This is a genomic window from Vibrio sp. 10N.286.48.F5 (assembly GCF_041469785.1).
Taxonomy (GTDB): Bacteria; Pseudomonadota; Gammaproteobacteria; order Enterobacterales; family Vibrionaceae; genus Vibrio; species Vibrio crassostreae_C.
Window position 1 is genome coordinate 56,175 of sequence record NZ_JBFRLG010000001.1, and the last position, 57,671, is coordinate 113,845.

48 protein-coding genes and 10 tRNA genes (2 of these 58 cut by a window edge) are annotated in these 57,671 nt (G+C 45.6%); 46 read left to right on the forward strand and 12 right to left on the reverse strand.

Annotated elements, in window-relative coordinates; all coding sequences use genetic code 11:
• Positions 1-2,225 carry the 5' portion of a two-component sensor histidine kinase BarA gene (gene barA, locus AB4185_RS00340; RefSeq protein WP_229648158.1) on the reverse strand. It extends 589 nt beyond the left edge of the window, so 2,225 of the gene's 2,814 nt are visible here — the first part of the coding sequence; the start codon lies at positions 2,223-2,225; its stop codon lies beyond the left edge, outside the window.
• Positions 2,226-2,390: 165 nt separating this feature from the next.
• On the opposite strand from barA, the gene rlmD reads away from it, so the two are divergent.
• The 13 genes from rlmD to rpoS all read left to right on the forward strand — a co-directional run bounded on the left by rlmD (position 2,391) and on the right by rpoS (position 16,661).
• Complete coding sequence (gene rlmD / locus AB4185_RS00345) at positions 2,391-3,710, forward strand: 23S rRNA (uracil(1939)-C(5))-methyltransferase RlmD (protein ID WP_102333133.1); 1,320 nt, start codon at positions 2,391-2,393, stop codon at positions 3,708-3,710.
• 134 nt (positions 3,711-3,844) lie between these two features.
• Positions 3,845-6,067, forward strand: coding sequence for a GTP diphosphokinase (gene relA / locus AB4185_RS00350; RefSeq protein ID WP_017059036.1), 2,223 nt, complete (start codon positions 3,845-3,847; stop codon positions 6,065-6,067).
• Positions 6,068-6,277: 210 nt separating this feature from the next.
• Complete coding sequence (gene mazG / locus AB4185_RS00355; RefSeq protein WP_372134650.1) at positions 6,278-7,075, forward strand: nucleoside triphosphate pyrophosphohydrolase; 798 nt, start codon at positions 6,278-6,280, stop codon at positions 7,073-7,075.
• A 150-nt stretch (positions 7,076-7,225) separates the two neighbouring features.
• Positions 7,226-8,866 carry a CTP synthase gene (locus AB4185_RS00360; RefSeq protein WP_017063214.1) on the forward strand — a complete coding sequence of 547 codons (1,641 nt, stop codon included), beginning with the start codon at positions 7,226-7,228 and terminating at the stop codon, positions 8,864-8,866.
• Positions 8,867-8,947: 81 nt separating this feature from the next.
• Positions 8,948-10,246, forward strand: a complete 1,299-nt coding sequence (gene eno / locus AB4185_RS00365) for a phosphopyruvate hydratase (protein ID WP_017063215.1) — start codon at positions 8,948-8,950, stop codon at positions 10,244-10,246.
• 401 nt (positions 10,247-10,647) lie between these two features.
• Complete coding sequence (gene ftsB, locus AB4185_RS00370) at positions 10,648-10,929, forward strand: cell division protein FtsB (RefSeq protein WP_010435786.1); 282 nt, start codon at positions 10,648-10,650, stop codon at positions 10,927-10,929.
• Positions 10,929-11,630, forward strand: coding sequence for a 2-C-methyl-D-erythritol 4-phosphate cytidylyltransferase (gene ispD, locus AB4185_RS00375; protein WP_017067355.1), 702 nt, complete (start codon positions 10,929-10,931; stop codon positions 11,628-11,630). Before ftsB ends, ispD begins: the two co-directional genes overlap by 1 nt.
• A 2-nt stretch (positions 11,631-11,632) precedes the next feature.
• Complete coding sequence (ispF, locus tag AB4185_RS00380; protein WP_004739053.1) at positions 11,633-12,112, forward strand: 2-C-methyl-D-erythritol 2,4-cyclodiphosphate synthase; 480 nt, start codon at positions 11,633-11,635, stop codon at positions 12,110-12,112.
• A 22-nt stretch (positions 12,113-12,134) separates the two neighbouring features.
• On the forward strand, positions 12,135-13,181 hold the full coding sequence (gene truD, locus AB4185_RS00385; protein ID WP_102394113.1) for a tRNA pseudouridine(13) synthase TruD: 1,047 nt from the start codon (positions 12,135-12,137) through the stop codon (positions 13,179-13,181).
• A gap of 81 nt (positions 13,182-13,262) precedes the next feature.
• Positions 13,263-14,006, forward strand: a complete 744-nt coding sequence (gene surE, locus AB4185_RS00390) for a 5'/3'-nucleotidase SurE (protein ID WP_017067358.1) — start codon at positions 13,263-13,265, stop codon at positions 14,004-14,006.
• A complete protein-coding gene (locus tag AB4185_RS00395; protein ID WP_065584104.1) occupies positions 14,007-14,633 on the forward strand; it encodes a protein-L-isoaspartate(D-aspartate) O-methyltransferase in 627 nt (208 codons plus the stop codon).
• Positions 14,634-14,667: 34 nt separating this feature from the next.
• On the forward strand, positions 14,668-15,582 hold the full coding sequence (nlpD, locus tag AB4185_RS00400) for a murein hydrolase activator NlpD (protein WP_372134653.1): 915 nt from the start codon (positions 14,668-14,670) through the stop codon (positions 15,580-15,582).
• Between the two features lie 98 nt (positions 15,583-15,680).
• Positions 15,681-16,661: an RNA polymerase sigma factor RpoS gene (rpoS, locus tag AB4185_RS00405; protein ID WP_017059027.1), complete on the forward strand. Its 981-nt coding sequence runs from the start codon at positions 15,681-15,683 to the stop codon at positions 16,659-16,661.
• 140 nt (positions 16,662-16,801) lie between these two features.
• On the opposite strand, the gene mutS is transcribed toward rpoS, so the two are convergent.
• Positions 16,802-19,363, reverse strand: coding sequence for a DNA mismatch repair protein MutS (mutS, locus tag AB4185_RS00410; RefSeq protein ID WP_017059026.1), 2,562 nt, complete (start codon positions 19,361-19,363; stop codon positions 16,802-16,804).
• Positions 19,364-19,487: 124 nt separating this feature from the next.
• Here mutS and pncC point away from each other — a divergent pair, with 124 nt between their 5' ends.
• From pncC to luxS, 24 genes are all read left to right on the forward strand, one after another.
• A complete protein-coding gene (gene pncC / locus AB4185_RS00415) occupies positions 19,488-19,982 on the forward strand; it encodes a nicotinamide-nucleotide amidase (protein WP_029235458.1) in 495 nt (164 codons plus the stop codon).
• Between the two features lie 139 nt (positions 19,983-20,121).
• Positions 20,122-21,162 carry a recombinase RecA gene (gene recA / locus AB4185_RS00420; protein ID WP_017056586.1) on the forward strand — a complete coding sequence of 347 codons (1,041 nt, stop codon included), beginning with the start codon at positions 20,122-20,124 and terminating at the stop codon, positions 21,160-21,162.
• A 332-nt stretch (positions 21,163-21,494) separates the two neighbouring features.
• Complete coding sequence (alaS, locus tag AB4185_RS00425) at positions 21,495-24,077, forward strand: alanine--tRNA ligase (RefSeq protein ID WP_017063223.1); 2,583 nt, start codon at positions 21,495-21,497, stop codon at positions 24,075-24,077.
• Between the two features lie 220 nt (positions 24,078-24,297).
• Positions 24,298-25,479: an aspartate kinase gene (locus tag AB4185_RS00430; RefSeq protein WP_017063224.1), complete on the forward strand. Its 1,182-nt coding sequence runs from the start codon at positions 24,298-24,300 to the stop codon at positions 25,477-25,479.
• A gap of 92 nt (positions 25,480-25,571) precedes the next feature.
• Entirely contained in the window at positions 25,572-25,769 is a 198-nt protein-coding gene (gene csrA / locus AB4185_RS00435) for a carbon storage regulator CsrA (protein ID WP_004415691.1), read from the forward strand.
• A gap of 474 nt (positions 25,770-26,243) precedes the next feature.
• Positions 26,244-26,336: transfer RNA gene (locus AB4185_RS00440), tRNA-Ser, on the forward strand.
• A gap of 43 nt (positions 26,337-26,379) precedes the next feature.
• Positions 26,380-26,456, forward strand: a tRNA-Arg gene (locus AB4185_RS00445).
• Positions 26,457-26,500: 44 nt separating this feature from the next.
• Positions 26,501-26,593: transfer RNA gene (locus tag AB4185_RS00450), tRNA-Ser, on the forward strand.
• An 89-nt stretch (positions 26,594-26,682) separates the two neighbouring features.
• Positions 26,683-26,759 (forward strand) — tRNA-Arg (locus AB4185_RS00455).
• Positions 26,760-26,826: 67 nt separating this feature from the next.
• Positions 26,827-26,903 (forward strand) — tRNA-Arg (locus AB4185_RS00460).
• Positions 26,904-26,983: 80 nt separating this feature from the next.
• A tRNA-Arg gene (locus AB4185_RS00465) sits at positions 26,984-27,060 on the forward strand.
• A 79-nt stretch (positions 27,061-27,139) separates the two neighbouring features.
• Positions 27,140-27,216: transfer RNA gene (locus AB4185_RS00470), tRNA-Arg, on the forward strand.
• A 58-nt stretch (positions 27,217-27,274) separates the two neighbouring features.
• Positions 27,275-27,351, forward strand: a tRNA-Arg gene (locus AB4185_RS00475).
• 57 nt (positions 27,352-27,408) lie between these two features.
• A tRNA-Arg gene (locus tag AB4185_RS00480) sits at positions 27,409-27,485 on the forward strand.
• A gap of 81 nt (positions 27,486-27,566) precedes the next feature.
• A tRNA-Arg gene (locus AB4185_RS00485) sits at positions 27,567-27,643 on the forward strand.
• 375 nt (positions 27,644-28,018) lie between these two features.
• A complete protein-coding gene (locus AB4185_RS00490) occupies positions 28,019-28,276 on the forward strand; it encodes an oxaloacetate decarboxylase subunit gamma (protein WP_004741884.1) in 258 nt (85 codons plus the stop codon).
• 31 nt (positions 28,277-28,307) lie between these two features.
• Complete coding sequence (gene oadA / locus AB4185_RS00495) at positions 28,308-30,083, forward strand: sodium-extruding oxaloacetate decarboxylase subunit alpha (RefSeq protein ID WP_017059560.1); 1,776 nt, start codon at positions 28,308-28,310, stop codon at positions 30,081-30,083.
• Between the two features lie 9 nt (positions 30,084-30,092).
• Positions 30,093-31,223 carry a sodium ion-translocating decarboxylase subunit beta gene (locus AB4185_RS00500; protein WP_019825842.1) on the forward strand — a complete coding sequence of 377 codons (1,131 nt, stop codon included), beginning with the start codon at positions 30,093-30,095 and terminating at the stop codon, positions 31,221-31,223.
• Positions 31,224-31,394: 171 nt separating this feature from the next.
• Positions 31,395-32,348 (forward strand): NADP-dependent oxidoreductase, encoded by a 954-nt coding sequence (locus tag AB4185_RS00505; RefSeq protein ID WP_017065778.1) that lies wholly within the window; start codon positions 31,395-31,397, stop codon positions 32,346-32,348.
• Positions 32,349-32,354: 6 nt separating this feature from the next.
• Positions 32,355-32,816, forward strand: coding sequence for a YqaA family protein (locus tag AB4185_RS00510; protein ID WP_017059555.1), 462 nt, complete (start codon positions 32,355-32,357; stop codon positions 32,814-32,816).
• 9 nt (positions 32,817-32,825) lie between these two features.
• The gene (locus AB4185_RS00515) at positions 32,826-35,684 is read left to right on the forward strand and encodes a pitrilysin family protein (protein ID WP_017063228.1); all 2,859 of its coding nucleotides are present in this window, start codon (positions 32,826-32,828) and stop codon (positions 35,682-35,684) included.
• A 99-nt stretch (positions 35,685-35,783) separates the two neighbouring features.
• Positions 35,784-37,352, forward strand: a complete 1,569-nt coding sequence (gene gshA / locus AB4185_RS00520) for a glutamate--cysteine ligase (protein ID WP_372134655.1) — start codon at positions 35,784-35,786, stop codon at positions 37,350-37,352.
• Positions 37,353-37,362: 10 nt separating this feature from the next.
• Positions 37,363-38,013, forward strand: a complete 651-nt coding sequence (locus AB4185_RS00525; protein WP_017629422.1) for a hypothetical protein — start codon at positions 37,363-37,365, stop codon at positions 38,011-38,013.
• Between the two features lie 24 nt (positions 38,014-38,037).
• Complete coding sequence (gene luxS, locus AB4185_RS00530; RefSeq protein WP_017056597.1) at positions 38,038-38,556, forward strand: S-ribosylhomocysteine lyase; 519 nt, start codon at positions 38,038-38,040, stop codon at positions 38,554-38,556.
• Between the two features lie 115 nt (positions 38,557-38,671).
• Here the strand turns inward: luxS and AB4185_RS00535 are convergent, their stop codons facing one another.
• Positions 38,672-39,943 (reverse strand): HlyC/CorC family transporter, encoded by a 1,272-nt coding sequence (locus tag AB4185_RS00535; RefSeq protein WP_017063233.1) that lies wholly within the window; start codon positions 39,941-39,943, stop codon positions 38,672-38,674.
• 127 nt (positions 39,944-40,070) lie between these two features.
• On the reverse strand, positions 40,071-40,865 hold the full coding sequence (locus AB4185_RS00540) for an inner membrane protein YpjD (RefSeq protein ID WP_102331964.1): 795 nt from the start codon (positions 40,863-40,865) through the stop codon (positions 40,071-40,073).
• Between the two features lie 200 nt (positions 40,866-41,065).
• Here AB4185_RS00540 and ffh point away from each other — a divergent pair, with 200 nt between their 5' ends.
• The 5 genes from ffh (at position 41,066) to rplS (ending at position 44,680) form a co-directional block, all read left to right on the forward strand.
• Positions 41,066-42,460: a signal recognition particle protein gene (gene ffh / locus AB4185_RS00545; protein WP_102428512.1), complete on the forward strand. Its 1,395-nt coding sequence runs from the start codon at positions 41,066-41,068 to the stop codon at positions 42,458-42,460.
• 212 nt (positions 42,461-42,672) lie between these two features.
• Positions 42,673-42,921 (forward strand): 30S ribosomal protein S16, encoded by a 249-nt coding sequence (gene rpsP / locus AB4185_RS00550; RefSeq protein ID WP_004410028.1) that lies wholly within the window; start codon positions 42,673-42,675, stop codon positions 42,919-42,921.
• Positions 42,922-42,945: 24 nt separating this feature from the next.
• Complete coding sequence (gene rimM, locus AB4185_RS00555) at positions 42,946-43,500, forward strand: ribosome maturation factor RimM (protein ID WP_017063236.1); 555 nt, start codon at positions 42,946-42,948, stop codon at positions 43,498-43,500.
• Positions 43,501-43,526: 26 nt separating this feature from the next.
• The gene (trmD, locus tag AB4185_RS00560) at positions 43,527-44,267 is read left to right on the forward strand and encodes a tRNA (guanosine(37)-N1)-methyltransferase TrmD (RefSeq protein ID WP_004735512.1); all 741 of its coding nucleotides are present in this window, start codon (positions 43,527-43,529) and stop codon (positions 44,265-44,267) included.
• Positions 44,268-44,326: 59 nt separating this feature from the next.
• Positions 44,327-44,680 carry a 50S ribosomal protein L19 gene (gene rplS / locus AB4185_RS00565; protein WP_004735514.1) on the forward strand — a complete coding sequence of 118 codons (354 nt, stop codon included), beginning with the start codon at positions 44,327-44,329 and terminating at the stop codon, positions 44,678-44,680.
• Between the two features lie 263 nt (positions 44,681-44,943).
• Here the strand turns inward: rplS and yacG are convergent, their stop codons facing one another.
• The 8 genes from yacG to nadC all read right to left on the reverse strand — a co-directional run bounded on the left by yacG (position 44,944) and on the right by nadC (position 52,103).
• Positions 44,944-45,141: a DNA gyrase inhibitor YacG gene (gene yacG, locus AB4185_RS00570; RefSeq protein ID WP_004735515.1), complete on the reverse strand. Its 198-nt coding sequence runs from the start codon at positions 45,139-45,141 to the stop codon at positions 44,944-44,946.
• An 81-nt stretch (positions 45,142-45,222) separates the two neighbouring features.
• Positions 45,223-45,963 (reverse strand): cell division protein ZapD, encoded by a 741-nt coding sequence (gene zapD / locus AB4185_RS00575; protein ID WP_102331921.1) that lies wholly within the window; start codon positions 45,961-45,963, stop codon positions 45,223-45,225.
• A 26-nt stretch (positions 45,964-45,989) separates the two neighbouring features.
• On the reverse strand, positions 45,990-46,604 hold the full coding sequence (gene coaE, locus AB4185_RS00580; RefSeq protein WP_102331922.1) for a dephospho-CoA kinase: 615 nt from the start codon (positions 46,602-46,604) through the stop codon (positions 45,990-45,992).
• A gap of 2 nt (positions 46,605-46,606) precedes the next feature.
• Complete coding sequence (locus AB4185_RS00585; protein WP_017065897.1) at positions 46,607-47,476, reverse strand: A24 family peptidase; 870 nt, start codon at positions 47,474-47,476, stop codon at positions 46,607-46,609.
• A gap of 67 nt (positions 47,477-47,543) precedes the next feature.
• On the reverse strand, positions 47,544-48,770 hold the full coding sequence (locus tag AB4185_RS00590; RefSeq protein ID WP_102331923.1) for a type II secretion system F family protein: 1,227 nt from the start codon (positions 48,768-48,770) through the stop codon (positions 47,544-47,546).
• 15 nt (positions 48,771-48,785) lie between these two features.
• The gene (pilB, locus tag AB4185_RS00595; RefSeq protein WP_102331924.1) at positions 48,786-50,471 is read right to left on the reverse strand and encodes a type IV-A pilus assembly ATPase PilB; all 1,686 of its coding nucleotides are present in this window, start codon (positions 50,469-50,471) and stop codon (positions 48,786-48,788) included.
• Positions 50,471-50,959, reverse strand: a complete 489-nt coding sequence (locus tag AB4185_RS00600) for a prepilin-type N-terminal cleavage/methylation domain-containing protein (RefSeq protein WP_102331925.1) — start codon at positions 50,957-50,959, stop codon at positions 50,471-50,473. Before AB4185_RS00600 ends, pilB begins: the two co-directional genes overlap by 1 nt.
• Before the next feature lie 253 nt (positions 50,960-51,212).
• Positions 51,213-52,103, reverse strand: coding sequence for a carboxylating nicotinate-nucleotide diphosphorylase (nadC, locus tag AB4185_RS00605; RefSeq protein WP_102331926.1), 891 nt, complete (start codon positions 52,101-52,103; stop codon positions 51,213-51,215).
• 83 nt (positions 52,104-52,186) lie between these two features.
• On the opposite strand from nadC, the gene ampD reads away from it, so the two are divergent.
• The 4 genes from ampD to aceF form a co-directional block, all read left to right on the forward strand.
• Entirely contained in the window at positions 52,187-52,786 is a 600-nt protein-coding gene (ampD, locus tag AB4185_RS00610) for a 1,6-anhydro-N-acetylmuramyl-L-alanine amidase AmpD (RefSeq protein ID WP_102331927.1), read from the forward strand.
• A 483-nt stretch (positions 52,787-53,269) separates the two neighbouring features.
• The gene (gene pdhR / locus AB4185_RS00615) at positions 53,270-54,031 is read left to right on the forward strand and encodes a pyruvate dehydrogenase complex transcriptional repressor PdhR (protein WP_009847596.1); all 762 of its coding nucleotides are present in this window, start codon (positions 53,270-53,272) and stop codon (positions 54,029-54,031) included.
• A gap of 62 nt (positions 54,032-54,093) precedes the next feature.
• The gene (gene aceE, locus AB4185_RS00620; RefSeq protein ID WP_017063244.1) at positions 54,094-56,757 is read left to right on the forward strand and encodes a pyruvate dehydrogenase (acetyl-transferring), homodimeric type; all 2,664 of its coding nucleotides are present in this window, start codon (positions 54,094-54,096) and stop codon (positions 56,755-56,757) included.
• 26 nt (positions 56,758-56,783) lie between these two features.
• On the forward strand, positions 56,784-57,671 hold the beginning of the coding sequence (aceF, locus tag AB4185_RS00625) for a pyruvate dehydrogenase complex dihydrolipoyllysine-residue acetyltransferase (protein ID WP_372134658.1). Its footprint extends 1,035 nt past the window's final position; only the first 888 of its 1,923 coding nucleotides appear in the window; the start codon lies at positions 56,784-56,786; its stop codon lies off the right edge, out of view.

Sequence of the window (57,671 nt, forward strand, 5' to 3'; positions counted from 1 at the left end):
ACAGGTGTATTCGCATTGTTCGCCAGTTTTTTGATGTTCTGACAAGCGGTTACACCGTCCATCTGTGGCATTTGAATATCCATGAAGATGATATCAAATGGCGTCTCTGTCGCTTTGTCTATCGCCTGCTGACCACTGGTACAACTGATGACGGTTTCTACACGCTCTTTAAGCAGCGCGGTAATCAACTTAAGGTTGGCTGGGTTGTCGTCTACTGCCATCACAGTAAGCGGTAACTTCTCTTCAGAATGCGTTTCAATCGCTGGTGCAATCAAGGTAGGTGCCTGATTCGATACCAGAGTTTGCAGCAACTTCTTACGAGAAAGAGGCTTGGTGATGCACTGAACATCGACCTCTTTCATTAGTTGCTCACCCAACGCTAGCTCGGTACTTGGTGTACCAATAATCACGTTTTGAGCAATCTTCTTCGCACCGATCGCCCAACCACTCACAGTATCAAATTGATACTCTTGGTTGGCGGCTAGGTTAAGCAGAACGTAGTCATACGAGGTCGTCTCATCTGGCATCACCGAACGATACGTTACCACTAAGCCTTCTTGGGTTAGGATTTGCTGAGTAATCGATGCCGCTTGCATGTTTGGCTCGATAAGCAGCAGTTGTTTGTCTTGCAGACACTGCGTCTCAATCAGCTCTGTCATCGGCATATCAGTCGTTGATAGTCTCAAGGTGAACCAGAAGGTAGAGCCTTGGTGAAGACGACTGGTTAGGCTGATCTCTCCGCCCATTTGGCTGACCAGTTTTTGGGTGATAACCAGACCTAAGCCTGTACCACCATAGCGACGAGAGATACTTGCATCGGCTTGGCTGAAGGCTTGGAACAGCTGAGCTTGTTGACGCTCCGAGATACCAATACCCGTATCGCGAACCATGAACTGCAGCTCGATGTTGTCTTCGCTTTGTGAACGCAGCTCAACGCTGATATCAATATTGCCGCGCTCGGTAAACTTGATTGAGTTACCCACTAGGTTGGTTAGGATCTGCTGAATACGCAGTGGATCGCCCACCACACCTGGCGGTACTTTAGGGTCGATCTTCAGTGTCAGTTCTAGGCCTTTCTCATGAGCGTTGGTTGCTTGAAGGTTTACTACCTCTTCAAGGCTGGCTTGGAATTCAAATGGGATGTTCTCTAGGGCTAATTTACCGGCTTCAAGTTTCGAGAAGTCCAAGATATCGTTGATGATGCTAAGCAGGTTGTTTGCCGAGCGTTCAATGGTTTGCAGGTAATCGGTTTGACTGTTCGATAGGTGAGTCTTGAGCATTTGACGAGTAAAGCCAATCACACCGTTCAGCGGCGTTCTCAATTCGTGAGACATATTCGCTAAGAACTCAGACTTAACACGAGCCGCTTCTTGAGCGCGTTTCTTCGCGATGTCTAACTCAACGTTTTGAATCTCTAGCTGTTCAAGAGTTTCACGCAAATCTGATGTGGCCTGGTCGATACTGTGCTGCATCTCGACGTGATACTCTGATAGCGATACCGCCATCGCATTGATACCGTTTTTCAGCGAGTCTAGCTCACCATGCATCTTACCTTCGATACGCACATCTAGGTGACCTCGACGAATTCGGTCGACCATGTTTTTCATGTGTGTGATCGGTTGAGTGACATCGTGCATTAAGCGGAACGCAAACACGCCCGATAAACCAAGCCCGAGAATCAACACTAAGAATGCAGAGAACACTTCTTGATATTGCTGCAATCGAAGTGATGAAAGATCTAATTCAATCGCAATGTAGCCGATCGCTTGATTAGCTTGAGACTGACCGTTGGCTGAATTGATGTACTGGCCTTCGGCGATGATAGGTGTCCGCAGAATCAGCGTATTATCGAGCAGGTTCGATGAGCTTAAATGCGGGATCGGTTTATCTTTGGGGTAGGTCAGGCTTTCAAAATCGGGGTGGAAGTTTGAGGTTACAAACAACTCATGACGCTCATCAAACACCGCGATACTGCGCACTAGCTTAGAATTCTTTCGATGCGCATAGCTAATAAGCTGACGAACAGACTCTCGACTTTCGAGCTTCATGCCTGATTCACTCGCAATCGCAAGTGGCTCAATGATGCTAGTACCAGTGTTAACCACTTGACCTTCAAGGTCTTGATAGCGGTTAAATGAGAAAAATGCACTCAATAGCAACCCAATAATCAGGGTTGGAGCTAGAGTTAAGGTAATTACACGGGCTCTTAAGCCATATCTGGTCATGTTCTTTAATTACATCGAGGTCTGGATATGGGAAAATAACGCACACAATGGCGGTTAAGTGAACGGTAAGCTTAATCAAAGCCGTGACGTTCGACAATGATTCCAAGACATAATAGTGAGTCCTGGATACCAATTACTTATTAAAAGATACATTAGGCACAAGCAATGGCACGTTTTTTCCAACCAAAAAAGAAAACTCAACTCGAGACCAAGCATCAATCGGTTTTGGTTGAACGAATGGATCACAATGGCGCTGGCATCGCTTATCAAAAGAATAAACCGGTTTTCATTGATGGCGCATTGCCCGGTGAGCAGGTGGTTATTCAACTTACTGAGAGCAAAAGTAAGTTTTCGCGAGCTAAACTCATCAAGTTATTGAAGCCGAGCGAGCAGCGTTTAAAGCCGTTTTGTAAGCACTTTAATCAGTGTGGTGGCTGTCACCTTCAACACCTAGGTTACTCTTCTCAGGTTGAGCATAAATCGCAATCTCTGACGCACCTGATGAGCCAATACCAAACGGCGAACACTGAAGTTGCACAACCTATTGTCGGTGATGAAACCGGTTATCGACGTCGCGCACGTATCAGCCTATTTGTTGATAAGAAGACACAACAGCTTCAATTCGGTTTCCGTAAGAAGCAGAGTAAGCAGATTGAAAACATCACCGACTGTGCCGTGCTTGATCCTCGCCTTAATGTGTTGCTGCCAAAACTGAAAAATTTACTGAACACTTTCAACAGCCTTACGTCTTTAGGACACGTTGAATTGGTGTTGGGCGATACTGGCCCTGTTATGGTGCTACGTCACCTTAAGCCTCTGGTTGAAAAAGATGAGCAAGCGCTGATTGCGTTAGCAAAAGAAGAAGGCGCTACGCTGTATTCGATGCCTGAAACCGATAAGTTGGTTCGCTTAGTCGGCGATACACCTTCTTACAGCGAAACTGGCGTGACGTTACCGTTTGAGCCAAACCACTTTATCCAAGTAAACCAGAAAGTGAATCGGCAGATGGTGGCTCAAGCGATTGAGTGGCTAGAGCCTCAAGCGGATGAGCGAGTGCTAGACCTGTTTTGTGGTCTCGGTAACTTTAGTCTGCCTATCGCGCAACAATCGGCGTTTGTGGTTGGTGTAGAAGGCGTTGATGAAATGGTTCAGCAAGCCGCATCTAATGCAGCGTTAAATCAGTTAAGCAATACAGAATTTTACCAAGCTAACCTTGAAGAAGACTTATCTTCACAGCCTTGGGCAAAAGAGAAATTCGATAAAGTATTGCTTGACCCGGCACGTGCGGGAGCGAGTGGGATCGTTGATCAAATTTCAGCGTTAGGAGCGAAGCGTGTGGTTTATGTTTCGTGTAATCCTGCTACTCTAGCTAGAGATTCTGAGAGCTTAGAAAAACAAGGCTATCAATTAGCCAAACTGGGTATGTTGGACATGTTCCCACACACCAGTCATCTAGAATCGATGGCTCTCTTTATCAAGGCTTAGAGGCCCTTAAACAAGGCTTCAAATGAATCACAAAGGCGCAGGGAAGCCTGCGCTGATATCAATATGGTCGAACTAACTTGGAACCAGTTAGTCATATTGAATTGGGTATAAAACATAATAACTAGGAAGGCATGATGGTTGCGGTACGAAGCGCACATTTAAACCCAAGCGAACAGTTTGAGCTAGAAAGTTGGATTGCGTCATTGAATCAAGACGCAAAAACCTCGAATAAACTGATTAAAGTTTATCGTCACTGTGAAGAACTTTTAAAAGATCACGAGCAAGCATCGCTCTTGCTTTGGCGTGGCCGTGAGATGATCGAAATCTTGGTCACCTTGTCCATGGACCGTGCCACTTTAATTGCTGCACAACTTTTCCCCGTCGTCTCAAGCGGCGTTTTTGAGCGCGAAGCGTTTGAAGAAAGCTACGGTAAAGAAACCGTAAAGTTGATCGATGGCGTTGAAGAAATGGCGGCCTTAGGCCAGTTAAACGTGACCCTTGAAGGCAGTGCTGCCTCGGGTCAAGTTGATAACGTTCGACGCATGCTACTGGCTATGGTCGATGATTTCCGCTGCGTAGTCATCAAACTCGCTGAACGAATCTGTAACCTTATCGAGGTAAAAAAAGCGCCTGATGCTGTGCGTCGCGCGGCCGCAAAAGAGTGTTCTAACATCTATGCCCCACTGGCAAACCGTTTAGGTATCGGCCAACTTAAGTGGGAAATCGAAGATTACGCATTCCGCTATCAACAACCAGATACCTACAAGCAGATTGCAAAACAGCTGTCTGAGCGTCGTATCGTTCGTGAACAATACATCACAGATTTCGTTGATGATTTAACCGCAGAAATGCAGCGTTCAAACATCAATGCTGAAGTGAGTGGCCGACCAAAACACATCTACAGTATCTGGCGCAAAATGCAGAAGAAAGGCTTAGCCTTCGATGAGCTTTTTGACGTACGAGCAGTACGTATTATCGCTGACCAGCTGCAAGACTGTTACGCCGGCCTTGGGGTGGTACACACTAAATACAAGCACCTCCCGAGCGAATTTGATGACTATGTGGCGAACCCTAAGCCAAATGGTTACCAGTCGATTCATACCGTAGTACTTGGCCCTGAAGGCAAGACCATTGAGATTCAGATCCGTACTAAGCAAATGCACGAAGACTCTGAGCTTGGTGTGGCGGCGCACTGGAAGTACAAAGAAGGAGCTTCAAGCGGCCGTAGTGGCTACGATGAGAAAATCACTTGGTTGCGTAAACTTATCGACTGGCAAGAAGAGATGTCGGACTCTGGCGAGATGCTGGATGAGGTACGTAGCCAAGTCTTCGATGACCGTGTATACGCATTTACTCCACGTGGTGACGTGGTCGACTTACCAATGGGCGCAACCCCGTTGGATTTCGCCTACCACATCCACTCGATGGTCGGACACCGCTGTATCGGTGCCAAAGTAGCGGGGCGTATCGTACCGTTCACTCATAAACTATCGATGGGCGATCAAGTTGAGATCATCACGCAGAAAGAGCCGAACCCATCTCGTGACTGGTTAAATCCAACCACAGGTTTTGTTCATTCTGGTCGAGCTCGAGCGAAAATCAACGCTTGGTTCCGCGCACAAAGCCGTGAGAAAAACCTAGAAGCGGGTCGTGATATCCTGGAAGTTGAGCTAGCGAAAGTAGGCGCAACCCTAAAAGATGCTGATCAATACGCACTAAAACGCTTTAACGTGAATACGCCAGACGAACTCTATGCAGGTATTGGTAGTGGCGACTTGCGTATTAACCAAGTGGTTAATCACATCAATGCGCTAGTGAATAAGCCAACGGCGGAAGAAGAAGACAAGAAAGCGCTAGAGAAACTGCTTGAGTCGGAAAACAAGCCGGCACAACAGAGTCGTCCGAAGAAAGATGCGGTAGTGGTTGAGGGCGTTGATAACCTAATGACGCACCTAGCGCGTTGCTGTCAGCCAATCCCAGGTGATGTGATTAAAGGTTACATCACTCAAGGTCGTGGTATCTCAGTGCACCGCGCTGACTGTGAACAGCTAGGCGAGCTAAGCGTGCATGCGCCAGAACGTATCATTGATACCGTTTGGGGTAATGGCTTTGTCGGTTCATACATCCTAACGCTGCGTGTTGAAGCGCTAGAACGTAATGGCTTGTTGAAAGACATCACCTCACTGTTCTCGAATGAAAAGATCAGCGTGACCACAATGAAGAGCCGCATCGACTACAAGCGTCAGCTATCGGTAATGGATTTCGATTTGGAAGTGACCAATATTGAAATTCTGAGTCGCGTTACCAGCCGAGTAGAACAAATCAAAGATGTTATGTCAGTCAAAAGGTTGGGGTAGGCCAAAATACTATCCACGTCATTCCCTACAGTGAGGGACGAACGTGATAGGGAATCTCGTAAAGCGATTTGAGATCCCCAACTCGCTCATTCTTCGCTCTTGGGGATGACGGAAAGAATAGAAAGGTGAGTGGTTTTGGCTGCTCGCCTTTTTTAGTTTTAGAAGACGTTATAAATTTAAAAATCAAAGACAGTGAATAGGAAGAAAACGATGAATCACCCGATTGAACAACTTGAACAGATTATGACTAAGCTGCGCGATCCAGAAGGTGGCTGTCCTTGGGATTTGAAACAAAATTTTGAAACAATTGTGCCGCATACTATCGAAGAAACCTACGAGGTGGTGGACGCGATTCACAACAAAGATTGGCCGAACCTACAAGAAGAGTTGGGTGACTTGTTGTTTCAGGTGATCTTCTATAGCCATTTAGCGAAAGAACAGGGGTTGTTTGAGTTCTCTGATGTGGTTGATGGCATTAACGAAAAGCTAACACGCCGTCACCCGCATGTGTTCTCTGATACTGAGTTTGCCAGTGATGAAGAAATCAATGCCAATTGGGAAGCGGAAAAAGCCAAAGAAAAAGCACAAGCAGGCAAAACTCAAGAAAGTATTCTAGACTCAATACCAAACTCTCTACCTGCGCTTTCACGTGCTACAAAGATTCAAAAACAGGTAGCGAAATATGGCTTTGATTGGGACTCTATTGGCCCAGTGGCTAATAAGGTTTTAGAGGAAGTCGATGAGGTGCTGGAAGAGGCACTTCAAGTGACGCCAAATGAAGATTTGGTTGAAGAAGAGTTGGGAGACTTGCTGTTTGCGACGGTCAATTTGGTACGACATTTAGGTAAAAACCCAGAATCGGCACTCAATAAAGCCAATCTCAAGTTTTCGCGTCGCTTTAAAGGGGTGGAACAAAAAGTTCGTCAGCAAGATAAAAATTTGACCGATTTTTCACTACAACAGCTTGATTCCATGTGGGGTGAAGTCAAAGTGGCGGAGAAAAGATAACCAAAGCTTTTATCATGAATTGATTTGAAGCAAAAAATAAAAAATAGCAGTGTGATAGATTTCACGTTGTGGCGATAAGGGGCTTCTGGTATATTTTCATCCCGTCCAGAAGTAGTCCATTTCCCTCATTCAACCAATTTCAGGTTAAACATGACGACAAATTACATTTTTGTTACTGGCGGGGTTGTATCCTCTCTAGGTAAAGGTATTGCTGCAGCATCTCTTGCGGCTATTTTAGAAGCTCGTGGTCTTAAAGTGACTATGATGAAGCTTGACCCTTACATCAACGTTGATCCAGGCACTATGAGCCCGACTCAGCACGGTGAAGTGTTCGTTACGGAAGATGGCGCTGAAACAGACCTTGACCTTGGTCACTATGAGCGATTCATTCGCACCAAGATGACTAAGCGTAACAACTTCACTGCAGGTCGTGTTTACTCAGACGTACTAGCAAAAGAGCGTCGCGGTGATTACCTAGGTGCAACTATTCAGGTTATCCCACACATCACTAACTCTATCAAAGAGCGTGTAATTTCTGGCGCAGCTGGCCACGATATCGCGATCGTTGAAGTTGGTGGTACGGTTGGTGATATCGAATCTCTACCATTCATGGAAGCGATTCGTCAGCTAGCAGTAGAACTAGGCCGTGAACGCGCAATGTTCATGCACCTTACTCTAGTGCCATACCTAGCAGCTGCGGGCGAAGTGAAAACTAAGCCAACGCAACACTCTGTAAAAGAGCTACTGTCTATTGGTATTCAGCCAGACATCCTAGTTTGTCGTTCAGACCGCAACATTCCTTCGAACGAGCGTAAGAAAATTGCTCTGTTCTGTAATGTGCAAGAAAATGCAGTTATTTCTATGCGCGATGTTGACTCTATCTACAAGATCCCTCAGCTTATTAAAGCTCAAGGTACTGATGAACTTGTATGTAAGCGTTTCGGCATCACAGCTCCAGAAGCAGACCTGTCTGAATGGGAACAAGTAATTTACGAAGAAGCTAACCCAACGGGTGAAGTGACGATTGGTATGGTTGGTAAGTACATTGAACTACCAGACGCATACAAATCAGTAAATGAAGCGCTAAAACACGCGGGCTTGAAAAATCGCCTAAGCGTTAATATTAAATACGTAGATTCACAAGACGTTGAGTCTCGTGGCGTAGAAGTTTTAGAAGGCCTAGATGCAATCCTAGTTCCTGGTGGCTTTGGTGACCGTGGTGTTGAAGGTAAGATTCTTGCTGCTCAATACGCTCGTGAAAACAAAGTACCGTACTTAGGTATCTGTCTAGGTATGCAAGTAGCACTTATCGAGTACGCTCGTAACGTTGCGAAAATGGAAGGGGCACACTCTTCTGAATTCTGTACTGAAACTAAGTACCCAGTTGTTGGTCTTATCACTGAGTGGACTGATGGCGAAGGTAAAGTTGAAGAGCGTACAGAAACATCTGACCTTGGCGGCACAATGCGTCTTGGTTCACAGCTTTGTCACCTAGCGAAAGGGACGAAAGCTTACGAATTATACGGTAGCGCGACGATCCATGAACGTCACCGTCACCGTTACGAAGTGAACAACAATCTTCGTCCACAAATCGAAAAAGCGGGCCTAAAAGTATCGGGTCTATCTGCGGACAAGAAACTGGTTGAAGTTATTGAGAACCCGAACCACCCATGGTTCGTTGCTGCTCAATTCCACCCAGAGTTCACTTCAACACCTCGCGATGGTCACCCATTGTTTGCAGGTTTCGTTAAAGCGGCTGGTGAGTTCCAGCGCGGCGAGTTAGAGAAGTAAAAAGGAATACAGGTAGCTGCGTAAGTTGTGCTGCTACCTTTAAATTTGACATTTATATATTCAACGAGAAGGAAACATTCAATGTCTAAGATCGTTAAAGTTCTAGGTCGTGAAATCATCGATTCACGTGGTAACCCAACTGTAGAAGCTGAAGTACACCTAGAAGGCGGTTTCGTAGGTATGGCTGCTGCTCCATCTGGCGCATCTACTGGTTCTCGCGAAGCTCTTGAGCTACGTGACGGCGACAAATCACGTTTCCTAGGTAAAGGTGTTCTTAAAGCTATTGAAGCTGTAAACGGCCCAATCGCTGAAGCTCTAGTTGGTACTGACGCTAAAGCACAAGCTGACGTTGACCAAATCATGCTTGACCTAGACGGTACTGATAACAAGTCTAAGTTCGGCGCGAACGCTATCCTAGCTGTATCTCTAGCTAACGCAAAAGCTGCTGCTGCTGCGAAAGGCATGCCTCTATACGAGCACATCGCTGAGCTAAACGGTACTGCTGGTCAGTTCTCTATGCCTCTACCAATGATGAACATCATCAACGGTGGTGAGCACGCAGATAACAACGTTGACATCCAAGAGTTCATGATCCAACCAGTTGGCGCTAAAACTCTTAAAGAAGGTCTACGTATCGGCGCTGAAGTATTCCACAACCTAGCTAAAGTTCTTAAGTCTAAAGGCTACAGCACTGCAGTTGGTGATGAAGGTGGTTTCGCTCCTAACCTTAAGTCTAACGCTGAAGCTCTAGAAGTTATCGCAGAAGCTGTTGCAGCTGCTGGTTACGAACTAGGTAAAGACGTTACTCTTGCTATGGACTGTGCAGCATCTGAGTTCTTCGACAAAGAAGCTGGTATCTACAACATGAAGGGCGAAGGTAAAACTTTCACTTCTGAAGAGTTCAACCACTACCTAGCTGAGCTAGCGAACAACTTCCCAATCGTTTCTATTGAAGACGGTCTTGACGAGTCAGATTGGGATGGCTTCAAGCACCAAACTGAACTTCTAGGCAACAAACTTCAAATCGTTGGTGACGATCTGTTCGTTACAAACACTAAGATTCTTGCTGAAGGTATCGAGAAAGGCGTAGCTAACTCTATCCTTATCAAGTTCAACCAAATCGGTTCTCTAACAGAGACTCTAGCTGCTATCAAGATGGCTAAAGACGCTGGCTACACTGCAGTAATCTCTCACCGTTCTGGCGAAACTGAAGATGCAACTATCGCTGATCTAGCGGTAGGTACAGCTGCAGGTCAAATCAAAACTGGTTCTATGAGCCGTTCTGACCGTGTTGCTAAGTACAACCAACTTATCCGTATCGAAGAAGCTCTAGGTTCTAAAGCTCCTTACAACGGTCTTAAAGAAGTTAAAGGTCAATAATTCGTCCTATTTGGCACTGTAGCTGCGTTAACTGCAGAAGGTTCAATAAGTCACATAGGAAACTATGCTCCATAGCTGAATCTTCTTTGTTGCCTTGCTACAGCACCAACTAGTTAGAATTATGCACTAATACTTTTGAATGCCTCGCTTATGCGGGGCATTTTTTTGTCTGTAGAAAACTGAATGAAAGAAGCTCTAGGCTCTAAAGCTCCTCCTTGTCACATATAAAGTTCGTCATTCCCTAGACTGACGAAGGAAGGAGTAGGGAATCTCATTGTTTTCCTGACAATGACTCCCCGACTTATTGATTCCCTGACACCACATATCTCGCACCAATAAGCTCATTATGGTATATATGTGCCTTATTCTAGTTCCTTCTTTTTCAACCGGCGAAAGGTGTTATGCGAATTTTTGCTTTAGTACTGCTCATAGTGTTTGGCTGGCTACAACACACACTGTGGCTCGGTAAAAATGGTATCTCTGATTACTACGGTGTGAACAACGAAATCCAAGTTCAACAGCAAGTAAATGAAAAGCTGCATATTCGAAATGCAGAAATGTTTGCTGAAATTGACGATCTACGCCAAGGCTTAGACGCGATAGAAGAACGCGCACGTCATGAACTTGGAATGGTCAAAGAAGGTGAAACGTTTTATCGCATCATTGGTGAGGAATCCCATTAATGTCGACTCAACTTCAAAGCGTGATTGCCGTTGTACCTGCGGCGGGCGTCGGTAGCCGAATGAAGGCAGACCGCCCTAAGCAATATCTCAAGATTCACGGCAAAACAATTTTAGAGCACACCATTGAGAAATTACTGTCTCACCCACAAGTCGCTCAAATTGTCGTTGCGATCAGCGATGATGACCCATACTACCCTGATCTAGCACTCAACCTGAACCCGCAAGTGATCAGAGTGTCAGGCGGAAGCGAGCGAGCGGACTCTGTACTCTCTGCGCTAAACTATATCGCTGAGCAGCAGCTTAGTGATTGGGTAATGGTTCACGATGCGGCAAGGCCGTGTGTTCAGCTAAGTGATATCGACAAGCTAATTTCCGGCGCGATGAGCCATGATGTGGGCGCTATTTTAGCGGCTCCAGTTCGTGACACGATGAAGCGCGGTGCCCAAGGGCAGATCGAGCATACCGTTGAGCGTGCCGATTTATGGCATGCACTTACGCCGCAAATGTTCAGAGCAAAGCCTCTGTGGAAGGCATTAAGTGAGGCGTTGCAACAAGGCGCTTCAATTACTGATGAAGCCTCAGCCTTTGAATGGAAAGGTTTATCGCCCGCTTTAGTGGCGGGGCGTTCAGATAATTTTAAGATTACTCAGCCTGAAGATTTAGCGCTTGCTGAGTTCTATTTAAGTCAGAATAAGGAATAATGATGATTCGTATTGGCCATGGCTTTGATGTACATAAGTTTGGTGGTGAAGGCCCGGTAATTATTGGTGGTGTAAGCATCCCTTACGAGCAAGGTCTTATTGCACACTCAGACGGTGATGTTGCCCTTCATGCGTTATGTGACGCTCTATTGGGTGCGATTGCTGCGGGTGATATTGGTCGTCATTTCCCTGATACCGATGACGAATGGAAAGGTGCGGATAGCCGTGAGCTACTGAAAGATGTTTATCGTCGAGTAAAAGAGCAAGGCTACGTGATTGGTAATGCCGATATTACTATCATGGCGCAAGCACCAAAAATGGCGCCTCATATAGACTCTATGTGCCAAGCTATTGCACAAGACTTAGAAACCAGCATCAGTAATGTGAATGTAAAAGCGACGACCACAGAGCGTTTAGGTTTTACAGGTCGCAAAGAGGGCATCGCATGTGAAGCGGTGGTCCTAATTACCAAAAGTGCGTAAGCACCAACACGAAAAGAACAGCATGTCAGATATTTTATCTTCATTGGCTTATCTAAACGGTAAACCAACTGCGAAAGCAAAACTAAAAGCAAAAGCCGAACACTTTGTCGTTAATGAAGACTTGGGTTTTGAATTTACCGGCGAAGGCGAGCATCTCATGGTTCGCATCCGTAAAACGGGTGAGAACACGAGCTTCGTAGCAAACGAGCTGGCTAAAGCTTGCGGTGTTAAGTCGAAAGACGTGAGCTGGGCGGGTTTGAAAGACCGCCACGCTGTGACAGAGCAGTGGTTGAGTGTACACCTACCAAAAGGTGAGCCTGACTTTTCAGGGTTCTTAGCACAGTACCCAAGCATTGAGATCTTGGCGACAGCAAGACACAACAAAAAGTTACGTCCGGGTGATTTAGTTGGCAACCAATTCGAGCTGACTTTGTCTGAAGTAACAGACTGTGATGATGTCGTAAAACGTTTGGAAAAAGTCGCTCAAGTGGGCGTGCCAAACTACTTCGGTGCTCAGCGTTTTGGTAATGAAGGTAACAACTTATCTGAAGCTCGTCGTTGGGGCCGTGATAACGTTCGTACTCGTAACCAGAATAAGCGCAGCTTGTACCTTTCTGCGGCTCGCTCGTGGATTTACAACCTGATCCTGTCGGACCGTATTGAGCAAGATGCGTTTGCATCGGCATTGGTTGGCGATATTGTCATGAAAGACGGCGCTCAACTGGCAGTAACAGCAGACAACATTGAAGCTGTAAACCAAGACATTGCGAACGGTTCTGCTTTGATAACTGTTGCTTTGGCTGGCGATAATGCCTTACCAACGATTGATGAGTCTCAAGCGTTAGAGCAAAAACATCTTGATTCTGAACCTGACCTAATGGCGCTGATTCGCGGTAACCGCATGCGCCATGACCGTCGTGAAGCATCGTTAAAACCAACCGATTTAACTTGGGAAGTGAACGAAGATAATGTCACTCTTAAGTTCTCTCTAGACGCAGGTTGTTTCGCAACCGCTATCGTTCGAGAGTTGGTTGAAGAAGTACACGTAGAGAGAACCTACGAGCAATAACGATTCTGCTTGGAGCTGAGTCACTTGATATTGGAATTTAAGTGACTTGGCTTAGCATGGGAACAAAAGAAAGGATACAAGATGAAGATTTTACTCAGCAATGATGATGGTGTGCACGCTCAAGGTATTCATGAGCTAGCAAATGAATTACGTGATCTTGCTGAAGTTATCATTGTGGCACCTGACCGAAATCGCTCAGGTGCTTCAAATTCATTAACTTTAGAACAACCTTTGCGCGTTCAAGAAATTGCAGAAAATACCTACTCGGTACAAGGCACGCCGACCGACTGTGTGCATTTTGCGTTAAATGAACTGCTCAAGAACGATATGCCCGATCTGGTTTTAACGGGTATTAATCACGGTGCTAACCTTGGTGACGATGTGCTTTATTCAGGCACAGTCGCAGCCGCAATGGAAGGGCATTTCTTAGGCGTTCAATCGGTGGCATTTTCATTGGTGGGTAAAAAACATTTTAAGACAGCGGCAGCGATTGCTCGTCGTATCGTCGAACAACATTTAGTCAACCCAATCCCAACTAATCGCCTGTTAAACGTCAATGTGCCTGATTTGGCTTTAGAACAACTCTCTGGTACTCAAGTTACGCGCCTCGGTGCTCGTCACCATGCCGAAGATATGATTAAGCAAAAAGACCCTCGTGGTCATGATATCTATTGGCTTGGTCCTCCGGGAAAAGAACAAGATGCTGGTGAAGGTACGGACTTTTATGCGATAGAGCATGGCTTTGTATCGGTAACACCGCTACAGGTTGATTTAACGGCGCATGAGTCGTTGGGTGCGATGGCGACATGGTTAGGAGAGAAGTAAGTGAGTAATCCACAAGCAGAGCGCTTAGTTACTTTTCTGATTGAAAATGGCATTCAAGATCAGAAAGTGCTTGATGCGATTTACCAATTACCAAGAGAGAGCTTTTTATCACAGGCGATGTATCATCAAGCTTATGATAATAATGCGCTGCCTATCGGTCAGGGTCAGACAATCTCACAGCCATACATTGTTGCTAAAATGACAGAGCTACTTGAATTACAACAAGATAGCCGTGTCTTGGAGATCGGAACGGGTTCTGGTTACCAAACTGCGGTATTGGCTCAACTTGTTGATCATGTGTATTCGGTTGAAAGAATAAAGTCGCTACAATGGGATGCCAAGCGTAGGTTGAAGCAACTCGATTTCTACAATATCTCAACTAAGCACGGTGATGGTTGGCAAGGTTGGTCTTCAAAAGCCCCTTTTGATGCGATTATTGTCACCGCCGCTGCAGAGTCGATTCCTCAAGCGCTTCTGCAACAGCTGAAAGATGGCGGTCGTTTACTGATTCCAGTCGGTGATGACGAACAGCAACTATTGAAGATCGTTCGACACGGCGATGAGTTTTTATCGAGTGTTATCGAGATGGTGAGATTTGTACCTCTTGTTCCTGGTGAGCTAGCTTAATAAAAGACTAATGGTGTAGGTGGATAGAGAGTCGATGCGTTCGAAGTTGTTAAAAGGAAGTACTTTACTGCTTAGCTGTGCCCTTGTTGGGTGTGCAGCGAATTCGCCTGCGCCCGTTTCAAACCTAAACAAGAATTACTCATCGATTGATCGTGGTAGTTATCGTGGCAGTTACTATGAAGTTAAAAAAGGCGACACCCTTTACTTCATTGCTTATGTCACCAATAAAGACGTTAAAGACCTCATCGGTTATAACAAGTTGTCTGCTCCTTACACTATCCACCCAGGGCAGAAGCTTAAGTTATGGCGTCCTAGCTACAACGCGCCAGCGTATGGTAAGTCAACGGTAGCGGCAGCAGCAGTTGCTGCGCCTGTCGCCGCACCCACAACGTCATCTGCGGCAAGTAAACCGAAAACCACACCACAAAAGAGCAAAAACTCTAAACCGGCTCCAGCTCAAACTACCACCAAAGTGGTGAAAAAAGATCCACCAAAGAAGGTTGAACAATCCAAATCAAAGGAGTATGTTGGTTCTAAAGGTAAACAGAATGTTACACCGTCCACCAAACCAACAAGTGATAAAGTATCCAAATGGTTATGGCCAACTAAAGGGAGAGTAATCAAGAATTTCTCTGTAGGCGAACAAGGAAATAAAGGCATAGACATAGCAGGACAGCGAGGTCAGCCAATAGTATCTACTGCAGGGGGAACGGTTGTTTATTCGGGTAATGCACTACGAGGCTACGGCAATCTAGTGATTGTGAAGCACAATGATAATTACTTAAGTGCATACGCGCACAACGACCGACTATTAGTATCTGAAGGGCAAAGTGTGAAACCAGGGCAGAAGATTGCAACAATGGGAAGCTCTGGAGCCAGCAATGTTAGGCTGCACTTTGAGATTCGTTACCAAGGTAAGTCCGTTAATCCAAAACGATATTTACCTTAAATACAATATGCAAAAATTACGTATTGTATGGAGTGACATAGTCATTTAGCGACATATGAAGTTGTAATGTCATGCTAATTTCGCCAGGGGGAGGCGTTATGAGTATAAGCAATGCAGTAACCAAAGAAGAGTTCGATCTTGACCAAGCAACCACGGAACCGGAAGCTCTTGGAAAAGCAAAACGAACAGTCACTAAGAAAACCGAAGCGAAAGAAGAAGTTGAAGTTACGTCTAAAAGTTTAGATGCCACTCAACTCTACTTAGGCGAAATTGGTTTCTCACCACTACTAACCGCTGAAGAAGAAGTGCTATATGCACGTCGAGCTCTACGCGGTGATGAAGCAGCACGTAAACGCATGATCGAAAGTAACCTGCGTTTAGTGGTAAAAATTTCACGTCGTTATAGCAACCGCGGCCTTGCACTTCTCGATCTAATCGAAGAAGGCAACCTAGGTTTGATTCGCGCCGTAGAGAAGTTTGATCCAGAGCGTGGCTTCCGCTTCTCAACTTACGCGACATGGTGGATTCGTCAAACCATTGAACGTGCGTTAATGAATCAGACTCGCACTATCCGTTTGCCAATCCATGTTGTGAAAGAGCTGAACATCTACCTACGTACTGCAAGAGAGCTATCACAAAAGCTTGACCATGAACCAACGGCAGAAGAAATTGCTTCTAAGCTAGATAAGCCGGTTGGTGATGTGAGCAAGATGCTTCGTCTAAACGAAAGAGTGAGCTCTGTTGATACGCCAATTGGTGGTGACGGTGAGAAAGCGCTGTTGGATATTATTCCAGACATCAATAATTCAGATCCTGAGGTTTCAACTCAAGATAGCGATATCAAGAACTCGTTGATTTTCTGGCTTGATGAGCTGAATCCTAAGCAGAAAGAGGTGCTTGCGCGTCGCTTTGGACTACTGGGTTATGAACCGTCAACATTAGAAGAAGTGGGCCGCGAAATCAGCCTGACTCGTGAACGTGTTCGTCAAATCCAAGTTGAAGGTCTTCGCCGTCTACGTGAGATTCTTATCAAGCAAGGTCTGAATATGGAAAACCTGTTCAACGTAGAAAACGACTAATTGAACGGATGATGCTTCTCTAAATAGAAGACAAATAAAAACGCTGACTTTAAGTCAGCGTTTTTTTGTTTGTGGCTTTGGTATTTCATGCCGTCTAATCAAAATAGCAGTACGGCCATAACAAGCTACTTGGTAAGAAACTAAAGCAGCTTCTTCAAGCGGTAAAGTTCTTCTAATGCTTGGCGAGGAGTTAGATCATCAGGATCAACATTCGCTAGCGCTTGCTCTACTTCACTCGGTTCTGGGATCAGGCTCAGTTGGTTTGCGATATCGACACCGCTTGGCTTCGATGTTGGCGACTCCATACTTAACGCTTCTAACTGAGTCAGCTTCGCACGAGCATTCTTGATCACTGCTTTCGGTACGCCAGCTAAACCTGCAACCGCTAGACCATAAGATTTACTTGCAGCACCTTCTTGAACTGCGTGCATAAAGGCAATGCTATCACCATGCTCAACCGCATCTAAGTGTACGTTTGCTAAAGTTGGAAGTTGGTTAGGTAGTTCAGTTAGCTCAAAGTAGTGCGTTGCAAACAGTGTCATCGCATTGATTTGATTGGCTAGCCACTCTGCACTTGCCCAAGCCAGAGACAGGCCATCGTAAGTACTGGTACCACGACCGATTTCATCCATTAGCACAAGGCTGTTTGGTGTTGCATTGTGCAGGATATTTGCGGTTTCTGTCATCTCAACCATGAAGGTTGAACGGCCAGAAGCCAAATCATCGGATGCGCCAATACGCGTAAAGATACGGTCGATAGAGCCGATGGTTGCGCTTTCTGCAGGAACATAACAACCGATATGAGCCATCAATGCGATGAGTGCCGTTTGGCGCATGTAGGTCGATTTACCACCCATGTTGGGACCCGTGATGATCAGCATCTTACGTTGATCATTCAGGTCGATAGGGTTAGCAATGAAAGGTTCGTCCATCACTTGTTCAACAACAGGGTGACGACCGGCCTGAATTTGTACGCCAGCAGACTCTGTCATGGTTGGACGACAGTAATCAAGGGTATCTGCACGCTCAGCCAAGTTCTGTAGAACATCAAGCTGAGATACTGAAGAGGCGATATTTTGTAGGCGCTCTAGATACGGCAGTAGTAAGTCAAACAACTCTTCCCACAGCTGTTTCTCGATAGCGAGTGCTTTCGACTTAGAGTTAAGTACTTTGTCTTCGTGCTCTTTTAGCTCAGGAATGATGTAACGCTCAGCATTTTTCAGCGTTTGACGACGAACATAGTGTGGCGGCACAAGATGGCTTTGCCCACGGCTTACTTGAATGAAGAAACCATGTACGTTGTTGTAGCCAACTTTTAGCGTGTCGATGCCATGACGTTCACGCTCTTCTTGCTCAAGCTTATCAAGAAATTCAGTTGCGCCAGCTGCAAGGTCGCGCCATTCGTCTAACTCGGCATTGTAGCCTTCTGCAATCACACCACCGTCACGGATAACCACCGGTGGGTTCTCTTTGATTGCACGTTCAAGCAGCTCAGAAACCTCATCCACAGGAGAAGCATATTGAGCAAGTTGAGTTAGGTATGGGTGCTTCAGTTGCGTCAGTGTTTCAGCAAGCTCTGGCAAATATTCCATTGCTTGGCGAAGACGCGCCATATCGCGAGGGCGAGCAGAGCGAAGTGCTAATCGAGCGAGAATACGTTCGATATCACCAATCTGTTTTAAGGTTGGCTGTAGTTCTGTGAATAGAGCCAAATCTTTCATTTCACCAATTGCATCTAAGCGCTGATCGAGTGCAGATATATTGCGCATTGGTTGATGTAACCAACGCTTAAGCATACGGCTACCCATTGCTGTCGCAGTGTGATCAAGTACTTCGGCAAGGGTGTTATCAGTACCACCCCCAAGATTTTGCGTGATCTCCAAATTACGACGAGTTGCAGCATCAAGGATCACCGAGTGATCTTGTTTATCCATCGTGAGTGAACGGATATGAGGGAGGGCAGTACGTTGGGTATCTTTCACGTATTGGATCAAACAACCAGCCGCACATAGACCCAGTTTCGCGCTTTCTACGCCAAAGCCAACCAGATCGCGAGTACCAAACTGCTTATTCAATTGCTGCTTAGCGGTGTCTAATTCAAATTCCCATACAGGGCGGCGGCGGTTGCCATTACGGCTTGCCATTAAATCGACGGGTTCGAAATCTTCAGGGAACAGCAGCTCACGCGGAGAGGTTCTTTGTAGCTCAGCGGCCATCGCTTCTTCTGTTTCTGGCTCGCAAAGTTGGAATCGGCCAGAGGTAATATCAAGTGTCGCATAACCGAATTTACCGTTGTGGTGATAAATGGCTGCAATTAGGTTATCAACGCGTTCAGAAAGCAAGGCTTCGTCGGTTACGGTACCCGGTGTCACGATACGCACTACTGCGCGCTCAACAGGGCCTTTTGAAAGTGCTGGATTACCAATCTGTTCACAAATTGCTACGGACTCACCAAGTTGCACTAACTTTGCAAGGTATCCTTCAACCGCATGGTATGGAACACCTGCCATCGGAATCGGTTCACCATTTGATGAGCCACGCTTAGTCAGTGAAATATCGAGGAGTTGAGAGGCTTTTTTAGCGTCATCGTAGAAAAGCTCGTAGAAATCGCCCATGCGGTAGAACAGCAGAATTTCTGGGTTTTCTGCTTTCAGTTTTAGATACTGCTGCATCATGGGAGTATGTTTTTGATCGGCTTTCACAGTTAACTTCTTTCGTTTATTTCTATTGCGGCTTAGGATACGTGAAAGCGTTTCGTGCGAAAAGCGGCTGATGCGAAAAGATGCGAATCCAAATGATATGACAGTAAATAAAGGGAAGCAGATGATGCAGATGACTCAAGACCTTAGTGAGCAGCTTGGACATTTACTCGCTAAACACAAACACGTGTTAGTGACGGCTGAATCTTGCACTGGCGGAGGTGTCGCGAGTGCAGTCACCGATATTGCGGGCAGCTCTGGATGGTTTGATCGCGCTTTTGTTACGTACAGCAATGAAGCCAAACAAGAGATGATCGGTGTACAGCTTAAAACCTTAATGGAGTTCGGCGCCGTGAGTGAGCCTGTCGTAATAGAAATGGCGAGCGGGGCATTGCAACATTCAAACGGGACGATCTCTGTATCAATCAGTGGCATCGCTGGCCCAGGTGGCGCGACCGAAGATAAGCCTGTTGGTACAGTATGCTTCGCGTGGAAAGCGCTAAATGGCTGGGATAAAGTAGAAACGCATGTATTTACAGGCGACAGATCACAAGTACGCCAACAAGCCACGCACCATGCCCTGCAAGTTATTTATGATTACCTATCAATGGAAGGTAAGTAACATTTGTACAAATTATTTTCATACAGGTATAGACACTGTATGAATCAACAGTATAATGAAAGCCAATTAGTCACCCCTATGTGGGTTAGAAATAGATTCTAGATCGCTTGTTGAGACAACCGATTATGTGGAGATAGAAATGGACGAGAATAAACAAAAAGCGTTAGCCGCAGCCCTTGGTCAGATTGAAAAGCAATTTGGTAAAGGTTCTATCATGCGTCTTGGTGATAACCGCACAATGGACGTAGAAACTATTTCTACAGGTTCTCTATCTCTAGATATCGCACTAGGTGCTGGTGGCCTACCGATGGGACGTATCGTAGAAGTTTACGGTCCAGAATCATCAGGTAAAACAACGCTAACGCTTGAGCTTATTGCCGCAGCACAGAAAGTGGGAAAGACGTGTGCATTCGTTGATGCGGAGCACGCACTAGACCCTATCTACGCTCAAAAGCTTGGTGTTGATATCGATGCACTTCTTGTTTCTCAACCAGATACTGGTGAGCAAGCGCTGGAAATCTGTGATGCACTGGCTCGTTCAGGTGCAATCGACGTTCTTGTTATTGACTCAGTAGCAGCCCTAACACCAAAAGCAGAAATCGAAGGCGAAATGGGCGACAGCCACATGGGTCTTCAGGCTCGTATGCTTTCTCAAGCAATGCGTAAGCTGACGGGTAACCTTAAGCAGTCTAACTGTATGGCTATCTTCATTAACCAAATTCGTATGAAAATTGGTGTGATGTTCGGTAACCCAGAAACAACAACAGGTGGTAACGCACTTAAGTTCTACGCATCTGTTCGTCTTGATATTCGCCGTACTGGTGCGATTAAAGATGGTGATGAAGTTGTTGGTAACGAAACTCGTATCAAGGTCGTTAAGAACAAGATTGCTGCACCATTCAAACAAGCTGAGACTCAAATCCTTTACGGTAAAGGCTTCAACCGCGAAGGTGAGCTTATCGACTTAGGTGTTAAGAATAAGCTAGTAGAAAAAGCAGGCGCTTGGTACAGCTACAAAGGCGATAAGATCGGCCAAGGTAAAGCTAACGCTGGTAAATACCTACGTGAAAACCCAGAAGTTGCTCTAGAGATCGATACTAAACTTCGTGAGTTACTACTGACTCCTGCTGTTCTTGAAGAGAAAGACGTAGAGAAAGAAGAAGAAAACGAAGAGTTATAAGCTCACGTTTTATAGAGTGGATGTTTGAAAGAAGCATCCGCTTTGAAAGAATTTAAAGCCTCGCATATTTTATGCGGGGCTTTTTTATTGGATCTGCTCCGTCGAGCATGTCTTTGGTCAAATCTCTCTCGTTGACTGAGTTTCTTCGGTACTAGGTCGTCAATTTAGTTCTGCTTTTCCACGGCAAGATATAGTGGAATATTCTTCATTTTATCGAATTCCCACTAAAATCCTGCCCAAGGGTGTCTTTTCTACAAGAAAACTAGTCGAAGCCTTAACCATGATCTACAATACGGCAAAATTCTAACTCGACTATTTTCAGGAAGAGCTGCATGTACATGAGCACTGATGAGGTTCGCAACGCGTTCCTTAAGTTCTTTGAGAGCAAAGAACACCAAATCGTAGACAGTTCATCGTTAGTTCCACATAACGATCCAACCCTGCTATTCACTAACGCAGGTATGAACCAATTCAAAGATTGCTTCTTAGGCGCCGAAAAGCGTGCCTACACTCGAGCAACTACGGCTCAGCGTTGTGTACGTGCGGGTGGTAAACACAATGACCTTGAAAACGTAGGTTTCACGGCTCGTCACCACACGTTCTTCGAAATGCTAGGCAACTTCAGCTTTGGCGACTACTTCAAAGAAGAAGCGATTGGATTTGCTTGGGAATTCCTGACTGAAACTCTTCAACTGCCAAAAGATCGTCTACTGGTAACGGTATACGAGACAGATGATGAAGCATTCGATATATGGAACAAGAAAGTAGGTGTTCCTGCTGACCGTATCGTTCGCATTGGCGACAAAGAAGGCGGTAAACAGTTCGAGTCTGATAACTTCTGGACGATGGGTGACACAGGTCCTTGTGGTCCATGTACTGAAATCTTCTACGATCACGGTGAGCACATCTGGGGCGGCCGTCCTGGTACACCTGAAGAAGATGGTGACCGTTTCATCGAGATCTGGAACAACGTATTCATGCAGTTCAACCGTCACGCTGACGGCACAATGGAACCGCTACCTAAGCCTGCTGTAGATACAGGTATGGGTATTGAGCGTATTTCTGCAATCATGCAGGGCGTTCACTCTAACTACGAAATTGATGTATTCCAAAAGCTAATCAAAGCGACTGCGGAAGTTGTTGGTCATGACGATCTATCTAACCAATCGCTACGCGTTATTGCTGACCACATCCGTTCTTGTTCATTCCTAATTGCTGACGGTGTTATGCCTTCAAACGAAGGTCGTGGCTACGTTCTACGTCGTATCATCCGTCGTGCAGTTCGTCACGGTAACAAGCTTGGCGCACAAGGCGTGTTCTTCCACAAACTTGTGGGCGTACTGGCTGAAGTGATGGGCTCTGCGGCAGATGAACTTAAGAAACAGCAAGAGCTGGTTGAAAAAGTACTTCGCATTGAGGAAGAGAACTTTGGTCGTACGCTAGAGCGCGGCATGGTTATTCTTAATGACGCACTAGATGCACTTGAAGGCAAAGAGCTTGACGGCGAAACAGTTTTCAAACTTTACGATACATACGGCTTCCCAGCTGACCTTACTAACGATGTAGCTCGCGAACGCGATTTTACTATCGATGAAGAAGGCTTTGAGAAGGCGATGGAAGCACAGCGTAAGCGTGCACGTGAAGCAGGCCAATTCGGCACGGATTACAACGCGACAATCAAAGTAGACACCAACACTGAGTTCTGTGGTTACACAGCAACTGAAGGTGCTGGTGAAATCTCTGCGCTATTCGTTGACGGCGAAGAGGTTGCTTCACTATCGGCTGGCGACAAAGCAATCATCATCCTTGAAGAGACACCATTCTACGCTGAGTCAGGCGGTCAATGTGGTGATGCTGGTACACTAAAAACAGCGTCGGGTCTTTTCAAAGTACAAGACACTCAGAAGCTAGGTAACGCATTTGCGCACCACGGTGAGCTAGTTGAAGGTGTATTTGCTAAGGGCGATAAAGTAGAAGCAACGGTTGACGCTGAGCGTCGAGCTGCTATCTCACTAAACCACTCTGCCACTCACTTACTTCACTCTGCATTGCGCGAAGTGCTAGGTGAGCACGTTGCTCAGAAAGGTTCTTTAGTTAAGCCAGACAACCTACGTTTTGACTTCTCTAACCTTGAAGCGGTAACACCAGCACAGATTAAAGAAGTAGAGCGTCTAGTTAACGCACAAGTTCGTAAGAACCATGTGATTGAAACGAACATCATGGACATCGAGTCAGCGAAAGAAAAAGGTGCAATGGCACTGTTTGGCGAGAAGTACGATGATGAAGTTCGCGTTCTATCTATGGGCGACTTCTCTACTGAACTTTGTGGTGGTATCCACGCTTCAAACACAGGTGATATCGGCCTATTCAAGATCACTTCTGAAGGTGGTATTGCTGCGGGTATTCGTCGTATTGAAGCGGTAACAGGTGAAGCTGCACTAGATGCAGTAGAAGCTCAAGCTAACGCTTACGAAGAGAAACTGGCTGAGTCAGCTAAGAAAGCGAAATCGCTAGAGAAAGAAATCCAACTGCTTAAAGAAAAGATGGCTGCTGCAGAAAGCGCAAACATCATGGGCAAAGTAGAAGACATCTCTGGTACTAAAGTTTTGGTTGCTGCAATTGAAGGCGCAGACAACAAGAACCTACGTACTATGGTTGATAATGCTAAAAACCAAGTAGGTAGCGGCATCATCCTGATCGCGAACGTAGCAGACGGTAAAGTTGGCTTGATTGCTGGTGTAACCAAAGACCTAATCGGCAAAGTAAAAGCGGGTGATCTCGTCAAGATGGTTGCTGAGCAAGTTGGCGGTAAAGGCGGCGGTCGTCCAGATATGGCTCAAGCGGGCGGTACAGACGTTGCAGCACTGCCAGAAGCGCTTAAATCTGTGCGTACTTGGCTAGAAGAGCGTCTTTAAGCTTAAGTAATTGATACAAAGATGCCCAATCAGTTGATTGGGCATCTTTTATTTTGCCTATTGGAAGTGTGTTTAAACAAGGTTTGATTGAGATTAACCAAGAAGTCTAATGGTGGCGTTAGACTCCTTGGTTAATTTTTTATTGCTTCGCCCTGACGCGGAGTATGTGTTTTTTTGTCATATATAGACATTGGTCTTGGGAAGGTGAGGACGGGTGAAAATGCCTCTTATCGTGCAGAAATTTGGTGGAACGTCGGTGGGTTCAATTGAACGAATCCATCATGTAGCAGAAAAAATCATTGAAGCGAAAAATGAAGGGAACCAGATCGTGGTTGTCGTTTCTGCTATGTCTGGTGAAACAAATCGGTTAGTTAATTTAGCCACGCAAGTTGATAGCGTACCAAACGCTAGAGAACTGGATGTGTTGTTAACGGCTGGCGAGCAAGTTTCCATGGCCTTGTTAGCAATGACGTTACACAAGTTAGGTTATGAAGCGACATCGATGACTGGCTATCAAGCCAAGATACACACGGATTCTAATCATAATAATGCAGCGATTGAGCGTATTGATACTGCTCCGATTCAAGCTCTGCTAGATGACAACCAGATTGTTATTGTTGCAGGCTTTCAAGGATTCAATGCGAAAGGTGATATCACGACATTAGGCCGCGGTGGTTCAGATACTACAGCGGTCGCGCTTGCAGGTGCCTTGCAGGCGAAAGAATGCCAGATCTATACTGATGTAGATGGTGTTTACTCTTGTGACCCTAGAGTCGTAAAACAATCTCAGAAATTAGATACTTTAGACTTTCCTTCTATGGAAGAGATGGCTCGCCGAGGCGCTAAGGTATTGCACCTTCCTTGTGTTCAGTATGCATGGCAGCACAACGTGTCATTGCGAGTGCTTTCAAGCTTTGAACAAGGCGAGGGCACATTGATCGCGGGTAATCAGTGTTTGAATGATATTGCTGGCATCGCCATCCAAAGAGATATGGTGCGTATCGAGTGTTTGAATGAAGATTTACCGTCTTTCATTTCACATTGCCAACTGTTGGGGATCGAAGTCTGTAGTGTGATCGAGGAAACAGAACGGGCAGCACTCATTATTAAACAAGACATAAGTGCCAAATTAAAACTAGTTTTTGCTGAGAAAATCCGTAATAGTGAACAGGTTAGTTTGTTAACTGTGGTAGGAAGCCGAACACAAGAAATTGTGGTCAGTTCACATGGATTGTTGTCTGAAGGCGAAATTGATGTACAGCATCACTTATTGCAGCAGCAGTCTTTAACTTTGGTGATATCACCAACGCAAGTCGATATGGCTGCTAACATATTACACAATGCATACATCGTAGCGCGTGAAACACAGGGTTATCCTAAAAAAGAAGTGCATTTTGGTTAAATAAACTCAATCGATAGTTTACGAAAATATAACTTTTGTTGGATAATGCTCTCGTAGCTAGATAAATTTAGAGATTACTCAAGGAGCAAAGAATGCTAATTTTGACTCGCCGCGTTGGCGAAACACTGATGATTGGTGATGAAGTAACAGTTACTGTACTAGGCGTTAAAGGTAACCAAGTACGTATCGGTGTTAACGCACCTAAAGAAGTATCTGTTCACCGTGAAGAGATCTACATGCGCATTCAAGCTGAAAAAGGTAATGGTAACGTTGCATCTGGCAACTACTAATACTTTTGCGTAGAGAAGAGGCTAGCATTGTTGCTAGCCTTTTTTGATCTTGGGGAACCGAAACACTGATTGGGACATAGATGGGTTGGATAACGGATCGGTCTCAAAGTGGTGAAGTGAATGCTTTGTGATGCTGCGAGATACAGACAAGGTTGAACAGAACTGTTGCTCTGTATTTTGTTTGGCAAAACTCAAGATTTATTCGCTTCCCCTATGGCGAAAATACGCATCCCGTAGTATTGTGCCATCAGCGGTAGCACTTGCTGCTGGAGAAATTAGATAATTGTTTTCGGCTGTTTATTATTGCCAATCTTTCACCTTAATTTTTAAGGGAAAAAGCGCGATTTGAATCTTATAAGTTCAATTTGCAAGCGCTTTGATTAAATAGCAAACGGTTGAGTGTTTTTGTCCAATTTTTTTCAATAAAGTGTTTGACATATTTTCGGTAAAACGTAATATGTGCCTCCGCAAGACGGTGAGGTGGCCGAGAGGCCGAAGGCGCTCCCCTGCTAAGGGAGTATGTGGTTTGTAGCTGCATCGAGGGTTCGAATCCCTCCCTCACCGCCATTTCTTGCGAGTCTAAAATTAGCAATTTAGACAATGTAAATGTGCGTCCTTAGCTCAGCTGGATAGAGTACCTGGCTACGAACCAGGCGGTCGGAGGTTCGAATCCTCCAGGACGCGCCATTCTCTCTTCTCTTACTTGTAAGTGATTTGAGAATAATGAATTAGGTGAGGTGGCCGAGTGGCCGAAGGCGCTCCCCTGCTAAGGGAGTATGTGGTTTGTAGCTGCATCGAGGGTTCGAATCCCTCCCTCACCGCCATTCATTACAGGCCGATGGCCTTTTTTTTTCTTCGTAGCAAGAAGAATGTGATATATTTCACAACTTCATTCTTAATGAATGAACACCGTGCGTCCTTAGCTCAGCTGGATAGAGTACCTGGCTACGAACCAGGCGGTCGGAGGTTCGAATCCTCCAGGACGCGCCACTATTTAAGGGTTTATTTCTTTTAAGAATGAAAGTCCTTGTATTGACTAAGTTGATACTAAAACCGTGCGCTCTTAGCTCAGCTGGATAGAGTACCTGGCTACGAACCAGGCGGTCGGAGGTTCGAATCCTCCAGAGCGCGCCACTATTTAGGGTTTAGTTCTTATAAGAATGTGAATCCTGATATTGATAAATCGTTCGTCGAAAATTAATATCAAAAACCGTGCGTCCTTAGCTCAGCTGGATAGAGTACCTGGCTACGAACCAGGCGGTCGGAGGTTCGAATCCTCCAGGACGCGCCACTATTTAGGGCTTCTTTCTTATAAGAACAGAAATCCTTGTATTGAGTTGTTGTTTACAACGAATTGATACTAAAACCGTGCGCTCTTAGCTCAGCTGGATAGAGTACCTGGCTACGAACCAGGCGGTCGGAGGTTCGAATCCTCCAGAGCGCGCCACTATTTAGGGTTTCTTTTATGAACCCCTGATATTGGGAATACCGATATCGAAAACTGCGCGTCCTTAGCTCAGCTGGATAGAGTACCTGGCTACGAACCAGGCGGTCGGAGGTTCGAATCCTCCAGGACGCGCCACTCTTTAGGGTTTCCTTGTGAACTCCTGATATTGGAAATACTGATATCGAAAACCGTGCGTCCTTAGCTCAGCTGGATAGAGTACCTGGCTACGAACCAGGCGGTCGGAGGTTCGAATCCTCCAGGACGCGCCACTATTTAGGGCTTCTTTCTTATAAGAATGAAATCCTTATATTGATCTGTTGTTAGTAACAATGAATTGATATTAAAACCGTGCGCTCTTAGCTCAGCTGGATAGAGTACCTGGCTACGAACCAGGCGGTCGGAGGTTCGAATCCTCCAGAGCGCGCCACATTATTAGAAAAAGCCTCATTTATACGAGGCTTTTTTTATGTCTGCTGCAAATTTGTTGCGACAATGTTAAATTTGTTCGTTGTTTAACTTGTTGTATTTAAAGTAGTTCTTGATTGCTTCTTTGTTATTCCACCTTTCTCATATCAATTCCCAGAAAAGCCCCGTTTAAGTCACAGTTTAAATATCTAAAAATGACGTATTTGACAGATTTATGTGATCTGATAGGCGAATAATTAACCTTATGTGTGCGTTATCCGTAACAGAACCTTAAACAAAATTGACAAACTTTTACCAATCGAGATAATCCATGGGTCGGGATCACTATTCGCTGAAATCCTGTACGTATGTCAGGATGACGAAGAAAGGAAGCAACATGACTAATATTGGAAGCCTGCTAGGAGATGCGGCGACTCTAATGATAACGGGGATGTCCGTTGTCTTTATTTTCCTAACTATTCTAGTTTACCTCGTTCGGTTGATGTCAAAACTGGTACCAGAAGAAGTACCAGAGCCGATCGCAGCACCTAAAAAAATTCAAAAATCACAATCAAACCCTTCAGCTGTTAGTCCACAGGTAGTGGCAGCAATTTCGGCCGCGGTTCATCAATACCGTGCGTCTACTGCTAAGTAGCATTTAAAGGATTAAAAAGGAGTTTATGAGCATGTCTAAACCACTAGCTATCACAGATGTGGTACTTCGTGACGCGCACCAGTCACTATTTGCTACTCGTATGCGTATCGAAGATATGCTGCCAATTGCGGCAGAACTGGATAAAGTCGGTTACTGGTCTCTAGAGACTTGGGGCGGCGCGACATTTGATTCGTGTATCCGTTTTCTTGGAGAAGATCCATGGGAGCGTTTACGTGAACTTAAAAAAGCGATGCCAAACACACCAATGCAGATGCTACTGCGTGGTCAAAACCTGTTGGGTTACCGTCACTACGCGGATGATGTAGTAGAAAAATTTGTTGAACGTGCCCATAAAAACGGCATGGACGTATTCCGTATCTTTGATGCGATGAATGACGTACGTAACTTTGAAAAAGCAGTGAAAGCAACGATCGACGTTGGTGGCCACGCTCAAGGTACGTTGTCTTACACAACCAGTCCGGTTCACAACTCAGATACTTGGGTTGATTTGGCCAAACGCCTAGAGGACCTAGGTTGTCACTCACTATGTATCAAAGATATGTCAGGTTTATTAAAGCCGTATGAAGCAGAAGAGCTGATTACACGTATCAAAGCATCGTGTGACGTTCCTCTAGCACTGCATAGCCACGCGACAACTGGTCTATCGACTGCAACAGCGGTTAAAGCCGTTGAAGCGGGTATCGACATTCTAGATACCGCTATTTCTTCAATGAGCTGTACTTACGGTCATACGCCAACCGAAACGGTTGTTGCGATGTTAGAAGGTACAGAGCGCGACACGAATCTTAAACTAGACCAAATCGAACCCATCGCGGCTTACTTCCGTGATGTACGTAAAAAGTACGCGAAATGGGAAGGTCAGCTAAAAGGTGTCGATTCTCGCATCTTAATCGCTCAAGTTCCTGGCGGAATGTTAACTAACATGGAAGGCCAGCTTAAAGAGCAAGGCGCCGCCGATCGCATGGATGAAGTTCTAGAAGAGATCCCACGCGTACGTAAAGAGCTTGGTTACATTCCTTTAGTAACACCAACTTCTCAGATTGTCGGTACTCAAGCGGTTATTAACGTTTTAACCGGTGAGCGCTATAAGAGCATCACGAAAGAGACTGCTGGTCTACTGAAAGGTGAATACGGTCAAGCTCCGGCTGAGGTTGATGCTGAACTGCAAGCGAAAGTTCTAGACGGCGCAGAGCCGATTACTTGTCGTCCTGCTGATTTACTTAAGTCTGAAATGGATACGTTAACGACGGATCTGTTAGAGAAAGCGAAATCAGAGGGTATCTCTCTAGCTGAAGATACGGTTGATGACGTACTGACTTACGCGCTCTTCCCACAAGTGGGCCTTAAGTTCCTTAAGAACCGTCGTAACCCTGAAGCATTTGAACCAGCACCAACGCTAGAAGTTGCAGCTCCAGTTGCTGCAGCTCCTGTACAAGCTTCTGGTGGTATTGAAAGCTACAGCGTGAAGGTTGATGGTCAAGTTTACGATGTTGAAGTTGGCCCACAAGGTGAACTGACATCGGTGGCGCCATCTGCAAAACCTGCTCAGGCTGCACCAGTAGCAGCGTCTGACGCTGAAGCGGTTCCAGCTCCATTGGCGGGTAACATCTTTAAAGTAAACGTTCAGGCGGGTACTGAGGTTTCTGAAGGCGACGTTCTACTAATCCTAGAAGCGATGAAGATGGAAACGGAAGTTCGTGCTGCTCGTGGTGGTATCGTTCAAGAATTGAATGTTAAAGAAGGCGATGCAGTTACTGTAGGCGCTCCACTACTAAGCTTAGCGTAAGGGAGTACCATGGAAGGATTGATGACCTTATGGTCTGAAACAGGGATTGCGAACTTTGAGTTCGGCCAGATCTGTATGATGCTGGTTGGTTGCTTACTGTTGTTCTTGGCAATTCGTAAAGGATTTGAACCGTTACTTCTACTGCCTATTGGTTTTGGTGCTGTATTAGCAAACATTCCAAATGCTGGGTTTACTGATCCAGGTGGTTTGCTCTACTACGTCTACTACATTGGTATTGAGACAGGTATTTTCCCACTGCTGATCTTTATGGGTGTTGGTGCGATGACGGACTTCGGTGCGTTGATTGCGAACCCTAAAACGTTGTGGCTAGGGGCTGCGGCTCAGTTTGGTATCTTCGCGACGCTATTTGGCGCGATCTTGCTGAACTACGTTCCAGGAATGGAGTTCTCGATGGCCGATGCTTCGTCAATTGCGATCATTGGTGGTGCCGATGGCCCAACTGCGATCTTCTTGGCAAGCAAGTTATCTCCGGATCTTTTAGGTGCCATTGCAGTAGCGGCTTATAGCTACATGGCTTTGGTTCCTATCATTCAGCCACCAATCATGAAAGCGTTAACGTCTCCTGAAGAGCGCAAAATTAAGATGGCTCAACTTCGTCACGTTAGCAAAGCCGAGAAGATTCTTTTCCCGCTTGCTGTACTACTGATGACGATTTTGTTCCTACCTTCAGCAACACCTCTAGTTGGTATGTTCTGTTTGGGTAACTTAATGCGTGAAGCGGGTGTGGTTGATCGCCTTTCAAAAACAGCTCAAAACGAACTGATTAACGTTGTAACTATTTTCCTAGGTCTAGGGGTTGGTTCTAAGCTTCAAGCGGATACGTTCTTGAACTTAGAAACACTGGGTATTCTAGGTTTAGGTGCGGTCGCGTTCAGTATCGGTACGGCGGGTGGTGTATTGATGGCTAAGGTGTTGAACCGATTCTCGAAAGAGGACATCAACCCACTGATTGGCGCAGCTGGCGTATCGGCGGTTCCAATGGCGGCACGTGTTGTGAACAAGGTTGGTCTTGAGGCAAACCCTCAGAACTTCTTATTGATGCATGCAATGGGTCCGAACGTAGCCGGTGTACTTGGTAGTGCGGTTGCGGCGGGCATTCTATTAGCTCTCGTGGGCTAGTGGATTTGCTGGGTCATGTATCGTTACGTTAATTGGTCGTCAATTTACGAATGAGCGGTTAACTTAGCCTTATTAAATGGTTTATAGTCAAAGGGATGCTTTCGCATCCCTTTCTTTTTATTAATTAGGGTGCTTGCTCACTAGGGCTTTTATCAATCAAGGAAATGTGGAATGGAAAATAAACAGATTGCGATTACTCAATTCGGCGGCGTCGAAAACCTAAGTATTCAAACCAGTGCGATCCCTGAGCCTAAGGCTGGAGAAGTGGTGGTTAAAGTTTCCTTTTCAGGCATTAATCCGATTGATGTCAAAACCCGAGCGGGTCTTGGTTGGGCGGCAGCACAAAACAAAGATAACCTGCCTTGGGTGCCTGGCTACGATATTTCAGGGCAAATTGTCTCGCTAGGCGAACAGGCTGAACGCTTTACTGTTGGTGATAACGTGGCTGGCTTTATTGGTTTTCCACTGCAAGGTGGCGGTTACAGCCAATATGTGTGTGTTCCAGAAGCTGCATTAAGTATGGTTCCTGATTCTGTCACTCTAGAAGCGGCAGCTGCATTACCACTTGCGAGTCAAACAGCGGCACAAGCGCTCAACAAAGCCGAAGTGAAAGAAGGCGACCGCGTGCTTATTTTAGCGGGCGCGGGCGGCGTTGGTCACCTTGCGGTTCAAATTGCAGTGGCAGCAAAAGCTGAGGTTTACACAACCTGCAGCGAAGCCAATCTTGATTACCTTGCGACGCTAGGTGCTCACGCGATTAACTATAAGTTTGCGCCAGCATCAGAAAGAGTATCTGATGTCGATGTGTTGATTGATTTGGTCGGTGGCGATACCGCGCTTGATGCATTGAAGTGCCTAAAAGATGGCGCGCGAGTAGTGACAGTACCGACTCTATCTGCAGAACTTATCTGTGAGAAAGCAACACTATTAGGTTTTACTGCATCAGGCATGCTGGTTGAACCAAACCCTGAGCAAATGGACACCATGCTTTACATGGTCAGTGTCGGATTGCTCAAAACAGAAATTCAAGGTATCTACCAGTTAGACGAGGCGCAGTCGGCGCACCTGCAGGTTGAAACCGGACACACCAGAGGCAAGGTGCTACTTAAAATGCAAGAAAGTTGATAGGCAGTGTTAGAATTTTTTAACTCCCTTTTTGAAAATATCGCGCTGTGGTTCTCGGACTCGGCGCTGTGGGTACTCTTCATCAGTGGCTTCTTGAGTGCCACGTTACTACCCGGTGGTTCAGAAGCTAGCCTTGTGGCTGCATTGAGCTTAGATCAGTTTTCAACCTCATCGATCATTCTGGTGGCGACATTAGGCAATACCTTAGGCGGCCTGACTAACTATTGGATTGGTTTGTGGTTGCCTAATCGAACTCAATCTGAAAAGCATGGTCATAAGGCTATGGCTTGGCTGAGTCGCTATGGCTACTGGACACTGTTATTTAGTTGGTTACCGATCATTGGTGACCCTTTGTGTCTCGCTGCGGGTTGGCTAAGAATGAAATTCATCCCTAGCGTTATTTTGATAGCGATTGGCAAAGCCGCTCGCTATAGCTTACTTGCTGCTATCTACTTCGGTTTTTTCTAAGGAGAACCTATGAAAAAGGTTTTACTTGGTACATTTTCTCTTATCGCCATTGCTGGCTGTTCTTACAATGTACCTAGCTCAACGCCCTTCTTTTCCTCGTTACCTGAAGGTGTCACTCTGTTAGAAGAGGTTAAGCCCTCTAAAGATAAAGTAGTGATTCCTTACACCAAGTATCAGCTTGAAAACGGTCTGACAGTTATTCTTTCCCCTGATGATTCCGATCCGTTGGTGCATGTTGATGTAACTTATCACGTCGGTTCAGCACGTGAAGAGATAGGCAAGTCGGGATTTGCTCACTTCTTTGAGCACATGATGTTCCAGGGTTCAGAGAACGTTGGTGACCAACAGCACTTTAAGATCATTACCGAAGCGGGTGGTTCGTTAAACGGCACGACCAACCGTGACCGCACCAACTATTTTGAAACTGTTCCTTCTAACCAACTTGAGAAAATGTTGTGGTTAGAATCAGACCGAATGGGCTTCTTGTTGGATGCTGTTTCTCAGAAGAAATTTGAGGTTCAAAGAGGCACGGTCAAGAACGAGCGAGCGCAGAGCTACGAAAATCGTCCTTACGGCTTGATGTGGGAACGCATGGGCGAAGCGCTTTACCCTGAAGGTCACCCTTACTCTTGGCAACCAATCGGCTATGTTGAAGATCTTGACCGTGTTGACGTGAATGATCTTAAAGCGTTCTTCCTGCGTTGGTACGGCCCAAACAATGCCGTGTTAACGATTGGTGGTGATATCGACGTTGATGACACGCTAGAATGGGTTAACAAGTACTTTGGTTCAATTCCTCAAGGCCCTGAAGTGAAGGCGGCAGAGAAGCAACCTGCTGTTCTAACAGAAGATAAATACATCACCTTAGAAGACAATATTCGTCAGCCGATGGTGCTGGTGGGGTGGCCAACAACGTATCGCGGTGAAGAGACGCAAGCTTCACTGAATGCATTGTCTAACGTGTTAGGTTCAGGTACCAACAGTTACCTATATCAAAACCTCGTAAAAACGCAGAAGGCCGTCAGCGCTGGCTCTTTCCATGATTGTGCTGAGTTGGCGTGTACCATGTACGTGTATGCAATGGGCAACTCAGGTGAAAAAGGCGATTTGACGGTTCTCAATAAAGAGCTGATGGATACCCTGGAGCAATTCTCGAAAGAGGGCGTTGAGCAAGAGCGTTTAGACCAGATCACTGGCATGGCCGAAGCGAATGCTGTTTTTGCATTGCAAAGCGTTAAAGGTAAGGTGTCGCAACTCGCGTCGAACCAAACCTTCTATGGTCAGCCTGATCGCATTGAATCACAACTCGATCAAATCCGAGCGGTGACGCCTGAGAGCGTGAGCAAGGCATACCAAGATTTCATCGAAGGTAAGCACAAGGTTACCTTGAGTGTGGTTCCTAAGAAAAAGCTCGATTTGGCGGTTCGTGAAGCGACCTTTACCACGCCACCACGTACGTTGCCGGAATACAGCAAGGTGACGGAAGATCAACTGGATTTCAGAAAGGCACCGGATACCTTTGATCGCAGTGTGATGCCAGAAGTGAACTTTGGTGTTGAGGCGACCATGCCTGAGTTGTACCGCATGCACTTTGCAAATGGCACTGACTTAATTGGTACCGTGACCAGTGAAACGCCGACAGTACAGCTGCAAATTCAATTGCCTGCAGGCGAACGCTATGTTCGCAAAGGGCAAGAAGGCCTAGCGAACCTAACGGCTTCGATGATGGAAGAAGGCTCAACTAAACGAACCGTTGAAGAGTTACAAGCGACCTTAGATAAACTTGGTAGCAGCGTGAGCATTAGTGCGGGCAGCTACACCACAGATATTTCAGTCTCGACGCTAGAGAAAAACTTGCCTCAAACCTTAGCGATTGTGCAAGAGGTTCTATTCGATCCTAAGTTCGATGAGCAAGATTTTGAGCGCGTTAAGAAACAGATGCTAGAAGGCGTTGTGTATCAGCATCAGCAGCCAAGTTGGATGGCTTCTCAAGCAACCCGTGAAGTGCTGTTTGGTGACACTGTTTTTGCTCGTGCAAGTGATGGTACTAAGGAATCTCTATCGAAATTGACCTTAGACGATGTGAAAAAATTCTATGCGCAACATTACACACCAGAAGGTGCCAATATTGTTGTTGTGGGAGACATCTCGAAGAAAGAGGTAGGGAAACAGCTACAATTCTTTGAAGAGTGGCAAGGCGATGCGGCACCATTAACGCGTCCACAGATCGTCAAAGAGCTTTCTGGTCAGCACCTGTACTTAGTCGATAAACCGGGTGCGCCGCAAAGCATTGTTCGCTTGGTTCGTAAAGGCCTGCCGTTTGATGCAACGGGTGAATTGTATTTGAGCCAGTTAGCTAACTTTAACTTAGCGGGCAACTTCAATAGCCGTATCAACCAGAACCTACGTGAAGACAAAGCCTACACTTACGGTGCAAGCGGTTACTTCGCAAGTACTCGTGAAACTGGCGCAGTGGTATTTAGCGCGCAGGTAAGGGCGAATGCGACGGTTCCATCGATTCAAGAGTTTATTAATGAGCTGAATGAGTTTAGCCAAAGTGGATTAACTGACGAAGAGGTGAAATTTATGCGCCTTGCCGTCGGTCAACAAGATGCACTTAAATACGAAACGCCAAGTCAAAAGGCGGGGTTGTTGAGTAATATTGTTGCATTGAGCCTTGATGAAGATTACCTACAACAGCGTAATCAGATAGTTGAAACGGTTTCAAAAGAGACCTTAAACGAGCTATCTAAGAAATGGTTTGACCCGAATGATTATCAAATAATCGTTGTTGGTGACGCGACTTCGCTTCGCCCGCAATTAGAAAAGTTAGATATTCCAATAGAAGAGCTTGAAATCATTCGTTAGAGTACACATTAAAGGGGGAGGGAAGAGACTCTACTTTTCTCCTCCAACCTAATTTATGATAGTTCTAATCAGAACAATATAAGATAAGTGAACTGAATTTTGACTGATTTTGCTGCGCGACTAAAGCAAGTTGCAACCAACCCTAAGACCTTCTCTCAATTTGGTCGTGGTGTTGAAAGGGAAACATTACGCTACACGGAAGATGGGCACCTTGCTACTGGGCCGCACCCTGAGGCTTTGGGATCTGCGTTGATGAACGAATGGGTAACGACCGATTTCTCTGAGTCGCTACTGGAATTTATCACGCCTGTTTCTAACGACGTTCCGACGCTTTTGAATCAGTTGTCTGATATCCACCACTTCACGCAAACCAAGTTAGACGGCGAAAAACTATGGCCGCTTTCTATGCCTTGTTACGTTGGCAGTGAAGATTACATTCAGCTAGCGCAATACGGCACCTCGAATAACGGTAAGATGAAGACCCTATATCGTGAAGGCCTAAAACGTCGTTACGGTAGCCTGATGCAGATTATCTCTGGTGTTCACTTCAACTTCTCTTTCCCAGAAAGCTTTTGGGATAGCCTGTTTGGAGAGCAAACTGAAGAAGCGCGTTGTGAATCTAAGTCAGATGCTTACTTTGGTTTGATTCGTAACTACTACCGCTTTGGTTGGTTAATCCCATACTTCTTCGGTGCTTCACCTGCGCTATGTTCTTCTTTCATCAAAGGAAGAGAAACAAACCTACCTTTTGAAAAGGTTGGTGAGACATTGTATCTGCCAAAAGCAACGGCGCTGCGCCTGAGCGACCTTGGCTACACGAACAGTGCGCAAAGTGTGTTGAAGATTGGTTTCAACAGCCTAGACCAATACCTTGAAGGTTTGAATCAAGCGATTCGCACACCATCAGAAGAATTTGCCGAGATTGGCACTAAGGTTGATGGTGAATACCGTCAGTTGAATAGCAACGTACTGCAAATTGAAAATGAGCTTTACGCTCCAATCCGCCCTAAGCGTGTCGCGAAGAGTGGTGAGAAACCATCTGAAGCATTGGCACGCGGTGGTGTTGAGTACATTGAGGTTCGTTCTTTAGATGTAAACCCATTCAGCTCAATTGGTATCAATGAGCAGCAGGTTCGCTTCCTAGACTTATTCCTAACGTGGAGTGTGCTAACGGACTCTGCTGAGATGGATAACTGCGAGCTTGAATGCTGGCGCGATAACTGGAACAAGGTGATCCTACAAGGTCGTCAGGTTGGTCTAGAGCTGCAAATCGGTTGTCATGGTGAGCGATTGTCTCTGCAAGATTGGGCGAAGCGTGTCTTCAAAGATCTGCGCTCTATTGCCGAGATGATGGACGCTGAACAAGGTGGTCGTGCATACCAAGAAACATGCGATACGCTTGAGGCTTGGATTGATACCCCTGAGCTAACTATTTCTGGCCAGTTGCTAGAAGAGACCAAAAAATTGGGCGGCTTAGGTAAAGTGGGTTGCGCGTTAGGTAAAACGTACGCTCAGCAACACAAAGCGCACCAATACAAAGTATATTCAGCTGAGTTGATGGAAGCAGAAGTTCAACGTTCTGTGATTGCTCAGCAACAAAGTGAAGAAGCAAGCACTCAAGATTTTGATAGCTTCTTAGCGGATTATTTTTCGTATTTAAAAGCATAGCGAGACTTTGGTGGAAAGGAAGCAAGCCTTATTAGGTCAGCCTACTCGAGTGAGTAGTAAATGGTTACCTGTAGTGACTGTTGGTGTTGTCTCTAGCCTGTTGGTTGGATGTGCAACGCCACCGCCAAAGCAGCAAGATAATTTGTGTAGCATCTTTCGAGAGCACCCTTCATGGTATGAAGATGCCTTGGATATGCAAGAAGAATGGGGAACGCCGATTAACGTTGCGATGGCTTTTGTGAAACAAGAGAGTAGCTATCGTCATGATGCGCGCCCACCTAAAGATTACATTCTTGGCTTTATACCGTGGGGGCGTGTAAGCAGTGCCTACGGTTATGCACAAGCTCAAGATCCTGCTTGGGAAGACTTCCAAAAGGCGACCAATAACGGTGGTTCAAGAACCAACTTTGATGATGCATTGATGTTCATCGGTTGGTATACCAGCGAGACGCGTCGTCAATTGGGCATCTCACTATGGGACCCATATAACCAATACCTGGCTTATCATGAAGGCCGTGGTGGTTATAAGCGTAAGTCATACAACAGCAAGCCATCGCTAATTAAGGTGGCGCGCAAAGTCGAACAGCAAGCAAAAGATTATGGATGGCAGCTGAAACAGTGCCGCAAAGAACTAGAAGACAATCGAAGCTGGTTTTTCTAAAGCCAGCCGTCATGGAGAAGAGCAATGCCTTTATTAGATAGTTTCACTGTTGATCACACACGCATGAACGCACCTGCCGTTCGTGTTGCTAAAACAATGCAAACCCCAAAAGGGGATACCATCACTGTGTTTGACCTGCGTTTTACTGCGCCAAACAAAGACATCCTATCTGAGAAAGGTATCCATACTCTAGAGCACCTATATGCTGGTTTCATGCGTAATCAATTGAACGGTTCAGATGTAGAGATCATCGATATCTCACCGATGGGCTGTCGCACTGGTTTCTACATGAGCCTGATTGGTACGCCTACAGAACAACAAGTGGCTGACGGTTGGTTGGCAGCGATGCAAGACGTACTGAAAGTTGAGAACCAGAATAAGATCCCTGAGCTGAACGAATACCAATGTGGTACCGCGGCAATGCACTCTTTGGATGAAGCGAAAGAGATCGCGAATGCGATCATCGCTGCAGGCATCTCTGTAAACAAGAATGATGAACTGGCACTGCCAGAGTCTATGCTGCAAGAGCTTAAGATCGACTAGTCATTGATAGCTACCCTAGATAGGGCGAGTTAGATACTAAAAGGCCCGGTTCAATGAACCGGGCCTTTTTCGTCAACGTATTTTAGGGCGAGACAGAGATTCAGTGATAACTCAGTTAGCCGTTCACGATCTGTGGGAACACGCGAACCAGTTTGATGCGGTTCTCTTCAAGCTCAACAATTTCCATTGGGTGGCTGGCAACCTGAACACTCAGGTGACTCTCAGGAATATCTTCAAGATGTTCCAGTATCAAACCATTCAGCGTTCTTGGGCCATCGGTAGGCAGTGCCCACTGTAAGCCTTTGTTGATATCTCGGATATTGGCACTGCCTTCAATCAAGAAGCTGCCATCGCTTTGCGGAGTAATCTCTTCAGATAAGCTTGGGGTGATTGAGGTGGTAAACTCACCTACGATCTCTTCTAGAATATCTTCTAATGTAACCAAACCATTGATGTCGCCATACTCATCAACAATCAAACCGATGCGCTGCTTATTGCGTTGAAACTTAAGCAGTTGAATATTGAGTGGTGTCGCTTCAGGAATAAAGTAGATCTCATCCGCGGCACGCAACAGGGTTTCTTTATTGAATTCGTTCTTTTCAAGCATCAGACGGTAAGCTTCACGCAGCCTAAGCATGCCGACCACTTCATCTATTTGGTCACGGTACAGCACTACGCGACCATGAGGCGAGTGGGTAAGTTGACGAACGATCGATTTCCAGTCGTCATTGATGTCGATACCAGTAATCTCATTACGCGGCACCATGATGTCGTTCACGGTGACGTGCTCTAAATCCAGAATAGACACCAACATATCTTGGTGACGTTGAGGGATTAAGCTACCGGCTTCATTTACCACGGTTCTAAGCTCTTCGGAGCTCAAGTGGTCGGTTGCATCATGGCTGGCTTTAACGCCTAAGATACGAATGAAGCCGTTGGTAATGAAGTTCACTAAGATCACCAATGGTGATAGCACCTTCATCAGTATCATCAAAAGGATACTACTCGCGTAAGAGACACGTTCAGGAAATAGAGAAGCGATGGTCTTTGGGGTTACCTCGGCGAATACTAGGATCACGAGAGTCAGGGTACCAGTAGCGATAGCCACACCGATATCCCCGTAGATGCGCATACCAAGAATAGTAGCGATCGCAGATGCAAGAATGTTGACGAGATTGTTGCCGATGAGAATGAGGCCAATCAATCTGTCTGGGCGGTTCAGAAGTTTTTCTACACGTTTGGCACCTTTATGACCCGTATTGGCCAAGTGCTTTAAACGGTAGCGGTTCAGGGACATCATGCCCGTTTCGGAACCAGAGAAATAACCAGAAATTACAATGAGACACGCGAGTAGCGCAAATAAGATACCCGTTGATATGTCGTCCAAAACTATTCTTTTCCTATTTGTGTATCTTGATTAATTTATGACCGAACATGGTCGAGATGTCAATTGAATGTATTGCACTCAATATTTTAAAGGCAAGGTATGTGAGACCTTGCCTTTATTTTACAGACTAGTTCAGGATGATTTCCTGGACGAAGCGGCTACCGAAGTAGGCTAATGTGAGCATGCTGGCGCCGGCCAGTGCGAACCAAGTGACTTTCTGTCCACGCCAACCTTTCTGATAGTGACCCCACAGAAGGATGGAGTAGATAACCCAAGCGATAAAAGACAACACAGCCTTGTGTGCCTTTCCTTGAGCAAACATATCTTGCACGAAGATGAGACCCGTTAACAAGGTACCTGTTAATAAGCCATTACCAATCAAAATGATCTTGAAAAGCTGTCTTTCCACCATCATTAAAGGAGGTAGGTTAGGGTTTATCACTAAGGCTTTTTTCTTTTTAAGTTTGTGATCTAGCCACGCAAGTTGCAGGGCGTATAGCGCACCGATAGTTAACGTTGCGTATGAGAATAGAGCCAAAGAGATGTGCACGAGCAGTTTTGGGTCATTCTCTAGATGTTTGATGAAGGTGCTTGGAAGAAAAGTGGCAGCCATCAAGTTCAGCGCAGCGAAGCTATAGACGACGGGTAAGATAAACCACAGACGGGTTTTGAGCATTGCACCGCTCATTACCACAGATATGATTAAACTGATTAATGAAGCAACGTTCAAGATACTGAGGTTTTGGCCACTGGCATTAAAAATCAAATCGTCAAGCAACCAAGCATGGAAAGCTAGAGCAAGTAATGCGCTGATAAACACCGTTTTTACACGGATTCCTGTTTGGTGCACGAGACCTGGAATGATCGTGGAAATCGCCATTGTATAAAGAAAGGCTGCTGCGATCGCAATAAGACTGTCCATGGTATCCATTTTAATGATTACTAATTGGCGAATTATACCTCGCATCGCTCTTTGGGGCTATGGCGAACCTCATTCAATTCCAAGTGAATAATGTCTCACATCACAAGCACGGATGATTAACGCTCTACAACGGGTATGACTCTAATCCGCGCTAATGTATACTCACAGTAATAGTCGCAGTTTTGAGCGAAGAGAAAACTATGTTTGATAATTTAACGGATCGTCTATCCAAAACGCTGAAGAACATCAGCGGTAAAGGTCGTCTGACCGAAGACAATATTAAAGAGACGCTGCGTGAAGTACGTATGGCGCTACTTGAAGCCGACGTTGCACTGCCCGTTGTCCGCGATTTTGTTAAGCGCGTAAAAGAAGGCGCTGTGGGTGTTGAGGTTTCTAAATCTCTAACGCCTGGTCAAGAATTCATTAAGATCGTTCAAGCTGAACTTGAAGCGGTGATGGGTGAGTCTAACGAGGCTCTTAACCTAGCAGCGCAGCCGCCAGCCGTTATCTTAATGGCGGGTCTACAAGGTGCGGGTAAAACCACATCGGTAGGTAAGCTATCTAAGCTTCTAACTGAGCGTGACAAGAAGAAAGTCTTGGTTGTGTCTGCCGACGTTTACCGTCCAGCGGCAATCAAACAGCTTGAAACGTTAGCAAGCGATGTTGGCGTAGACTTCTTCCCATCTTCAGCTGATCAAAAACCTCTTGATATTGCAAACGCTGCAATCGACTACGCGAAGAAGAAATTCTACGACGTGCTACTTGTCGATACTGCGGGTCGTTTGGCTATCGATGAAGAGATGATGGGCGAGATCAAAGAGCTTCATACTGCAATTAAACCAGTAGAGACACTGTTCGTTGTTGATGCAATGACAGGTCAAGATGCTGCGAACACTGCAAAAGCCTTTGGTGATGCGCTACCACTAACCGGTGTTATCTTGACGAAAGTTGATGGTGATGCGCGTGGTGGTGCTGCTCTGTCTGTTCGTCATATCACAGGCAAGCCGATTAAATTCTTGGGTGTTGGTGAAAAGACTGACGCACTAGAACCGTTCCACCCAGATCGTGTTGCTTCTCGTATCTTAGGTATGGGCGACGTACTGTCTCTTATTGAAGACCTACAGAAAAACGTTGATACCGAGAAAGCAGAGAAACTGGCTAAGAAGTTCAAAGAGAAGAAAGGCTTTGACCTTGAAGACTTCCGTGAACAACTAGGTCAGATGCAAAACATGGGCGGCATGATGGGCATGATGGATAAGCTTCCAGGCATGTCTCAGCTACCAGATAACGTTAAAGATAAAGTTGATGACAAGATGTTCAAGCAAATGGAAGCGATCATCAACTCTATGACCATGAAAGAGCGTCAACGCCCTGACCTAATCAAAGGCTCTCGCAAAAAGCGTATTGCCGCTGGTTCTGGTACACAGGTACAAGATGTAAACCGTATGCTTAAGCAGTTCACCCAAATGCAGAAGATGATGAAGAAGATGCAGAAAGGTGGCATGAAAGGCATGATGCGCAACATGCAAGGCATGATGGGCGGCGGTGGAGGTATGGGCGGAATGGGTGGTGGCTTTAACCCGTTTGGTCGATAATCTACAAATGTAAGCTTTAGCTACGTTACTTTTCATAGTGTTAGCCGTGTCACAGAAAGTGTACGGCAGCTATGTTGGTGAAAAAATAACTAAAGCCCTTGCATTGCACCGGAATAAGAGTAAAATTCCGGGGCTTTAATTTGGCACGAGACCCCAAGCTATTTACTTATACTTGGGGTTAATTATTTTATTAAGAAAGCAAAGAGGACGACATGGTAACCATTCGTTTGGCACGTCACGGTGCAAAGAAGCGCCCATTTTATCAAATCGTAGTTGCGGATAGCCGTAACGCTGCAACTGGCCGTTTCATCGAGAAAGTAGGTTTCTTTAACCCTACAGCTCAAGGTCAAGAAGAAGGTCTACGTCTAGACCTAGATCGTGTTAACCACTGGGTTGGTCAAGGCGCATCTCTATCTGATCGTGTAGCTAAGCTAGTTAAAGACGCTCAAAAAGCGGCTTAATTCTTTTTTAAAGAGAAATAGCTTATGTCGATGAAGGGTAAAGAAACTATGAGCGAGCAAAATAATAGAATTGTCATGGGTAAACTTGGGTCTACCTATGGTATTCGTGGCTGGCTCAAAGTGTTCTCCTACACAGACAATGCTGAAAGCATATTTGATTACAGCCCTTGGTATTTAAACCTAAAGGGTAAGTGGGTTGAGTACAAAGTTGAGAGCTGGAAACGTCATGGCCAAGGTTATGTATGTAAGCTAGCGGGATTAGATGTTCGTGAAGACGCGCAACTGATGACTAACTTTGAAATTGCTATTGACCCTGCTTCGTTACCTGAATTGTCAGAAGATGAATTCTACTGGCGCGAATTGTTCGGTATGCAAGTTTTTACCACTAAAGGTTACGACCTTGGTGAGGTCACTGACCTATTAGAAACTGGCTCGAACGATGTTCTAGTAATCAAAGCAAATCTTAAAGATGCTTTTGGCCAAAAGGAACGGTTAGTACCGTACCTTGAAGAGCAAGTGATCAAGAAAGTTGATCGCGAAGCTCGCCGGATCGAAGTTGACTGGGATCCTGGATTCTAACTCCAAATTACAGAGCGAGAGAACACATGTGGGTTGGCATTATTAGCCTTTTTCCTGAAATGTTCCGTTCTGTTACTGATTTTGGAGTAACAGGTCAAGCGGTTAAAAAAGGTCTTTTATCTATTGAGACATGGAATCCTCGTGATTTCACTCATGATAAACATCGCACTGTTGATGACAGACCTTACGGTGGTGGTCCTGGCATGTTAATGATGGTTCAGCCTTTGCGCGATGCTATCCAAACTGCCAAGCAAGCAGCACCGGGAAAGACGAAAGTAATCTATCTTTCACCTCAAGGTCGTAAACTCGACCAGAAAGGTGTTGAAGAGTTGGCAACAAACGAGAACTTGCTTCTTATTTGTGGTCGCTATGAAGGGGTAGATGAGCGCATTATTCAATCTGAAGTCGACGAAGAATGGTCGATTGGCGATTTTGTGATGACGGGTGGCGAACTGCCAGCCATGACGTTGATTGATTCAGTCTCTCGGTTTGTTCCGGGTGTACTTGGAGATTTCGCTTCAGCAGAAGAAGATTCTTTTGCAAATGGTTTGCTAGATTGTCCCCATTATACGCGCCCTGAGGTGCTAGACGATAAAGATGTGCCATCGGTACTCAAGTCTGGAAACCATAAGGACATTCGTCGCTGGCGATTAAAACAATCGTTGGGCCGAACTTGGCTAAGAAGACCAGAGCTCCTGGAAAACCTAGCTCTGACTGACGAACAGGAACAATTACTGGCTGAATTCATTAAAGAGCAACGCTCTTAACGAAAAGCAAGCAGTAACCTATTAAATTTAGTATCAGTTTATTCTAGGAATTTATACAAATGAGCAACATCATCAAGGCTCTTGAAGAAGAGCAACTAAAATCAGACCTTCCTAAATTCGCACCAGGTGACACTGTTGTAGTTCAGGTTAAGGTAAAAGAAGGTGACCGTGAGCGTCTACAGGCTTTCGAAGGCGTTGTAATCGCTATTCGTAACCGTGGTCTACACTCTGCATTCACAGTTCGTAAGATTTCGAACGGTGAAGGCGTAGAGCGTGCGTTCCAAACTCACTCTCCAATGGTTGATAGCATCGAAGTTAAACGCCGTGGTGCAGTACGTCGTGCCAAGTTGTACTACCTACGTGAGCGTTCTGGTAAGTCAGCTCGTATTAAAGAGAAGCTTACTAAGAAGTAATTCTTTTTGCATTCTATCGATAAAAGCGGAGCCATTTGGCTCCGCTTTTTTGTGTCTGCTATTTAGAGTTTCACAGGTAAGAGATCCCGAACTCACTCGTTCCTCGCTTTTGGGGATGACGGACTAAAACGAAACTCACATTTAACTGTCATTCCCTAGACTGACGAAGGAAGGAGTAAGGAATCTCTATTCGTACCATGCTATAGGCAATAAAAAAGGATTGACGTTAAACGCCAACCCTTCAAAATTTACCCGCTATTTGCTTAGTGCGGGTCTTCCGACCAACCATCGCTATCTGACATGTCTGGTGCGCCAGCAATGCTGTTCTCTTCGTCTGCCCATTCACCGAAATCAATCATCTGACATTGCTTACTGCAAAACGGGCGGTGTGGGCTTTGTTCGCCCCATTCAACGTCGGCATTACATTGAGGGCATTTAACGATGGTGATTTTTTTCGACATAGTGATTCTTAATTAGAGGGTATTGTAAGAAAGAGTTTAGGCTCGAGTGAAGGCTCAAGCCAAACTATAAAAGGAAATTAATTAGCTGCAGACAGCCAATTCAAATTCGATGTCTTGAGTACAGGCTTGTCCTGTTTCAAAGCTCATGAACTTAACGGCAAAACGGTTTTTATGCCCGGAGATCATCGGATAAGCACCGTATTGCATTGGAATAGAAAGGCGAAGGATATTCGCTTCATCAGCATCGCTCTGGAAGAAGCCAGCGCGAGCAATTTGCTCTTTAAAGTGACCAGTCTCTCTGGTGAGCTTTAACCATAGCGTTAGCGCTTCATACAGAGGCTGTAAGCTGTCCATCCAAGCTTTAGCATCTCGCATTCTCTTATCAAGAGGAAGGTGCAGCCAATAATGCAGTGCCGGTAAATCAAAGCAGCATGAGCCACCTGGAAGATTAAAGCGCTGGCGAATCGCACTCAGGAAGCGGTCTTCTTTAAGTGATTGGCCAAAACGTTCTGCCTGCATCAGATCACGATAGATGTTACCAATGTCATTAAGTAGTGATGTCAGCATCTCTTGATCGACACCTTCAACATCCAACCAGCTTTTGTAGGTTACACGTTGCTTCTCAATATCTTTTGCGAGTTCGCTCTTGAGTTGGATCTGTTCGAAGATTTCAATCAGATCAAAGATGGAACGGAAAAAGAGTTGATACTGTTGAGCATCGGAAAATGTAGAAGACAAGTGTAGCTGCCTCAAGAGCGATTCAACTCTTAAGTAGATTCTTGTTTTCTCATTTAGAGGATGTTCAAATTTATGTGTGATCATCGAGCAAACCTTCATTCAACATTGTTCTATTCTGACCCATCTACAGCACTGATTGCCAGATACTTTTGATGTAAATCTGTGATTTGAGGCAAAAGTTCTTGGTTTTTAGTATGGTTTTTAATCACGTCATCTGCAACTGCTAAGCGTTGTTCTCTTGAAGCCTGTGATTTTAAAATTGATGCAACTTGTTCTCTAGAAACATTATCACGACTCATCGTTCGCTCTATTTGAACTTCTACTGGCACATCAACAATTAATACGCGATTGGCCATGCCTTGCATTTGGTTTTCCACCAATAGCGGCGCAACTAATAAACCATACGGGGATGTGATTTTAGACAGGTCACTGTCAATTTTGTCACGGATCATGGGATGAAGAAGATCATTGAGCCACTGCTTCTCTTTAGGATCTGAGAAGATCAGCTCACGCAGTCGACTTCGGTTGAGTGTTCCATCGTCAAGCAAGATAGACTCACCAAAGTGTTCTGTAATCTGTTTTAAGCCGACACTGCCCAGCGCAACCACTTCACGCGCCACGATATCAGCATCAACAATATCTATATTAAAATGTTCATTGAACAGGTTAGCGACCGTGGTTTTGCCACTGGCGATACCACCGCTTAATCCGATAATGATTGCCATGGTTAAATTCCTAGTACAGAAGTGAAATACCAACCCATGATGTCGTTACCCCACATCAAGCTTACCCAACCCGCAATCGCAAGGTAGGGCCCAAATGGAAAGGCTTTATCTATGCCTTGCTGTTTCAAGCGAAGTTGAATCAAACCAAACACAAGGCCAACAAGCGAAGATAAAAGGATGATCATCGGTAGGTGCTGCCAACCAAGCCATGCGCCAAGCGCAGCCAGGAGTTTGAAGTCACCGTAACCCATGCCTTCTTTGCCTGTCAGTAGTTTGAACAACCAATAAACAGACCATAAAGCGAGGTAACCAGCCATTGCGCCAACCACGGAATCTTGCAGCGATACTGGGCCGATATTAAACAGTGCTAATGCGATACCGGACCATACCAAAGGCAAGGTGATTTGATCAGGCAACAACATGGTATCGAGATCGATAAAGGTCGCGGTAATCAGTGCGAAGGTGAAAAGAATCAAAGCAATGGCGTAGTAACTGAAACCAAAGTGGCTAGCAACCATTGTGCAAAGTATTGCTGTAAGCAGTTCGACCAAAGGGTAGCGAGCGCTGATTGGATTCGCACAGCTGTGGCACTTACCCTTTAAGAGCAACCAGCTTAACACTGGGATATTGTCGACGATTCTTAATTGGGTTTTGCATTTCGGGCAGGTTGAACGAGGAATGCTGAGATTGAACTTTCCCTCTGGCGCTGGAATTTTATATTGAGAGAAATATTCCGAGCACTCTTGTTGCCACTCTCGCTCCATCATAATCGGTAAGCGGTGTATGACTACATTGAGGAAGCTGCCGATAAGAAGGCTAAAAATGAAAGCTAATACGGGGAATAGCCAAGGATAGTAGTGAAATACTTCCATAGTGTCCTTTACCACTTGATCTATATGAGCAGAAGTTTGCTACTCATGGGTGTTAAGTTGCTTTTGGCTATCCTAACACACTCATAAGATTAAAGATCGGTAAGTACATCGCAACCACAAGCCCGCCAACAACCGTTCCCAAAAATACGATGATCAATGGTTCTAAAATTTTGCCTAAATTGTCGACGGTGTTGTCTACTTCAAACTCGTAAATGGAAGCGACTTTATTGAGCATATCATCAAGGTTGCCCGACTCTTCACCAATCATCACCATCTGCAACACCATTTCAGGGAAGGCATTGGTATTGCGCATCGCGATATACATCGGCATGCCTGCTGCGGTTTCTCGGTGAACCTCAATGATTGCTGATTCATAATGTAGGTTGCCTGCGGTTTTGGCTGTGGTTTTTAGGCTCATTAAAATAGGAATACCGGAACTAAAGCTTGTTGATAAGGTTCGGCTGAATTTGGCTATTGAGGCTTTCGCTAATACGCCACCGAGAACAGGGAAGCGCAATCCTAGCCGACTGACAGACAGTCTGATCGAGTGGGAACGTTGACACAGTTGGTAAATAATCAGGACAACAAGCCCAATGCCCACAGCGGTATAAAAACTGTAAGCCTGCATCCAATGTGACAGATAGAGTACCTGCTGAGTGAACCAAGGCAGGTCGGCGCCAAAGCCTGAAAACATCGACTCAAACTCTGGAATCACCATGGTCAGCATTAAATAAGAAACGGTCAGTGCAACGGTGACCACCATCGCGGGGTAGATGAGTGCTTTGACGACTTTGGACTTTAACTGCTCGCTCTTTTCTCTATAGGTCGCCAAACGTTCGAACACTTGTGCTAGGTTACCGGAGAGTTCGCCTGTCGCGACCAAGTCGGTATAGAGGTCATCAAAGTGGCGGCTTGCGGTTCGCATCGCTTTTGAGATTGGCGTTCCGGCTTCTACACCTTTGCAGATATGCGATAGAATCGATTTCATTTCTGCTTTGCGGTGATTGTCTGACACTAGCTTGATGGCTTGCACGATCGGCACACCAGTTGCCAACATGGTAGCCAGTTGTCGAGTCAAAATAGTGATATCTTTGGCTTTGACTCGATGAGTTAAACGAGTGATTGCTGAGATACTTTTCTTTTTGATTTTCTTAATCTGAATATGCTGCTCTTTGAGCTTTTCTCGTACTTCTAATTCGGCGAGTGCCAAGGTTTGCCCTGACACCTTTTTGCCTGAGCTATTGATGCCTTTCCAGTGGTAGTTTTTTAATTGTGACTGAAGTTTGGTCGTCATGAGCGCTCCGATGAATTATAGATACAGAACACGTTGCAGTTCTTGATAACTGGTCGTGCCTTCAAGCAACTTATCGATACCGGACTCTTGCAGTGTTCTCATGCCTTCTCTACGCGCGATGTCTTCAATCTCTAACGCGTTAGGTTTATTGATCAGGCTATTTTTTAGTTTGTCGGTGAACGGCATCACTTCGTAGATGCCCACTCGACCGGAGTAACCCTGATTACACTCATTGCACCCTTTAGGGTTGGCTTTGTAGAGTGTTTGATTGTTAGGAATAGAGTGACGCAGAAATATGTCCGGCGATTTGTCAGCTGCTTTACAGTGGTTGCAGAGTCGCCTTGCCAGTCGCTGCGCGATAATTAAGCTTAATGACGAAGCGAGGTTAAAGGGCTCAATCCCCATGTGGGCGAGTCGGGTGACGGTTTCTGCTGCTGAGTTGGTGTGTAATGTTGAAAGTACTAAATGTCCGGTTTGCGACGCTTTGATCGCGATCTCTGCAGTTTCCAAGTCTCGGATCTCTCCAACCATTACAACATCGGGGTCTTGTCGTAAAAATGATCGTAGCGCTTCCGCAAACCCAAAGCCGATCTTAGGTGTCACTTGTACCTGATTGATACCACATAGGTTAATTTCCACCGGATCTTCGGCTGTTGAGATGTTGCGTTCAGTAGTGTTGAGCACTCGAAGGCCAGTATAAAGGGAGACGGTTTTTCCGCTGCCAGTTGGACCTGTCATTAAGATCATCCCTTGTGGGCGCTTCAGGGCATTGAGGTAGAGTGCTTTTTGATCTTCGGTGTAACCTAACTTATCGATATCTAGATTGGCCGCGCTGCTATCAAGCAGTCGAAGAACGATCTTTTCACCCCACAAGGTCGGCAGCGTTGATACCCGCATATCAATCGCCAAGTCGTCATTTAGACGCAGTTTAATACGACCGTCTTGAGGCAAGCGGCGTTCAGCGATATCAAGCTTGGCGAGGATCTTTAAGCGAGCTGATAGACGACGACTTAGGTGAGAGGCGGGTTGCTGTATTTCAACAAGGATACCATCACAACGCAGTCGCACTCGGTAGTGCTCTTCGTAAGGTTCGAAGTGGATATCTGATGCGCCTTTGCGTACCGCATCAACCAGTATCTGATTGATAAAGCGGCTGACAGGGGAATCGTCTTGGCTGAGATCTTCTATCGATGCTATCTCGTCGTCAGACACTTCAACAAGATTGGCGAGTTCATCTTGAGTGATCTCTTTGCGTTTAGAGTCTTGCCCTGAAATAGAGCGGCCATACAGCTTGCGTATCGCACCTTCTAATTCAGAGTAGTTGGCGACAACCAGTTCAATCTGTAATCCCGTCGCAAATCGAAAGTCATCTTCCGCTTGTAAATCGGTCGGGTCGGCAGAGGCGAGTGTGAGAGTCGAGCTAGATACTGAAATCGGGATAGCACGATATTTGGTAATCAGTTCACGAAGCCCTAATTGGTCACATAGTGTCTCATAGTCCATATTGGCAAGTTGTACTAACGGTAAGCCGAAGATGGTTTTAATGTTGTTTGCTAAGGAGTTGCCTGTGAAGAAATCTAGAACGATCAAAGCTTCAGGTGTCGAAATACCTGAAGCTTGTACATGTTCCGCAACAGCTTGTTCTTGAGTCAGGCTAAGTAAGTCAGCCTGACGGAGAACGGTTGGGAGGTTGGTTAGCATTATGTGTTTGGACAGTAATCAGTCGAGCCTAAGTCACAAGCAACGATCCAAGTCACGCCATGTGTAGTTAACTTAGGTGTTATTGTTAAGGTTCCAGATTTTTTAAGACCAGCTTTCCCTTTTGTTGCGTCAACTGTTGCTGTAATTGTTCCGGTAATTGTTGCTGCTGCAGAGCTTGTTGCTGCTGCTGTCACTGTAACAGTAGAGGCGACAGCAAATTTATCATTCGCGGATTTATCGAATGTTTGAGAGGCTGGAACTCCATTGCCGCCTGAAGAACATGCTGTGTTACCACTTAATAAACAAACACTTACGCCTGTTTTTATTGCGGATGAAGCATTTAGCATTTCAGATGCATGTGTTTTGTTTGTATAGTTTTGATAAGCAGGTACAGCAAATGCGGATAAGATCCCAATAATCGCCACCACAATCATCAATTCAATCAGCGTAAAGCCTTTCTGGTTCGTTCTTTTGTTCTTGTTATTCATTGTTCTATTCCATTGTTTAGTTTGTTTCAGCGCAAGCACTGGTTGATGGAAAGAATAGAAGTTGAGATGGGGTAGTGGAATGGTGTTCAGGTGCGGTCGCGAGCGGTTTGGTATTTATTGGTGTAGTGTTTCATATAGCAGGCAAAATTATGCGATCAGCTTAAATAACTGCTTGAAATATTGATAATTCAGGCAATAAAAAAGGCACCGTTATTAACAGTGCCTTTACAGAAATTATTTATTATTCAGTCAATTACGCTTTGAATCTCATTGATAGATCCATTGCTTTTAGGTGCTTAGTCAGCGCACCTACCGAGATGTAATCAACACCCGTCTCAGCGAACTCTGCGATAGTGTCGAGAGTGACGTTACCTGAGTTTTCTAATGCAGCGCGGCCCGCATTGATTTTAACCGCTTCACGCATCATGTCTGTGGTGAAGTTGTCTAGCATGATGATGTCTGCGCCAGCACTGATCGCTTGCTCTAGCTCTGCTAGGCTCTCTGTTTCTACTTCTACTGGTTTACCTGGGTTTAGCTCTTTTGCAGTAGAGATAGCTTTCTCAATGCCACCACAAGCGATGATGTGGTTTTCTTTGATTAGGTAAGCATCGAAAACGCCAATACGGTGGTTGAAACCGCCACCACAAGCGACAGCGTATTTTAGTGCGCTGCGAAGGCCAGGAATTGTTTTGCGAGTGTCTAACAGGCGGCATTCTGTGTGCTTAACTTTGTCTGCGTAGATCGCTGTTGTTGTCGCACAGCCAGATAGCGTTTGAATGAAGTTCATGGCATTACGCTCACCGGTTAATAGCGCACGTGCTGGGCCAGTTAGGGTGCAAAGTGTTTGGTTTGGTTCAACCTTGTCGCCATCTTCTACATTCCACTCGATAGTCACTTCACCGCCCAGTTGCTTAAACACTTCATCAGCCCAAGCTTTACCGCAGAACACGCCGTGCTCACGGGTAATAATGGTTGCGCTGTTGATTGCGTCTGCAGGGATTAGACTTGCCGTAATATCAGCCGCTGGATCTAACGTTCCACCTAGATCTTCTTTGATGGTCTCAGCGACTGCGCGAGTGATCTCTAGCGGCAGTTGCTCTTTTAAGTAATCAAGGCGTTGGTGGCTGTTATGTGTGTTTTTCATCGCAAATCTAATCTTGAAAAGGAGTGGGAATGGAATGATACTCTTGCTTAACTTCAAATTAAAGAGGCTAGCGCGACTGCTCTATGGGCAAAGTCACATCTTATTGTGCTAGCAGAAAAGAAAGCGAGACTAAGATGACGATGAGCTCCAACGGATGGTACGACAATGCTCGGCATGTTCCTTCTCCGTATTTTGATGCTCGACCGAGTGCCGACGATATCTCTCTGCTGGTGGTTCACAACATTAGCTTGCCTCCGGGTCAATTTGGTGGGCCTTACATAGAACTGTTTTTTACGGGCAAACTCGACCCGAAGGAACACCCGTTTTTTAAGGTGATTCACCAAATGGGCGTGTCGGCGCACTGTTTGATTCGTCGCGATGGGGAAGTGGTGCAGTTCGTTTCTTTCTTAGACCGAGCTTGGCATGCGGGTCAATCGAGCTTCGCTGGCCGTGAAAGGTGTAATGACTACTCTATTGGCATTGAACTGGAAGGCAGTGACTTTGTTGCTTATACCGAGCAGCAATACCAATCTTTGGCTCAATTAACGGAGACATTGGTGTCGAACTTCCCGCAGATTACGCGTCAGCGTATCACTGGCCATCAATACATCGCCCCGCTACGAAAGACTGACCCCGGTTTGGTTTTTGATTGGAAGAAATATCAAGGCCAACTGAGTTTCTAAATCCGAATTCACAACAAGACTCTGCTCATTGAAGGGCTCTAGATAATCAACGATGAGCATAATTGTTTGTGAATTTTTGTTGTGCTTTTGTAAAGGAAGTGGTCGGACGGGGAGCATCAATAAATCGAGAGTGTGACGAGCTTATCAAACACTCATTTATTAAAACTTATGAACAGAATTTCCACCCTAAATGTGCGCTTGGTTCGATTTTTAAACGAGTGACACTAATCTTTCTGAAACAATTCATTTTTATCCTGAAACTTTCTAGCACGAACACTCCCCAAAAGTATTACCCCTGTAAATGGTAAGACCAATTTGGTTGCTGTTTTAAATTTCATTTGTTAAATCATGGTTAATTCACGCTGTATTCTATGATGCAGGTCAATTTTAGGCTGGACAGTGGCGTTTTAATTATGTTAATTTCTGCCCAACTTAAAATTGGTATTACCAATTGTCAGCGAAGAAAAAGAAGAACAACAAACTATGGCTTATCAAAGGATTCGTCAGCCAAAACTCTCCGATGTTATCGAACAAGAGTTAGAAAGGTTGATAGTGGAAGGAACACTGGCTCCAGGGCAGCAGCTGCCGCCTGAGCGCGAACTGGCGAAACAGTTCGATGTGTCTCGTCCTTCAATCCGAGAAGCGATACAACGTTTAGAAGCAAAACGCTTGCTTACTCGCCGTCAAGGTGGAGGTACGTTTGTTAGCGAAAATATCTGGAAAAGCTTTTCAGATCCTTTGCTTAATTTGTTGTCGTCCCATTCTGAAACCCAACTAGACTTGTTGGAATCGCGTCATGCGATGGAAGGGATTTCGGCTTACTTTGCGGCATTACGTGGCACTGATGAAGACTTTGCTCGAATTCAAGCATGCCAAGAAAAAATTCGCGGTGCGCAAGATAAGGGTGATATTGAAGCCGAATCTGCAGCAGTGATGGCTTTTCTTATTGCTTTAACAGAGGCAGCGCACAATGTGGTGTTATTGCACATTGTTCGTAGCTTGGCTCCGTTACTCGAACAAAACGTCTTAGAAAATTTAAAGCTGTTGCATCGTCGTAAAGACGTTGTGGAGAAAGTGAGTATACATCGAGCTAACATTGTGGATGCGATCGTTTCAGGACAGCCAGAACAGGCACGTGAAATGTCACACTCTCATTTAGCTTACATCGAAGAAACATTGATGGATTTGACCAAAGAAGAGTCGCGCCGCGAACGTTCTTTACGTCGAATTCAACAGGGTAAATAGCCGTAATACTTCGGCTTTTTACGTGTTTAGTAGAATCCAACTAACAAAAAGGATAGATCGCCATGTCTGACATGAAGCATGACGTTGATGCTCTGGAAACTCAAGATTGGTTAGAAGCTCTTGAGTCAGTAGTACGTGAAGAAGGTGTAGAACGTGCACAGTTTTTACTAGAACAAGTTCTAGATAAAGCGCGTTTAGATGGTGTTGATATGGCTACAGGCATCAACACAAACTACATCAACACAATTCCAGCAGCACAAGAGCCAGCTTACCCTGGTGACGTAACTCTTGAGCGTCGTATTCGTTCGATTATTCGCTGGAACGCAATCATGATCGTATTGCGTGCTTCTAAAAAAGACCTAGACCTTGGTGGTCACATGGCTTCTTACCAGTCAGCAGCAGCGTTCTACGAAGTATGTTTCAACCACTTCTTCCGTGCTCCAAACGAGACTGACGGTGGCGATCTAGTTTATTACCAAGGTCACATCTCTCCAGGTATCTACTCTCGTGCATTCGTTGAAGGTCGTCTAACTGAAGAGCAGCTAGATAACTTCCGTCAAGAAGTTGATGGTAAAGGTATTCCTTCTTACCCGCACCCTAAACTGATGCCTGAGTTCTGGCAGTTCCCTACAGTATCTATGGGTCTTGGCCCGATCTCTGCGATCTACCAAGCGCGCTTCCTTAAGTACCTTGACGGCCGTGGTCTTAAAGATACTTCTGCTCAACGTGTATACGCTTTCCTAGGTGACGGTGAGATGGATGAGCCAGAATCACGTGGTGCTATCTCTTTCGCTGCGCGTGAGAAGCTAGACAACCTATGTTTCCTAATCAACTGTAACCTACAGCGTCTAGACGGCCCTGTAATGGGTAACGGTAGCATCATCCAAGAACTTGAAGGCCTATTCAAAGGTGCAGGTTGGAACGTTGTTAAAGTTATCTGGGGTAGCAACTGGGATTCTCTACTAGCTAAAGACACTACTGGTAAGCTTCTTCAACTAATGAACGAAACTATCGATGGTGACTACCAGACATTCAAATCTAAAGATGGCGCATACGTACGTGAGCACTTCTTTGGTAAGTACCCAGAAACAGCTGCACTAGTTGCAGACATGACTGACGACCAAATCTTCGAACTGAAGCGTGGTGGTCACGACTCTTCTAAACTGTTCGCTGCATTCAACAATGCAAAAGAGACAGGTGGCAAGCCAACAGTAATCCTAGCTAAGACAGTTAAAGGTTACGGCATGGGTGAAGCTGCAGAAGGTAAGAACATCGCTCACGGTGTTAAGAAGATGGACATGACTCACGTACAATACCTACGTGACCGTCTAGGCCTACAAGACATCCTTTCTGATGAGAAAGTGTCTGAGCTTCCTTACCTGACTCTAGAAGAAGGTTCTGCTGAGTACGAATACCTACATGCTCGTCGTAAAGCCCTACAAGGTTACACGCCAGCACGTCTGCCTAAATTTACTCAAGAATTCAAAGTTCCTGAGCTAGACGCATTCGCACCTCTACTAGGTGAACAGAAGCGTGATATCTCTACAACTATGGCTTATGTACGTACGCTAAACATCCTTCTTAAAGATAAGAACATTGGTAAGAACATCGTTCCTATCATCTGTGATGAAGCTCGTACATTCGGTATGGAAGGTCTATTCCGTCAGGTTGGTATCTACAACCCACACGGTCAAGAATACACACCTGAAGATAAAGGCATCGTTTCTTACTACAAAGAAGCAACGTCTGGTCAAGTTCTTCAAGAAGGTATCAACGAACTAGGTTCTATGGCTTCATGGGTTGCTGCTGCAACTTCATACAGCACAAACGATCTACCGATGATCCCGTTCTACATCTACTACTCAATGTTCGGTTTCCAACGTATTGGTGACATGGCATGGCTAGCAGGCGACCAACAAGCTCGTGGCTTCCTATTAGGTGCTACTGCAGGTCGTACAACACTGAACGGTGAAGGTCTACAGCACGAAGATGGTCACTCGCACATCCAAGCGAACACTATCCCTAACTGTATCTCTTACGACCCAACGTTTGCTTACGAGCTAGCAGTAATCATGCAAGACGGTATCCGTCGCATGTACGGTCCTGAGCAAGAGAACGTTTACTACTACCTAACAGTAATGAACGAGAACTACGCAATGCCAGCAATGCCAGAAGGCGCTGAAGAAGGCATCCGTAAAGGTATCTACAAGCTTGAATCTCACGCTGGTGCTAAGGGCAAAGTTCAACTAATGAGCTCTGGTACTATCATGAACGAAGCGCGTAAAGCGGCTGAAATTCTAAGCGAAGAGTACGGCGTAGCATCTGACGTATTCTCTGTAACGTCGTTCAACGAACTAACTCGTGACGGCCAAGCGGTAGAGCGTGACAACATGCTTCACCCAGAAGCTGAAGAGAAAGTACCGTACATCACGACTGTTCTTGGTAAAGAACCTGCAATCGCAGTGACTGACTACATGAAGAACTACGCTGAGCAAGTACGTGCGTACATGCCAACTGAGTCTTACAAAGTACTTGGTACAGATGGTTTCGGCCGCTCTGACAGCCGTGCAAACCTACGTCGTCACTTCGAAGTTAACGCTGGCTACATCGTAGTTGCAGCTCTAACTGAACTGGCTAAACGTGGTGACATCGAGAAATCTGTAGTTGTTGAAGCAATTGCTAAATTCGATATCGACACTGAAAAAACTAACCCGCAATACGCATAAGACTGGCATTAAGGTAGGTAAATACAATGACAATCGAAATTAATGTACCAGACATCGGTGCTGACGAGGTTGAAGTAACTGAGATTCTTGTAAACGTTGGCGACAAGGTTGAAGAAGAGCAGTCACTGATCACTGTTGAAGGCGACAAAGCTTCAATGGAAGTTCCTGCGTCTCAAGCGGGTATCGTTAAAGAAATCAAAGTAGCGGAAGGCGATTCTGTTTCTACTGGTTCTCTTATCATGATCTTCGAAGCTGAAGGTGCTGCAGCAGCACCGGCTGCTCCAGCAGTTGAAGCGGCGGCACCAGTTGCAGCTGCTCCTGCAGCGGCAGCTGAGCTTAAAGAAGTTCACGTTCCTGACATCGGCGGTGATGAAGTTGAAGTAACTGAAATCATGGTTGCTATCGGTGACGCAGTAGAAGAAGAGCAATCTCTTCTTACTGTTGAAGGTGACAAGGCTTCAATGGAAGTTCCTGCACCATTCGCTGGTATCGTTAAAGAAATCAAGATCGCTTCTGGTGACTCAGTATCAACTGGTTCTCTAGTAATGATTTTCTCTGTAGAAACAGGTGAAGTAGCGGGCTCTGGCGCTCCAGTTGCAGCAGCTCCTGCTCCAGCGGCGGCACCAGTTGCAGCGGCTCCAGCAGCATCAGCTGAAAAAGAAGTAAACGTTCCTGATATCGGTGGCGACGAAGTAGAAGTTACTGAAATCATGGTAGCGGTTGGCGATACAGTAGAAGAAGAGCAATCTCTAATTACTGTTGAAGGCGACAAAGCTTCAATGGAAGTTCCTGCACCATTCGCTGGTACAGTAAAAGAGATCAAGATTGCAGCTGGCGACAAAGTGTCAACTGGCTCTCTAATCATGACTTTCGTCGTGGCCGGCACTCCGGTTGAAGGCGCAGCGCCTGCTCCT

Bases quoted from the DNA above. Each gene is read 5' to 3' on its own strand.
- eno (WP_017063215.1), top strand. From the start codon at position 8,948: ATGTCTAAGATCGTTAAAGTTCTAGGTCGTGAAATCATCGATTCACGT.
- AB4185_RS00515 (WP_017063228.1), top strand. From the start codon at position 32,826: ATGAAAAAGGTTTTACTTGGTACATTTTCTCTTATCGCCATTGCTGGC.
- csrA (WP_004415691.1), top strand. From the start codon at position 25,572: ATGCTAATTTTGACTCGCCGCGTTGGCGAAACACTGATGATTGGTGAT.
- AB4185_RS00585 (WP_017065897.1), bottom strand. From the start codon at position 47,476: ATGGAAGTATTTCACTACTATCCTTGGCTATTCCCCGTATTAGCTTTC.
- rlmD (WP_102333133.1), top strand. From the start codon at position 2,391: ATGGCACGTTTTTTCCAACCAAAAAAGAAAACTCAACTCGAGACCAAG.
- relA (WP_017059036.1), top strand. From the start codon at position 3,845: ATGGTTGCGGTACGAAGCGCACATTTAAACCCAAGCGAACAGTTTGAG.
- AB4185_RS00600 (WP_102331925.1), bottom strand. From the start codon at position 50,959: ATGAATAACAAGAACAAAAGAACGAACCAGAAAGGCTTTACGCTGATT.
- AB4185_RS00590 (WP_102331923.1), bottom strand. From the start codon at position 48,770: ATGACGACCAAACTTCAGTCACAATTAAAAAACTACCACTGGAAAGGC.
- AB4185_RS00505 (WP_017065778.1), top strand. From the start codon at position 31,395: ATGGAAAATAAACAGATTGCGATTACTCAATTCGGCGGCGTCGAAAAC.
- AB4185_RS00500 (WP_019825842.1), top strand. From the start codon at position 30,093: ATGGAAGGATTGATGACCTTATGGTCTGAAACAGGGATTGCGAACTTT.
- rpsP (WP_004410028.1), top strand. From the start codon at position 42,673: ATGGTAACCATTCGTTTGGCACGTCACGGTGCAAAGAAGCGCCCATTT.
- nlpD (WP_372134653.1), top strand. From the start codon at position 14,668: ATGCGTTCGAAGTTGTTAAAAGGAAGTACTTTACTGCTTAGCTGTGCC.
- rimM (WP_017063236.1), top strand. From the start codon at position 42,946: ATGTCGATGAAGGGTAAAGAAACTATGAGCGAGCAAAATAATAGAATT.
- AB4185_RS00490 (WP_004741884.1), top strand. From the start codon at position 28,019: ATGACTAATATTGGAAGCCTGCTAGGAGATGCGGCGACTCTAATGATA.
- recA (WP_017056586.1), top strand. From the start codon at position 20,122: ATGGACGAGAATAAACAAAAAGCGTTAGCCGCAGCCCTTGGTCAGATT.
- ftsB (WP_010435786.1), top strand. From the start codon at position 10,648: ATGCGAATTTTTGCTTTAGTACTGCTCATAGTGTTTGGCTGGCTACAA.
- trmD (WP_004735512.1), top strand. From the start codon at position 43,527: ATGTGGGTTGGCATTATTAGCCTTTTTCCTGAAATGTTCCGTTCTGTT.
- zapD (WP_102331921.1), bottom strand. From the start codon at position 45,963: ATGATCACACATAAATTTGAACATCCTCTAAATGAGAAAACAAGAATC.
- pncC (WP_029235458.1), top strand. From the start codon at position 19,488: ATGCAGATGACTCAAGACCTTAGTGAGCAGCTTGGACATTTACTCGCT.
- AB4185_RS00540 (WP_102331964.1), bottom strand. From the start codon at position 40,865: ATGGACAGTCTTATTGCGATCGCAGCAGCCTTTCTTTATACAATGGCG.
- pilB (WP_102331924.1), bottom strand. From the start codon at position 50,471: ATGCTAACCAACCTCCCAACCGTTCTCCGTCAGGCTGACTTACTTAGC.
- ampD (WP_102331927.1), top strand. From the start codon at position 52,187: ATGGGCAAAGTCACATCTTATTGTGCTAGCAGAAAAGAAAGCGAGACT.
- ispD (WP_017067355.1), top strand. From the start codon at position 10,929: ATGTCGACTCAACTTCAAAGCGTGATTGCCGTTGTACCTGCGGCGGGC.
- rplS (WP_004735514.1), top strand. From the start codon at position 44,327: ATGAGCAACATCATCAAGGCTCTTGAAGAAGAGCAACTAAAATCAGAC.
- oadA (WP_017059560.1), top strand. From the start codon at position 28,308: ATGTCTAAACCACTAGCTATCACAGATGTGGTACTTCGTGACGCGCAC.
- aceE (WP_017063244.1), top strand. From the start codon at position 54,094: ATGTCTGACATGAAGCATGACGTTGATGCTCTGGAAACTCAAGATTGG.
- yacG (WP_004735515.1), bottom strand. From the start codon at position 45,141: ATGTCGAAAAAAATCACCATCGTTAAATGCCCTCAATGTAATGCCGAC.
- AB4185_RS00430 (WP_017063224.1), top strand. From the start codon at position 24,298: ATGCCTCTTATCGTGCAGAAATTTGGTGGAACGTCGGTGGGTTCAATT.
- alaS (WP_017063223.1), top strand. From the start codon at position 21,495: ATGTACATGAGCACTGATGAGGTTCGCAACGCGTTCCTTAAGTTCTTT.
- surE (WP_017067358.1), top strand. From the start codon at position 13,263: ATGAAGATTTTACTCAGCAATGATGATGGTGTGCACGCTCAAGGTATT.
- coaE (WP_102331922.1), bottom strand. From the start codon at position 46,604: ATGGCAATCATTATCGGATTAAGCGGTGGTATCGCCAGTGGCAAAACC.
- mazG (WP_372134650.1), top strand. From the start codon at position 6,278: ATGAATCACCCGATTGAACAACTTGAACAGATTATGACTAAGCTGCGC.
- AB4185_RS00360 (WP_017063214.1), top strand. From the start codon at position 7,226: ATGACGACAAATTACATTTTTGTTACTGGCGGGGTTGTATCCTCTCTA.
- pdhR (WP_009847596.1), top strand. From the start codon at position 53,270: ATGGCTTATCAAAGGATTCGTCAGCCAAAACTCTCCGATGTTATCGAA.
- rpoS (WP_017059027.1), top strand. From the start codon at position 15,681: ATGAGTATAAGCAATGCAGTAACCAAAGAAGAGTTCGATCTTGACCAA.
- truD (WP_102394113.1), top strand. From the start codon at position 12,135: ATGTCAGATATTTTATCTTCATTGGCTTATCTAAACGGTAAACCAACT.
- ispF (WP_004739053.1), top strand. From the start codon at position 11,633: ATGATTCGTATTGGCCATGGCTTTGATGTACATAAGTTTGGTGGTGAA.
- nadC (WP_102331926.1), bottom strand. From the start codon at position 52,103: ATGAAAAACACACATAACAGCCACCAACGCCTTGATTACTTAAAAGAG.
- luxS (WP_017056597.1), top strand. From the start codon at position 38,038: ATGCCTTTATTAGATAGTTTCACTGTTGATCACACACGCATGAACGCA.
- ffh (WP_102428512.1), top strand. From the start codon at position 41,066: ATGTTTGATAATTTAACGGATCGTCTATCCAAAACGCTGAAGAACATC.